A 56,592-nucleotide genomic window follows, 5' to 3' on the forward strand; every position below is an offset into this window, starting at 1 on the left:
GTTGCTGTAGTCCGAGAGCATCCCGTCGCACCCTCACGGGTGCGTGGATTGAAACCCGGACTTGGCCGGGACAATGGAAAAGGAATGGAGTCGCACCCTCACGGGTGCGTGGATTGAAACTGCGGCCGCCCTCCTGAACAAAGCTCCTGTGGAGAGTCGCACCCTCACGGGTGCGTGGATTGAAACTGTGCCATGACGTCAACCTATCAGCAGATCGCATGTCGCACCCTCACGGGTGCGTGGATTGAAACCACTCCTGCCCCGACATCTCCGTGCCGTCCTCCTGTCGCACCCTCACGGGTGCGTGGATTGAAACAATGTACTTATTGGGCACACGAAGCTTTTTGGAGAGTCGCACCCTCACGGGTGCGTGGATTGAAACTTCTGCCTTATGAAAATTCTTTGTTCCTACTTTGTCGCACCCTCACGGGTGCGTGGATTGAAACTCCAGTAGCTGGCATATCGCAACCTCATTTGCCTGTCGCACCCTCACGGGTGCGTGGATTGAAACAGGAAGTTATACAATCCCTTTATGAATTGTTGATGTCGCACCCTCACGGGTGCGTGGATTGAAACCCAACTCCCGGCCTAAACCAAAACCCAAACCAAAAGTCGCACCCTCACGGGTGCGTGGATTGAAACCCAACTCCCTGCTTAACCCCAAACCAAACCAAACCGTCGCACCCTCACGGGTGCGTGGATTGAAACGGTATGGACCTGACCAACGGGGATATTACGACCAGTCGCACCCTCACGGGTGCGTGGATTGAAACGAAGAATTCGTCAAATCCCTTAACAACTAACTCTGTCGCACCCTCACGGGTGCGTGGATTGAAACAACGCTTCAACGGCGCAAGATGAAAGCATTTGATGTCGCACCCTCACGGGTGCGTGGATTGAAACCTTGCTGATTGCGGCGGCATATTTTATCGACAATGGTCGCACCCTCACGGGTGCGTGGATTGAAACACCTCGACACAGTCCTTAAGCGCATCGGCAAAGGGTCGCATCCTTAGGGGTACGTGAAAGGCTGATTGGAACTCTGTGTCATTTGTTGGCTAAAGGTAGAAATGATCAGTGGCTAATAATTAAAGGCTCCTTCCATATTCATGAGAGGAGCCTTTATTAATTTTCAAGATATTTGAAATTAATTGATTAACAATCGATTTCTTCAACTGTTACACCATTCGGAATCAGGTCATGATTGATCGTAATATCGTAATCCTGGATAGATCTTGGGAATTCGACGTTTTGGTGTTTGGTGACGGATACGGAATCAATTAGTTTATGGGCCGGGGCATTCCCTAGTTCACTATCATGTTTGAACAAGATAATTTTACGAATAGTCATGGAGCCGGAAGGCCTCGCGGCGGAAGCATCAAAATCAAAAAGGTGAACCAGAGCATCCTGGAAGGTATTCCAGTCGTTTTCCGAGAAACCGGTTTGTTTAGCCAGGAAAGGATTCAGGCATCCCTGCGTTTTATACAGGGCATAAGGAAGGGTGAATTTTCTTCCCATGGTACGGTTATCTCCCTTTTGCTTGAGAGATTCCGCTTCCGTTGTCACGGCGCACCGTGTGACCGCAAATTCTGACGTTGAAACGGGATCAATGGAGCGTGCAAAAGACATTTGTATAGGGCCACGCACCTGCCCGCAATTGACGCCAGTAGTCATGACTGCTCCAAATGTGCGAATATCAAAGAAGGTTTGGCACATCCATGATTTTGCCTTGTCATAATCTGCCTGTTTGGCTTCTTTCTGATCTATTTGCAAGGCTTGGTAAGCGCGGTTTTGCTGGTTGTTCAGGATTGCTTTTTCCTTAACATAAATTTCGTAACCCGGTTCGCCGTCCTTGGTCAGTTGAATGAAGTTGCGAACTTTGCGTTTCAGGCACACGTCCGTGATCAGGCCGTGTCCGGATTCCGCATCCATGCGGGGAAGATTGCCTGCATCAGGGTCTCCATTGGGATTGGCATCAGTGACGTCAAACAGAATGAGAAAGTCAATTTTATTCATTGTTATCAGTGGTTTGTGTTTCAGTTGTTTGAGAAGTTTCTTTGTTTGTAAAAAAGTCGTTCATTTGATGATAGAATCCGAGGTCGAAATAGGCTTGCTGTTCCAGTCCCATATGTGGTGGAATATTGTCCGGAATGTGGGATTTGATTTCTCTGACCATTTTTTCCCTGTTAAATTTGGCTCCTTCCCCATGCTTCTGTTTAACGAGTTTTAGATGATGCTGATAGAGTTTATTGACTGTGGGATAAACGGAACGGGGATGTGCACTCATGCTGGAGAAATAGGCGTCACGGATGGTCCGGTTGATATCTTTTCCCAAAGCGTCTTCCTGGGTCTTTACATAGACGGCGAAGAGCCTGCCCAGCAAGTACCCGATGTTATGGTTGTCTGGATTGATTGTTTGCATGGTCGTAAGAGCATGGTTGCTGTTTTTTCTGTAAAGCCATCCCTTAAGAAGGGAACAACGGATATAGTTGACTTTTTTGTCAATTCGGATACGCCTAACGATGGCTTGGGCAATCATGTCCGGATAGGGTAGCCGAAATAGGATGGATTTCATCAGAATCCCTCCATACATGGGAGGCAGTTCTTTAAGATCCCTGACGGTTTCTTTTAAAATATCAAGAGGCTTGGGCAGTTCCGGATCCGGGTATTTGCTATTTTTCTCCGTCCATTGGCGGACAAGTGAGATATCCCGGTAGTGGGCCTGGATATTTTCCATCAATTCTCCGAAGGTTGATTGATACCAGAAACGAAGGGAAAGGCGCGAGGCATTCGGTGAGAGGCCCAGGATAAAAAAGGGTACTTTTGCATTCTCCAGTATCTCTTGGGAAAGTTCCCCCTGCCGCAATTGCTTCATGATAAGGGAGACTTTTTCAAACGTCATAGTGTCCATGGACGGAGATGCAGGAGAGCTGGAAGCTATGGTCCCGAACAGCAGCGCAGTCATATCCATGGTTTCTTTAGGGGCATCAGCCCAAAAAACGACCGTCGCATCCCCTATGCGCATATTGTATTGGGAATGGGCAAGGAGGTAGTTGAGAGCATTGCAGTAGGCAAAGGCGGTATTTTCACCTACCGGAGCGTTGAGGCTTTGATCTTTGCCGTAAGAGATAAAGGCAGGGCAGTTGAATGATACCAGTTTTGCTCCAGATACCTGTGCGCCCATGACGCCCTTGATGGCCGGTTCATGGAGCAACGCCAACGGTTCCTCCTTGCCCGAAACAAGACAGAATCCTTTTTCAGTCTGTTTTTTGCTGCCATACCATTGCTCGGAACCTTCCTGAAACCACCAACGTTGAATTTCAGGAATTTCATGAACGTATTTCATTTCTCCCAAAATCCGGAAAACTCCATTGGATATCCATAAATCGGGAGTTTCCAGTTTAGCAGGTGTGTTTTCAGGATTCCATTGTTCCAGAAAACGGCAGACAGCAGAAAAATGAGGATGATTGATAGAAGTTTCTACAGAAAGATGCCTGTCTCTGAAACAGGAAAACGCTTCCCGGATGCGATTTCTATCCTTTTCGGAAGTTTCCCCTTTATATCCCAACAAGTACCCGCAATTATCCCATAAAAAACAGGGATTTAATCCGGAACCGGAAGGCTTGTTTCCGCCAAGTACCAACATTGGGATAGAACGAAGTTTGGCATTTTTTTTCCCAGCAGGATTTTCCATCGTCCTGATATCGTCAATGCCTACCAGCTCTCCATCAGGTTTCAGTGCGATTCTGAAAGAGATTTTTTGACGGCTTTTGCCGATAGTAGGTAAATCCCCTTTGGCGATGACGTCCCTGTCCTCTGATAACCTATCGTAAAGTTTGCTTAATGCCGGAATAATCATGTTAGAAATTGGTATGGTTCAGGGAAGGAACATGAAGAATGCCGGATTTCAATTCCGCAGGGAAAAAATGCGGAAGAGCGGAAAGTTTTTGTCCGTCATGCGAACTGATGATTTTTCCTTTTTTGTCAGGAACGAATTCTATTTCATGCAGCATCATTCCCAAATCCCGGTTTTGCTGTTCGACAGGCAACGAAGAAAGAGGAGGCGTTTTTTCATCCCACCATTCAAAAGAGACCGGGAATTCTCTGGTTCCAAAATAAGGCTGATGGAAAGATTGGCCTTTCATGGCGCGGCGCTTGAACATTTCATGATGTTTAGCGTTCTCGTTGATATTTTCCTGTTCCTTAAGTACTGAAAAGTGTGCTTCAATAAGGTATTCAACATCCTGAAGAATCATGGAAGCCCGTTGTTGTCGGGTTTCTTCAATGAGAAGTCCTAATGAAGCTTCTCCTCCATTTTTGATCAAATCAGATTTGGGTGCTGTAGCTTTGGCTGCCACCTCGTTTCTGCGAATGGGAACCAGTTTGATCGGCTTAAGCACATGTATTTTATCAATATGCCATTTAATTTCCGGTTTCCAGTAAATGGCACTTAAAATACCAATGGCTGCAGATGGTGTCATGACTTCATAGGAATACCGTTCCGCTTTCAGCTCCGGTCTCGTAAAACAGGCCCACTCTCCCCAAACATGCAAAAAAATACCAGTATCAATCATGGTCAACTGATGTAACCTATATACAAGGGGTCATCTTTTTTCAAGGTTAAAAGACCTTTATTTTCATCGTAAAGTCCTTGTGCTTCCAGAAGCACGTGAATGGTGCCGTCAATATATGACTGTATACCATGGTTTTGCAGAATGTACCATTCGTTGTCATAAACTTGGACGCTGTAACGCTGGATTTTTCTTCGCAAGCTTCTGTCAGGGTAAAGTCCCAGAGAATTCAGTTTACAAAGACGTTCCCAGACGTCTAATGCTTCTGGGTCTGTGTTTATCACCATCATGACGGAACGGGAGGTATCGGGAATGATTTTGAAATTTCTATCTATATCTTTAAATTTAAATGATTTGAAAATGCTTTCCGGCTGTTGGGGGAAGGGTGTCATTTCCATGATTCCCTTTGAATCCCAATGGTTGGTCTGATCTTTGCGGTTGTTGTAGTAGAACCGAAAAAAAAGTTTGGCAATCTCTGGAGAAAGAAGGTCTGCATCCGGATACAGTTTCAGGACATCCCGGGTTGCAGTGGCTGCTGCTACCAGGTCATCAAGAGTGGAGGGAATAGGGAAGTCTGTTGATTCGTAAATCAGGACAAGGCCTTTGTTCTGTCGTTCTCCATGTCTATTACAGCGTCCCGCCGCCTGCGCAATGGAATCTACTCCAGCGAAGGCTCTGTAAACAACCGGAAAGGAAATGTCTATGCCCGCTTCAATAACTCTGGTGGAAATGAGGATAAGATTTTTTCCTTTCTCCAGTTCCTTTCTGACGGTTTTAATGACTTTTTCCCGATGTGCAGGATGCATTCTGGCAGATAGGTGGACAATGTACTCTGAGGTCCGGGAGGAAAATGCGTCAAATAGGCATTGCGCCTCTTTGGTTGTATTGACAATAAATAATGCCGAACGGTCAGGGAGTTTTTTCCAGTTGTCGATCAGTGCGTCCTGGTCCATGCTGCCCAAGTGCCGTATTTCCACGCGCTTCATGGAGTTTTCGAGGTGGCGTTCAAATTCAGCTCCCAGGAGGCTAGTGAGTTCTTGCGATTCCCAGCCGATTGGAAATTCTTCCTTGCGCTCCAGAGTCGGTTGGGTAGCCGTGCAAAGTACCAGAGTGCATCCGTAGTCTTTTTCCAGAGTTTTCATGGCTTCTAGGCATGGAGCCAACAGGCGGGAGGGCAGGCTTTGGGCTTCGTCAAAAATGATGACGGAATTGGCGATGTTGTGTAGTTTTCTGCAACTGGAAGGTTTGTTGGAGAATAGGGATTCAAAAAATTGAACGTTCGTAGTGACAATCAGCGGGGCATCCCAGTTTTCAGACATCAGTCTGACTCTTTCCGTGTCTTTTTCCTCAACTATGTTGGAATGGTGCTCCAGGATGCATTCTATTTCTGGTTCTGTATCCGGAGATGCCATGACTTTCCTGAATTCTCTTGCTGTTTGGTCAATGATGCTCGTAAATGGGATCACATAGATAATGCGGCGCAGGCCATGATGGCAGGCATGGGCAAGCGCAAAACTAAGTGAAGACAGTGTTTTTCCGCCTCCAGTGGGAACATTGAGCTGATACACCCCTTGGATGATTTTTGCCTGTGCAAGACAGCGGTGATGAATGTTGCGCCGGATGAGTTGAATAGGAGTGGCATTTGGGTTGCATTCCAACTTGGCCAGATAGCGTTCCAGCTTCTGTCTCATGCTTTGGAGTATATTCTCCGGCCATCTTGGCCTTAAATCCCGCCTTTCCGGGGACATAAAATCTTCCGTCGCCAGGAAATCGCCGTCGGTCAGGAAGGAAAATAGCATGCGTATCTGCATGGCGACGGCGAATCCCATGCAACGGTTTGGAGTGAGTGATTTTTCATGCCAGAGAAATGGAGGGGACGTTTCTGTGAAGTCACATAATTCTTTCGGAGCGTAAGCTTGCCATTCGGGAATTTCTTCATGAAACCGCTTATGGAAAAGGATGGGACCGTTGGGCAAGCCGCCATGATGACCCGCAATCACATACGCGAGCATTTCGCCCCATGGCATGATGGAGTTTTTCCAATTTTGGCAGGCCAATTTTGCTCCCGCGGTCGAATGGTCAACTTTTTGAGCGGAATGGTTTCCTTCGGATTCTGAAGAGGATGAAAGTTCTCGTATACGTTTTTGAAATTCTTTGGAAAATTTACCCAAATCATGCCAAAGTGCTGCAGCTGAAGCCCAGCGGTGCCATGCTTCACGGATACACGAAGGAAAATTCTCTACCAACACGCCTATGTAGTGTTGTGTTGTGTTAAGGTGTCCTGGAATAGTTGCAGAGATATCCGGAGATGTGTAGAGGGGTTCGTCCACGAATGTTTTATCGTCCAGCCGTTTACGATGCGCTATGGGAACATCGGATTCATTCATCCGGATCATTGTGCTATGAATCTATTGGTAAAATCAATATATATCTTAACTTTTTTATATTATTCATTGAGTCTGGAAACAATGTGTGGGATGTTCTATTCCCAGATAGGTTTTATGAATGATCCTTTGCCATATTCCGTACCTTTGGCGGCATTGCAGCATTATCTGTACTGTCCCAGGCAGTGTGCGCTGATTCATCTGGAATGTGTGTGGGCTGACAACCAGTTTACGGCGGAGGGGAATGTATTTCATGAACGAGCGGATTCCGGCATGACGGAAAACCGCGGACGAAAGAAAATTCTGCGTTCCCTGCATGTTTCCTCCCTCCAATGGGGAATTCACGGCATTGCGGATGTTGTGGAGGCTGTTTACGCTGAAAAAGGCGGCGTTCCCATATCCATGACTCCGGTGGAATACAAGGTAGGCAAGCCAAAACCGCACCGCGCGGACGAAATACAGGTATGCGCTCAGGCCTTGTGCCTGGAGGAAATGTTCGGAATGGCTATTCCTGCTGGTTTTTTATTTTACGGGAAAACCCAGAGGAGGCATGAGGTGGCGTTTGATGATGAATTGCGTTCCCTGACGTCTCGGATTATTCGGGAAACCAGGGATATTCTGACCGGAGTGGTAACGCCTTTGCCCCAATATTCCAAAACCTGCAAGTCCTGTTCCCTGGTCAACGACTGCCTTCCGGACGTATGCCGGGAACGTAGGCAGGGAATGAAGGACCGTGTGGACGAAGTATTTGAGGAAAGTCTGAATATGTGGGAGGCTGATGATTTATGAAGAAGCATTTAAATACATTGTTCGTGACGCTGGAAGGATGCTGGCTGTCCAAGGACGGAGATACTGTAAAAGTGAATTCGGAAGGTCAGTGCCTGTTGCGGGTCCCTCTTCATAATCTGGAAGGAATCGTCACGCTGGGGTGGGATATCGGCGTGTCTCCGTATTTGATGGGGGCCTGTGCGGAAAAAGGAATTACCCTGTCGTTCTGCAATCCTTACGGTAAATTCCTGGCTGGCGTGCAGGGATTCATGAAAGGAAACATCCTGTTGCGCCGGGAACAGTACCGCTGGGCCGATGAAGAAGCAAAATGGGTTGGAGTGGCGCGGGAAATGATTGCCGCAAAAATCGCCAATTGCCGCAACTTGCTGTTGAGGGCACAAAGGACCTACGGGAAAAATCTTGCGGAAGAAGTGAACCGGCTGGCTGCTTTTTGCCGCATGGCCCGCGGGTGCGTTTCCGGAGACATTCTGCGGGGAATTGAAGGCTCCGCCGCGGAAACGTATTTTTCCTGCCTGTCCCACTGCCAGCGCACGGAAGATCCGGAACTGGTATTTGAAGGGCGTAACAGACGACCGCCAAAGGACTGTTTCAACGCGTTGCTTTCCTTTTTGTACAGTTTGTTGTGCCATGATGCCAGGTCCGCCTTGGAAAGCTCCGGGATTGACGCGGCTGCAGGATTTCTGCACCGCGATCGTCCGGGACGCCCCGGCATGGCATTGGACCTTATGGAAGAATTCCGAGCTCCTTTGGCGGACCGTCTGGCCTTGACTCTGATTAACCGCAAGCAGATATCTTCAGACGACTTTGACAGGGAAGAATCCGGAGCCGTCTTTTTGAAGGAGGATTCCCGTAAAAAAGTTCTGACCGCATGGCAGGAACGCAAGAAAACCGTTCTGGTTCATCCCTTCCTCCAGGAGAAAACCACGCTGGGACTGCTGATCCATATTCAGGCGCTGTTGCTGGCACGCCATCTGCGCGGAGATATGGATTGTTATCCTCCGTTTATTGGCAAATAAATGCTTTCTCTCCATGTATATTCTCATCACCTACGATGTTGTTACGGAAGACAAGGCCGGCCAGCGCCGCCTGAGGCGGGTTGCCCGTGCTTGTGAAAACATCGGGCAGAGAGTACAGAATTCCGTGTTTGAATGCGAGGTCTCTCCGGCCCAATTGGTTGACATCAGGAGCAAGTTGCTTAAAATTATTGATCAGGACAGCGACAGCCTCCGGATTTACCACATGGGGTCCAATTGGCATCACAAAATCGAACAATTAGGCAAGGAAAAGAGCTATGACATTTCCGGGCCGTTGATCATTTGAGTGCTGTTTGACATGGCCTTTGCGCCAACCCCAAGCTTACATCAAATTGCCGGGAAGTCGGCGATTCTTGTAAGACATTGGAAAACGCAGATTGACAACCAAGTATGATGAAGAGAAGACGGTATGTGATGTACCGTCTTCGTGAAGTTGGCGCAAAGCCCCGCTTGCATGATTGATTAACAACATGTACCGTTGAGGCAGTCGCTCTCCGCAAGGAGGGCGTGGATTGAAACTGCATGTCAGGCGGAGCTTCGGGGGTGGACTTCGGTCGCTCTCCGCAAGGAGGGCGTGGATTGAAACCTGGATGTGCACAGGGAATATTCCCGTCGCAATAGTCGCTCTCCGCAAGGAGGGCGTGGATTGAAACGTGGCTCTTGCGGCGGCAATAGGAACGGCCCTTGCGTCGCTCTCCGCAAGGAGGGCGTGGATTGAAACTCCCTGCTCAAGGAGATGGGGGAAGAGTGGACTCGTCGCTCTCCGCAAGGAGGGCGTGGATTGAAACCTGTCCAGCTTGAATGGGAATATGATTGGCCCGGGTCGCTCTCCGCAAGGAGGGCGTGGATTGAAACCGTGATTATTCATGACGAAGGCGGTTTCCTTGTCGTCGCTCTCCGCAAGGAGGGCGTGGATTGAAACCCTTTTGATACCGTGAAACATGGACACACTGCACGTCGCTCTCCGCAAGGAGGGCGTGGATTGAAACCTTGATACAGGGCATCTTTTGATCTCCGGCATACGTCGCTCTCCGCAAGGAGGGCGTGGATTGAAACTTGACAGATACGCCGGAGGGAGTCATTCTCTCCAGGTCGCTCTCCGCAAGGAGGGCGTGGATTGAAACAGTGCCCGCAAATACAAACATGTGCAGGGTTCCGGTCGCTCTCCGCAAGGAGGGCGTGGATTGAAACTTTGCGTCCTCCATGTCATCAACTCCAAGATGAGTCGCTCTCCGCAAGGAGGGCGTGGATTGAAACTGGGATACGGAAACCTTTTACTCCAAGGAATACTGTCGCTCTCCGCAAGGAGGGCGTGGATTGAAACCACGCTCCTGAATGTGGCCCACCAAGTCGGCGGGGGTCGCTCTCCGCAAGGAGGGCGTGGATTGAAACCTTGTTCTGATCCTTGAGCTCTTTGAGTTCATCCAGTCGCTCTCCGCAAGGAGGGCGTGGATTGAAACGCCGAGGCCGATCATCCCTGGATGATCTTCAACTGTCGCTCTCCGCAAGGAGGGCGTGGATTGAAACTCTATGCTTTAGTTTTTGAGGATTCCCGGACTCCGTCGCTCTCCGCAAGGAGGGCGTGGATTGAAACCGGCCTGCTGGGAAGCGGGGATGACGTGGGGCGCGTCGCTCTCCGCAAGGAGGGCGTGGATTGAAACGTACACAGCCCCCACGGTAAGAGAGGTGACTTTGGTCGCTCTCCGCAAGGAGGGCGTGGATTGAAACCGTTAAGCTGCACGATGTCATCCAGGGCGGGCACGGTCGCTCTCCGCAAGGAGGGCGTGGATTGAAACAACAGGATAACGCAGTAGGTGTCATAGGGAATAGTCGCTCTCCGCAAGGAGGGCGTGGATTGAAACGATGGCTCCGGCGGCCTCCGCCTCCGCGCGGTCCGTCGCTCTCCGCAAGGAGGGCGTGGATTGAAACGTCGTGCTTTTGATTGGCACCGGAGTCCGGCTGGTCGCTCTCCGCAAGGAGGGCGTGGATTGAAACTGTGCCCAGTCCCATTTCTTCTGCCCTTGCTCAAGTCGCTCTCCGCAAGGAGGGCGTGGATTGAAACAACACTGGTTTATATGGGCAAGAAAAGAAGACCAAGTCGCTCTCCGCAAGGAGGGCGTGGATTGAAACAGGGCAGCCACAGCACGAAATAATATCGAGAATGGTCGCTCTCCGCAAGGAGGGCGTGGATTGAAACCGCCCCTGACCGGTTCAACGCTGCCGTGTTGCAGGTCGCTCTCCGCAAGGAGGGCGTGGATTGAAACCATGTACTGGATAGAAAGGAAGAAAGGAGCCGAGTCGCTCTCCGCAAGGAGGGCGTGGATTGAAACTTTCCCATAAGGCCAACCGGGACAATCCGTATGCGTCGCTCTCCGCAAGGAGGGCGTGGATTGAAACTGTTTTGGTCTTGGTTGTCCGTATGGTTGTCCGTGTCGCTCTCCGCAAGGAGGGCGTGGATTGAAACTGGCAAACCTGGTCTATCTCCAATCCCTGAAATGGTCGCTCTCCGCAAGGAGGCCGGCTGACTTGTACGATGATTAAAAAGCACCCCGGACCAGATAAGTCCGGGGTGCTTTTTTGTTTTCTGCCGCAGGAGTCAGGGAATGGGTCGATCTTTCGGGTTGAGTTCGGCGGGCGGCAGGGAACGGAGCAGGGCCAGCAGGGGGTCCTGCACTGCGGTTCCTGTTTCACTCTGGCGTTTGAATTCCTCTTCTTCCTGCTGGAGGGCGGCCAGTTTGGTGTCTTCCACCAGGGCTTTGAATTTGTCCGCCTGGGAGTATTCTCCGTCCGTATCCCGGAAGACACGGGCAAGCCAGCGGCGTTTTTCTTCCGTGCTGAGCAGGGGATCGTTCATGAGTCCGGCTGTGTTTGTTTGTCCAGCAGGTTTCCGGCCAGTTGCCTGCCTCTCTCCGTAGAGCGGTAGACATAGGGACGGCAGTCCCCGAAGCGCTCCACGTAACCCTGCGCGATGAGGTCCTGCAAAATGTTTGTAACGGTGTTGGGGTGCAGCCGCGTCGCTTCCGTGATGGTGCTGTGACGCCGGTACCCGGCAATGATGGCCAGAATGACTTGCGCGCTGCTGAGGCGGAAGTCCATCCTGCGTACGTTGGAAGCGAATATTTGGATGAAGTCCAAGGCTTTCATGAATTTTTATTCACAGGTTTTTTAGATATTATTCACTTGTTATTTTCAAGTTATTCACAATCTTCCGGATTGTGGGGGGCCCTCATTTTTCTCAAGAGGTCCAACAGAGGGTGAGAGTCATTGGAGAAGGATTGGACGGCGTTGACCGTGGCGGCCTGCGGAAGGATGATCTTGTGGAATTCCTGATGAAGGTTCTGGCGCAGGTTCTGGTTCCCCGTCATGGGCATGGCCAGTTTTTCCGCCAGTCGCGTCGCCAGGGCATCCATGAAGAGGGGATCGAATTGTTCTGCGTCTTCAATGTCCGCGATGTAGCTCATCCGCAGCGGTGCCCGGGAGGCGAGAATGCGGCGGCCCTGCATTTTCCATTCCGTGCATTCCACATCCAGGATGCGCAGGCAGTCTTTCGGCAGGGTGAATTGATAGGGCGTCAGGGAATTGGGCGCCTGTGCGGAAACGGAGTCCAGCGTGATTTGCACGGTGGCGAATGTCCACCGGGCCATGCAGAGGGTCTCCCTGCGGGCCGGATGGTAGTGTAGAACGCAAAGGCGGGACGCTGTAGATTCATTGGCAATCAGGGCGTCCAGAGGAGCCTCCCCGATTTTGGATAGTGCGGCATTGCATATATCCAGTGCGGACGGTGTGTCCGGTTGAAGAATGGATTCATTTGTCATAGCACCCCATGATTGGCGGAAATTTTTTTCTGGTGCATCATGTTTGGCTGGCGCCTCTTTTGTGCCATCGGTGGCAGGTATGCGTTCCGGGCTTCTCCGGATGCATTTTATATGAATTCCATTATTGGATAGGGACGTGCGCTGGCCGGGACCGTTCGGCAGGCGGCATAGCGTTCCTTCCGGATGCGGGGAACGGGGTGTTTTTAAGGGCAAGTCGTTTTACGGCCTGCCGGACGGAATGTCCCGCAGTCGGCCCAGACCGTCCTGTCATGACCGGAACGGTAAATAACAAAATACAGAAAAAGAAGATATTATGGGATTCATGAAACCATCCACGCCTTCCACTCCCGCTCCCGTTCAGACCATCCCGGTCAAGGCGGAGAGCGTAGGTGCGGAAGTGGGAGAAGATTATCAGGCTAGGGAACGCCAGAGGCAGGGAATGATTTCCACCATTCTGGCGCGGCGCGGAGCCGCCGGAGGGCAGGAAGATGTCAATCCGAAAACCCTGTTGAGAAAAACACTGGGATAGCCAACTATCATGGAAGAACGAATTGCGGAACTGACTTCCGTGTATAAGGCTCTGGCCGCCCAGCGCGCGCCCTGGGAGACCTGGTGGGACCGGCTCCGGGACTATGTACTGCCCAGGCGCCTGAACCGGGAGGGGGAGGTTTCCCTCCCCAGCCGGGACGCCATGGACCGCATGACGGACACGACCGCCGTGGAGGCCTGCCAGAAGCTCGCCAGCGGCCATATGTCCTACATCACCCCCAGCCATGACGTGTGGTTCAAGTGGTCCGCTCCGGATGACCAGGGAGGGGACGAGGCGGAGGCGTGGTACAACCAGTGCTCGGAAGTCGCCTTGAAGGAACTCTCCGTATCCAATTTCTACACGGAGATTCACGAATGCTTCCTGGACCGCGTGGCTCTGGGAACGGGCAGCCTCTTTACCGGAACGTCCGTGGACGGACGGCTGCTGTTTACGAACATCCCCTGCGGGCAATTCGCCTGCGCGGAGAATGCGGAGGGCAGGGTGGACACCTACGTCAGGGAATTCACGTTCACGGCCCATCAGGCACGCAGCATGTTCGGGCTCAAGGCTCTCGGCCCTCGGGCGCGGGAAGTGCTGGAACGCGGCGGCAATCCGTATTCCACTTCCCTGAGGTTTCTTCACGTGGTGCGTCCGCGCACCCGGCGCAGCCGTCGCAGGGTGCAGGCGTCCCACATGCCATTTGAAAGTGTTTACCTGTCTCTGGACGACCAGGTGATCGTGGAGGAAGGGGGATACATGGAATTTCCGTACCTGGTCACCCGGTTCCTGAAATGGGGAAACGGCCCGTACGGGCTGGCTCCCGGCAGGCTGGTTTTTCCCGCCATCCAGCAGGCGCAGTTCCTGAACCGCATTCTGGACACGCTGGGAGAGGTAGCCGCCTTCCCCCGCATTCTGGAACTGGCCAGTCAGATCGGGGAGGTGGACCTGAGGGCCGGCGGCAGAACGGTGATTACGCCGGAGGCCGCCTCCCTCCATCTGCCGCGGGAATGGGCCACGCAGGGCAGGTACGACATAGGGATGGACCGCCTGGCCCAGAAGCAGGAGGCCATCAAGCGGGCCTACTATCTGCCCATGCTGGAACTGTGGGGCGGCCATCACGGCAACATGACAGCCACGGAAGTGATGGCCCGGGAAAACGAGCGCGTGCTCATGTTTTCCCCGTCTTTCACCCTGTTCGTGAGCGACCTGTATTCCACCATGGCGCGCATCTTTTCCCTCCTGTTCCGCATGGGCAAATTCCCTAGGCCGCCCCGCGCTGTTCTAAGGGAGGGGCGGGACGGCACCGTCCGGGTGGGGGAACCCAGGGTGGTATACCAGTCCAAAATAGCCCTGGTGCTGCGGCGTTTGCAGAACGAAGGCATGGACCGCAGCCTGCAGCGCTTGAACATGATGATGCAGGCGGCTCCGGAGCTGGCGGACCATGTGGACTGGGATGCCTGCTTCCGCCTGTCCGCACGGGTGGAAGGTGCGCCGGAAAGCATGCTGAAACCCTGGGCGGACGTTCAGGCCGCGCGGCGCCAGCGCCAGGCGTTGCAGCAGTCCGGAGAGCAGGAACCTGCCGGGGGGGAAGACCCTTACGCCTCCCTTGATCCGTTGCTCAGCCAATTAACAGCCATTCAGGAATGAACCAGGATACCATCTTGCAGCAGGAGGCCTCCCTGAAGGAGGCCCGGCTTAAAAGGCGGCAGCTCCTCCGCGTGTTTGACACGCCGGACGGCCGCGACGCCCTCTCCTTTCTGGAAGCCCGCTTCCAGACTGATTTACCCGTTTTTCAAGGCAGTCCGGGGAATTACGACCCCCTGGACGCCATGAGGCGCGATGCGTACAGGGAGGTATTCCTGTACATCCGCCGCCAGCTCCAGCTAGCCCTTAAAGAATCCACAACAGAAAATAAAAATGATTGATTCCATAGACACCAATGCCGCCGCACCCGCCGGGGATGCGGATTTTTCCTCAGCCGCGCCCCTTGAGGCGGAATCCTCTGCCGACTCCATTTCTGCTACCCCCACTTCGTCCGGCCTGCTGGGAGAAGACGGTTCCTTTGTTCCGGAATGGTATTCCCGGTTTGAGGAATTGAAAGGCACGGAAAAATCCCTGGCCAAATTCAAGACTCCGGAAGCCCTGGCCCGGAGCTACACGGAATTGGAACGCCTGCGGCGTTATCCCGGGGTGGATAATGAAGAACAAATGGCGCGTTTCCGCCAAATGGCCGGCCTGCCTGACTCCGAAGAAGACTACCGTCTGGAACGTCCGGAAACCATGCCGGAAGAGGAATGGAACCCTGAACTGGCGGAACGCATGGCCCGCGCCGCCTATCGCTACGGTGTTCCTCCGGAAGCCATGAACGCCCTGCAGGACACGATGGCGCAGGCCTACCAGGAGGCCAGGGAAAAGGTGCAGGAACAGCAGATGGAACAGGAAACCCAGGCTGAACAGTCCCTGCAGAACGAATGGGGCGGCAGCTACGAGCGCAACATGGGCAGGGCCACGGCGGCCCTTCAGCGCCTGGCCTCGGAAACGGGTGTGGATGCGGATGCCCTTCTGGACAACCCGGCCCTGGGTTCCAATCCGGACGTCATCCGCCTGCTGTATCAGGTCTCCCGCCTGCTGGATGAGGCGCCCCTCCATCAGGAGGGATCAGCCGCTCCCTCCCCGGCTGAAGAAGCCATGCGGATGGAGTCGGACCCCTCCCATCCTCTCTATGAGGCATACATGAGCGTGAACCATCCCAATCACAAGTACGCCAATGAATTGTATGACCGCCTGACTTCCCGGTAACGGCCCCGGCCCGTGGAACGCCGGAGCCGGATAAAACAAGCCCGGCGGAAGGGGAACTTCCGCCGGGCTTAATGTCAGTTTTTCATCAGGGGAAGGTTTCAAGGGCTGGGGCCTTCTTTTTCCTTCCTACCATTAGCGTCCTGAGAGGGGGCTTATGTTCAAAAAAAGTTGAAAAAAGATTTTTGAGCATCAAAAATTACGGTGTGGAAAAGCGTTCTTCTTATCGTATCGGAACACGTCATTTAAGTTTTGTTGCCCATTCCCTGCGTGCGCTCTGTTCCCGGAAACGGCGCCATAAAAAATCCCGTCCGGGAAGGGACAGGATTTTAAGGGGAAGTGGTACGCGGTAGAATATTATTGCATTTTATATTAAATGAGTTATTATATATTTACACAATAATTTACATAAAATCCATTACAGTATTTCTAGTAAACGATGCATATTTTGAGTGCGGATTTTGTTGCGGTGCTTATAGCTGACTGTCCATTCGGGACCGTAGGATTCTGCTAATGGTCGGAGGTCTGAAAGGTAGCCTATAGCATGCTCTATCCAAAGTATTTTGTTGTCTGTTTCCCATGCAAAGAAGACTAGGTTTGGTGTCCAGATGCAGACGCCATTAGGAGTCATGGCTTTTTGTATATCGTCGTAGAGCAGTTTTTCTGGAGCAATGGAAAGACCTGCTATTTGGCAGTATTCAGTGTAGTAGAGGAGGGTTTCTGTTCTGGCGTCGTAGTCATTCATTTTATTTGTTTTTATTGACTTTAGAAAGAATTTTAGTTTTTTGAGGATATGAGCAATGATGAGTTGACGTTTGAGTATAGGGATGAGTTTGAGAGGAGGAGAATTGCAGAGCAGATTGTGAAGTTGCTAATGGATGATCAGTTTTCTCCAATGGTGCTTGATGGAGATTGGGGAGTTGGGAAAACGGAGTTTTGTCATAAATTGATTAATTTGATCAGGGCTGATCAGAACAAAGAAGGTGGGACGAATAAGAGTATTTCACGGTGTCAATGTCTGTACATTGATGCGTTTGCGGAAGATCATGGGGATGATCCGTTGCTGATGTTGCTTGGCAATATTGCTCGTTTTATAAAGAATAAAGAAGGGAATGGTGATACGTCGGAGCGTTATCAAAAGTGGAAAAGTGCCAGTATAGCTGTAGCAAAGAGTTGCCTCAAGATTGGAGCAAAAGCCGCCATTGGTGTGCTTTTGAAGCAGAACGCAGATAGCATTGGAGAAGAGGTATCGGATGCTATTAAGAAGTCTGCGGAAGAGGGGGTGGATGCTATAGTGAATGCTTCCTTACAGCAGTATGAAGAATCTAACAGCAATATTGAAGCGTTGAAGAGTATTCTTGCTGAACTTGCCAAGGATGAGAGGCTGATTATTGTTGTTGACGAGTTGGATCGTTGCCGTCCGGATTTTTCCATTACCTTATTGGAGAAGATTAAACATGTGTTTGAGGTTCCCAATGTGAGTTTTTTATTAGTCGCAAATATGAGACAATTAGGAGCAGCCATTTCTCATGTTTATGGGAATGGATCAGATATATCTAGATATATGGATAAATTTATAAAAATTGTTGTATCGTTACCTTATTATTATGATAAGATGTCTGTGTCCCGCCGCTATTTGTTTGAATTGAGGAAGCAAGGAAAGATGCCAAATATATTTGGGAATCTCGCTTTTGATTTTATTGAGTATATCTTAACAACTAATTCACATTCTTTAAGAGATGTAGAACATTTTGCTCGATATGCAAAGGTTTTAGAAAGTATCTCATTGTATGATTGGCAATATTCAGAATGTGAAGTTGATCAAATTTTATCCGTTATTGCTATATATTTGTGTTGTTTTAATAGAAATGTTATTAAAAAAATCATTGGTAATAATATTGATGTGGATTTGATTTTTAATTCATTAAATGTATTGAATGGTTTAAATGAGAAAGAAAAGTTATATAGAGTTTTTTATATTCTGGAATCCTTGGATGCTACAGTTAATCAAAAAGAAGGTGTTGGAAATAGAGGGTTTGTTATAAATAAAGAGTATATATTTGATAATACTTACGCTCGTAGTTTTAAAGAAATACAGAGAATTTTTGTTGATTATGTTATGAACTTAAGTCTTGTTAGAGTTTAAAGTTTTTTTTATTTCGCCCCTTCCTCTCTCCCGCCTCCTTCTTGCTCTCCTTTCCCGGCCTCCTTATTCAACAAATCACATATCTCGCCGATTATCTGCTTGTGATCTGGATACAGCCTTGCATTCAACCGAGTGAAAAATTCAACCTCAACAGGTGCATTATCTTCTCTTCTAACAACATACACATACCCGCTTAACTCCTCCCAGATATTATATTTATCTTTAATCATTGCTTAAAAAACCCTCCCTTCCATCCGTTTCACGCCACTTCACTTCCATGTCGTTCTTGTTCAGGCTGTATGACTGCCAGCTATCCAGCGTGTCTGCCAGCCGTCGCTGAAAACCGTTTTTTGGCACGTACCTCATCTGGATAACCAGATGCTGATCATCAGGGTATCCGTAAGCATTTACAAACGGCCGCTCCATCACCTTGTGATCGTTAACCATCCTATATACCGCGTCTGCCACGTGCAGTTCAAACGGCCTGTTCTCCTCGATGGGCTTGACCAGTTCGATTTCAGCGTAGGAAAGGTGGACAGGCTTTCCCGTATGAACACTGCATGTCTCCATGACCACAGCAGGATCTCCGTCTTTTTCATCTTCCGCCACGCGGAAAATCTGACCATCCTTAGCCCACAGGAACCCGCGCCCGTATAACCGGGCGCGCACGATGTCTCCTTTGCGGTAGCGGCGGCAGGGATCATGCTTCTTCTGATGTATCATATACTCGGTATTCATTCTGGTAATTCTCCATTGGTGACTCTATCCCTCACTTCCATCTTGGTAATTCCCATGGAAATCATTATCTTCTCCATATCAACTCTCTGAGGAGCCTCTTTCTTTTCGCCTCCGGGCTTGCCAATCAGCTTTTGGCCTTGCTCATTATCCCAATCCTCATCATCCGCATCCTCCCCATTCTCCTTCTTGGGATATAAATCATGGACCAGAATAAATGCGGAGACGAACTTCTTTCGGAACCGGGCCTGTTCGGCCTTGATTCGTTTGCGCCTCAAAATGCAAAATCTCGCGCCATGTTCGCCGATCACCTCAGCATCAGCCCAATACTTCAAATTTTCCTTATACTTGTCATTGCCCTTCTTGAACTCCTTTCGGAAATAGGGCAACAGCATATCATACATAATCATCGCCCTGACATAATCCTTCCGGGAAACCTTTAAATATACTGTTTTGAAATAAGGTTTGTATTCGTAGGAGCCGTAAGAACCTCGGCACACAGCCGCAATCTGGGCAACCAGACGCATTTCCATCTGGTTTTTGTACTTCATTTTAAATTCGCCGATAATTTCATCATTGAAATCATCCTCGCCGAAACCGTGTGCCCGGCAAATGCGTTCAAAAGCCACCCTTGCGGACTCCTTCTCTCCATCCACCCCCTCTTGAACAAGGGCGTAAATCTTTCTTGCTTTCTCAAAAGCCTTTTCCCGCTCAGTCATTGTTCTGGCTCTCCTTTCTCGGCTCCCAATTACAGACACTTGCAAAGCTATTGAAAATTATGCAACTCTTGCAAAGCTGGAAATCTGCTGATTCTTTGCAATAACAACAATTCCAGCATACTCTTTTCTCAAAGGGCACCCACGCCCTGCACGCGGCCTGCTTCTGGCGGTAATCCTTAATGTAGGATTTGAGGTCACTTGTAATCCAAAGATTTTTCTTTTCTGCTGAATAAAGGCACTGATAATTTCTTCCGAAAACATAGCGTGCATCACGTCGGCATTTGGCAATCCGTGCCTTGAGGAGTCCACGGGCTTCTCCGTACTCGCAAAAAGCTTTCTGTTCAGGCGTCTTCTTCATTTTCGTCTTCATGTTCTGGTTCAAATCCTTCGCAGGCTGGTGTATCTCCGTCCACCTCCTGCAAATTGCGGGGGCTTACTGGACACCAGCAAATCCCGTCAAATATGCTCCAATTGGTGCAATTATAGCATCTATCATTCATGCTTCCTCCCTTCCTTGCACGAACTTCATCGTATCCACCTGCTGTTTTCCATCTATCAAATCACTCAGGCAAACCATCTTGTACCCGGCGACTCGGATTGACTCGGAGCCATCTATAAATGCCTCCATCTTCTTCCGGGTTCCCGCCCCGAACAGAACCTCTTTCCCCCAGCAATCCACAATCAGGGCGTGAGTCGGAAACGCCGTTGCCTTCAGCTTGGTAAACGGAGCCAGCCTCTTTCTCCACCTCCGGGACTGCCGGGATATTTCCACGGCTTTTTCCAGAGACTTCGGCACGCTCCCTTCAATCTCATTCACGCGCGCCCATAACCGGGCCAGAACTCTCCGCTTGCGCAATATGTAACTTTTCCGGGGGACTTTCTCCATAACGGTCAGGTTCTTCTTTTTGACGGCTTTTTTCTTTTTAGATATTTGTTTAGTATTCATTGCTCCTGTTCTCCCTTTTGTTCGAGTTCCCACGGCCATCTGATAATCTGATGTGCCTCTACATCGTCTTCATCACCACTATCCAGAATTACCACTTTAAGATATACGTCATTGTTTTTATCTCTACACATATCATTAACTTTTGCTAAATAGTCATCATCGCATGAATTGTATAAAATTTTATCTCCTGCCTGCACCCGCATGATAGGGGGAAATTTGGCGATAAGATTGTTCCAGTCTTCTTGTGAGATTTTTTGACTGGCCGCTGTGGGGCCTGAGAATAAATCACATTCGGGACAGCCGGAGATCCAGAGTTTAGGATGGCTTTTTTCCTTGCTATAGAATCGAGTTTCCGGTTCCTTTCCGCAGAAGGGGCATTTAGATATTTTCATTTGACTTCTCCGTTAATCGTTAAAACCTTGAACTTAATCACCCACACCCACGGATTCTGCGCGGCGGCACCCGCTCCCTTTATTTTATTCCATAAAGAAATGAAAGATACCCGGGCAAAAGCAAACCCTGTGGATTCACCCGTGTAATTTTTCCACAAACAGGCGTCGGTTTCTTCATCGTGCCAGACGCATTCAATGCCTTCCATTTGCGCTTCATGCGGCGTAATCTCCAAGAGTCGTTCAATTTTAACTTCCGTAACTTCCAGCAAAATCCGGGAAGCTTTCCGGGGCATGCGAACACTGGAAATCCACGGAGACCTCTCACTCCCATCCTTTCGGTACAATCCATATCCATCATGACCAATGGCCCGTACATCAGGGGATGATGCCCGATACCAGTACTGGTCATCCATATTGGGCTTATAACAAAATGTCTCCCGTACCCACAGGCGGTCACCTACCTTCCCATAAGGACACTTCACCCACGGATCAAAAATATCCGGGAACTCCCCGCTCTCGTCGTTGGAAATAGCCAGCCACAAGCCGGGTTCTTCTTCGATGAAATCCTGAATCTTCCAGCCTTTTTCCGTCAGGACTTTCGGAAAATTGTTAAAACGTTCCAGATTGCGCGTGCGCCGGGTCTGGTTCTTACACATGCCGGGATTTTGATATTCCCGAATCAGCGCACAGATCATGTCTGCGCTGAATAGGATGGGACGTTCTTTGATGGATGTCATGGACATGGCGGTTGTTATGGTTTGTTTTTGTAGTTGAGGAGTTTGGTTGTGGCTTCTTCCCCTTTTGGGGTGAGGGCGTAGTTGGTCCGGTAGGGCCATTCGGCGGCTATGGTGAGGATGATGAGGTTTTCTTGGGTGAGCTGTTTTGCTATTTTGCGGATTTGATCGCGGGGGATGTTGGTGGCGGTTTCTATGTCGATAGGGGTGGTTTTTCCGATGGCAATGGCCGCTAGGATGGAGGTTTCCTTGTAGGAGTTTTGAAGGTTGGGGCGGTAGTAGTTTATGTTCCGCATGATGTTGACAAATGCCTGGATGATGTTCATTTCAAGCTGATTTTTAACGGGTTATACTGTAAAGGAGTTGTATTGCCGTGAAGACATAGGCTCCGCAACAGAGCAGATAGAACCATAGCGGCCAATATCCTCCTTGGTAGAGGGCGTGTTGCATGGCTGAGAGTTCCCGGTCAGCTTCACCGGGCGACATGAGGCCGGAGGTTCCCCATGTCCGGCGGAAGAGGCCGAATTTAACGGCAACACGGCAGCAACCTTGTTCGCCGTCGTTGTATATCCATGTGCGGGCGAGCCTGAGTTTTAACGGATTTATATAGTAGCGCATGATTGTTTGATGGTTAATGATTAGGGTTGAGTAATTCTTGGAAGTAGGTACGCATTTCTTCGACCGTGATCGGACGGTCTGGCGGCGGAGGAACGGAAATGTTTTTTTGAGGGGGTGGAGAGGCGGCGGACGGCTGGATTTTTGGTTTCCATTTGTTGTCTTTGGCCCATAGCTGGGCTTTTGAGATGACGTCGATGATGTCTTCGTAAAATTTCAAGCGTGAGGCTGGGCAGTAGTATTTGTTGTTGTGGTGGTCCTGAGTCTGGCCGTTTTTGTAATATCCCCGGTAGCATGCGCGCAGTAATTGCCAGTCAGCTTCCGTGCAGGTGAGTGTTTGCTCATAGGCTTGCATGGCGGCGGCGTGTTCTCTGGGGTTGAGAGGCTTGTTTTCCCACGCGTCCATAACGCAGGTGTTCCGAAGGAAGGCCCAGAAGGCGAGCGGCGGAGTTTGGTTTTCCGGTTTTTTTTCCGGCACCGGGGGGGAATAGCTGTTTGGGCGGGGGACGGTCTGGATTCCGGCGTTGCTGGCAAGGGTTTGACGTTTTTTATTGAGGATGGCTTGCTTGTCATGCGGGTAGCCGTAAATGTGGAGGTCCGGGCCTACCATGTGCCAGAGTGGAGATTTTTGTTTAAGGGTAACAGGGTCAACGTTGAGGGTTTTACGGATTTCCGAAGGTTTCCACGCGGCAAAGTCTTTGATGATTCCGCTGTTTTCCTGGCTGGTGCAGTATTGCATGAGTGTGATCCAGATGCCGCGCTGGGACTGGCGGGCGGATTTGAATTCCCGGCTCTGGGTGTAACGATGCTGTACGGGAGAGTAGTTCACGGATAAGGGACAATATTGATATTGAAGGATTTAAGATAGAAGTATGGTTATTCCGTGATTGTGGCGTCCAGATAACAGGCAAGGATGAAGAGAAGGTCTTTTCCGCGCTGGGTGAGGTGTACGCTTCCGTCCGTTTGTTCCGCGATTCCGACGTTGATAAGATGGGCGTACAGGAGGTTTCCGAATACCGGGTCTTCCTGATGCACTTCCGATTCGGCAAGGGAGGCGTAGTGCGTGAGCTGGTCCAAAGTGTTGATAAGCCTTTCCTGAAGCTGTTCCTGCGATAAGCTGAGGAGATGCCGGCTGTATTTGCACTCCAGGTCAATTTTCAGGTTGGGGTTCATGGGTCGGTGGATTCATGGATGATTTTTTTGATGTATGACCGGCTCCAGAAGCGTTTTCCGCGCTGGTCGTGAGGGTTGTTTTTGACAAGGCGCGAGCATTGGGGGTGGCGTTTGCGCTGGTTGTAGAGCCATTGCTTGGAGCAGCGGAATTCCGCCGTGATTTGTTCTGTGGAGATGTAGTCATCCAATTCCACGGACGGGGCCGGATGGGTTGTTTCCGGCTGGGATTGCATAGCCCGGAAGATACTGGCGGCACCAATGACGGCGAATTTGTCCCAGAGTTTTTCTGTGACAAGGTCTGCCAGGGCGTTGAGTTCTTCCGTAGTCATGGGTGTTAACACCTATTTGCAAAAAAAATATAGAGCCGGAGAAGAATTTCATGATTCTTCCTTTAAAGGTGTTAACACCTGTTTTAGAAAAAAAACGCATTGTCCTGAAATTGTTCTGTTTTGTTTTTTACTGGTGTTTAGTATTTTATGATGTAATTCCCGTGGCATGCGAATACTAACGGTTTTTGTATCGTTCTGAGGCTTGCCGGGTTTCTTTTGCAATTTGCTCATAATCTTCAGGGGTGAGTATGGTGTTGATTGTTTCTCTGTTGAGAATTTCTAAAATGAGGTCTTTTAGTGTAATTTTCCGTTGTTTAGCAAGTTTTTGAAGACGCTTGTAGAGTGTTCGGGGCATGCGTATTCCGACCAAATGTTTGTCTGGGTCTGGCATGTTTGGCATGCGATCATGCTATCATAGGTGTTAACACCGTCAACAGAAATATTGATCATCCGTTTTTTATTTTGTTACAGAGTAGCAGTAGAGAGGTAGTTTATAGGTATATTTTTGATTTGTTGGTATGAATTGGATTTAGCATTTGTTGCGCTGTATGGCAATATTTATTTGTTAGATTTTTGATTTTTCTATGTTGGCAAGAAGGAGTTATGAGTTGTGTGGAGGTTATTAGATTGTTTTTTTGGAGTTTTTATGTTTGAGCTTTGCTGTTTTGAGACGGTAGATTTTTGTCAGAGTAGTGATGGTTGTTATTACAATTAACAAAAGCAAAACTGTAAAGACCGGATTTATCCACATTAGAAAGAGGCCAAAGATTATAAAGGCTGTTGCAATGTATTTTGGGTATTTGGAGCCGTCCTGGAAGGCAGAAATGCATGATTCCAGTCCTTTCCAAAGCACATATGCGGAAAATAACAAGATGCAAAACAGTACGATGGAGGAAAGGGAAATGTTTAGAAGGTTGTTCATTGTCTAGTATTTAGGATGTGTGATTTGTTTCCAAAATTCTTCTATGCCTTGAATAATATGTCCGATGATGTTGAGGATGCCGGGCAGTAAATAATACGAGCCAATCATCCAAGGGATGAAGAAGATGGCTCCAGATATGATTAAGGAGATGATGAAGAGAGGTTTAGATATATGGTCAGGCTGAATGACGTTTGTTATACACAGCATCATGTACATTAGGGCTATTCCTGCTGTGCATATGAGCGGACAGAGAGCTTTTCTTGGGAAGGGTTGTTTGTGTTTATGAGTAATTACGATGAGTCCAATTAAAGTCGGAAAGACGAATACAATGATGAAGGACAAGGAATTTTTTAGAACTTCTTCCATATAGATTAGAGATTGCTTTTTCAAATTTCTCTTTTTTACTCGAAGTATTTCTATAAGGGATTTTTCATGCCGGGAATAGTAAGGAATGTGGTGAGTACAGGTGCTTGAGCAAGTTGTTGTCTAACCTTTTTCTCCATGCGTTGTTGGCATTTTTTATCCCACCATTTTTTCCCATAGTGCATGAGGGAGAACAGAAAGCCACTGTAAGGCAGATTAAACCGTTGCGTCCTCCAACGAGGTATGCAAGGGCGGAATGATGATTAAGACTGTGATTGTGATGATTGCTCGTTGCATGGTCCTTTAACGGGTTTCAACTGTTGTATGAAAATTTATATAATTCTCTATGAGTTTTATGATTTCTTTTGTTTTTATAACTTCTCCTAAATCAATCATCTGACGATGGATAACAGGGGGTGCTGGTATATTCGGTGATAAACAAATTTCTTTCTTTTGGCCCTGTATATATCCTTCTGCAATTATTCCGAGTAAAAGAAAGTGTGTTACTATTTTTTGCATACCTCTTGAGGTGATCGTTATATTATTGCTGCATATTCGAAAAACAGGACTTCCACTACTTCCCGGAAATATGGAAGCATCTATCAGGAATAATGATTTGTTTTCATAATCCAAAGATAAAGGAGTGGCCGTAATTCCTTTTCTTACAATAGGAGAGTGGTTGTATTGATCATATAATCCAGTAGGGTATCCAATAAATATAATGTCTTCAATAGCATCCAGTTCTTCAATATCTTTTTCTGAAGGTATGAATTCTTCTGAAATACATTTTACTGTATCAGGTACTTTGTTTAAAAAATAGATAGAAATATCATAGTCGTCACTTGGTACAAATTGTCCTGATATGAGGACAAAATCTGTTTGTCCAAAAAATTTTATGTATGTTTTTTCAGATCCTTCAATGACATGTTTATTTGTTACTAAAAAGATGAATCCGTCTTTTCTTACTAAGAATCCGGTTCCGTAAGAATTTACTTGTGACGATGTGGTAGTTTTTATGAGTACAGTTAGTTTCAATAACTGGCTTGCCAGAGTATCTTTCATCGTTCTGTTTGTAATATTTATGGTTAGTAGAGAAATCGAATATAATAAACGATGGTAGGGAATAAAATAATAGTATGACACACAGATTTTGTCAATTTCAGGTTGGCGGGAGTGAAGCCGCCGGAGGGGGCTTTGCGAGCGGCAAGCAGGGCCCGGAAGAGGTGAATGGCGGTTGTGGTTTTTGTGCGGTTTTCCAGTGGGTTTCTGACGGGTTTCCGACTGATTTCCGCAGTGTGTGTTTTTGCGGTTGTCTGGGCGTCATGAAGTTATGATTTCCCGCATGCTCCGATATCAGGATTTATCCATTTATGGGTTAGAATAGGAGAGTTTTTAGACGTTTGTAATGTGGTTGGAGGGGCGTTGGTTGTCCGGTTTTTGATGCTCTCTCTCTTTATTTTTTTCCTCATTTCCGGGAGAGGGGTGCTAATTGGCCTCTATTTTTTTCTTGGCGGTTTGTGTTACAGGGTGGGCATGGATAGTTTGTTGCAGGCATTACGCGGTTTTTTCAGGCGGACGCATTTGGCCGCCCTGAATCAAGGTCAGTTGGCGGTTATGGTCTCTCTTGCGGACCGGGAACAGACGTGTATGGTGATTGCCACGGAGACGGGGTATGACCGGAGTACAGTCAGGCAGATTCTTCAACGTTTGAAGCAGGTTCGGGATGTGGAGATGAGGCCGTTCCGGTCGTCCGGTCATGGTCAGGTGGAGTATGTGTACAAGCTGACGGATAAGGGACAGGGCGTGATGAAGCGATGCCTGGGAGAGTTTGATGGCCTTATGGCAAGGTTGGCTTTGATGGATAATCCGGCAGCTCTGAAGGATGTCCTGAAGAAGTTGGAAGAAAGAGAAGAAGGGAAGCCGGGAGAGGCCGGAGAGGAGAAGGCTTCCGGGGCCGGGAAGGGGAAGAAGGATGCGTTGCTTTGTTGATGCAAGTGTTTAAGAGGTAATGATTTGTTAAGAAATGTTAAGTGAGAGGGATTATAGATTCTGCGAGTTTTGCGCTTCCGGCTTAATGGCTTATGAAGCCTACATCGAAGCCGGGTTTAAGTGCAAGAGCAATGAGTCCGCTCAGGCGGCGGCCTCCAGAAAGCAGAAAGAACCGGGCATCAAGGAAGAGATTGCGAAGATCAGGCAGAGGCTTCATGATGAGAATTGCCTTACCATGCAGGAGAAGAGGCTTCTTCTTGCCGAGATTGCGCGGGGGAAGGCTTTTATTTCTCATCGTGATTTTTTGTTTGAGATGCCTCCAACTCATGCGGAACGTATGAAGGCTCTCGATCTGGATAATAAGATGATGGGGGATTATGCGCCGGAGAAGCGTGATGTGAATTTACAGGGAAGCTTTTTTGAAGATTTGTTTGAAGGAACGTTAGAGGAAAGAACAGGGGATTATGGATCAGGCGGAGAAGAGGTATCAGGAGACGCTGGCTTATTGGAAGCTGCGGCTGAATAACAGGAATTGGCGTCTGGAGCATCTTTACTGGATCAAGGATGTTGATGGCCGTGTTGTTCCGTTTCGTCCTAATGAGGTTCAACGGAAGTTTTTGGCGAATGAACATAGGCGCAATGCGATCCTGAAGGCGCGGCAGTTGGGGCTTTCCACGCTGATGTGCGTGTTGATTGCTGATTTCGTTTTCTGGCATGAGAACAAGACGGCGGCCATTATTGATTGGAGGCTTCCGGAGGGTCAAAAGAAGTTGATGGCGGTACGGTTCCAGTGGGATCATCTGGATTACGTACCAGAAGGGGCAGACAGGGAACGGCGTGTGATTGCTGGTTTGATGTACCAGAAAAAACGGCGGATCGGCGTGGAGAAGAAGGACGGTTCCCTTGTTCCGGCAACGGCGACATCCAATAAGCTGGCCTTCAGGAATGGGTCTGCTGTTTATACAGATAATACGTTTCGTGGAGGGACGTTGCAGTTTATGCACGTTTCCGAGTTGGCGAAGATGGCAAAGAGGTTTCCGGACCGGGCAAAGGAAGTAGTGAACGGCGGGTTTGAGGCGGTGCCGACAAGCGGGAGGATCGTCGTGGAGAGTACGCACGAAGGCGGCAGGAGCGGCGTGAATTACAATTTGATGCGGGATGCCATGAGGAAGGTGGGGAAGCCTCTTCTGCCTGTGGACTGGCGGTTTCATTTTTTCCCGTGGTATGAGGAGAGCCGTTATCAGTTGGAGGTGCCGGAAGGGCATGTTTTCAAGGATGAGACGGTCGAGTATTTTACGAGATTGAAGGAGATTCATGGCGTGGATGTGCCGGAGTCTGCGCGGCTGTGGTGGGAGTGGAAGAACGGACAGTCTGATTTCAATATTAATGAAGAGTATCCAAGCGTTCCGGATGAGGCTTTTGACGCGATTGGGGATGATGCCATTTATTGCGTCCAGTTCCGGGAGTTGAGAAGGCAAGGGCGCATCGGGAGCCGGTTTGTGGTGCATCCGTATGCGCCGGTTTATTGCACCTGGGATATTGGCGTGGCGGACCATATGGCAGTGGTGTTTTTCCAGAAGGTGGGCGGTGAAACGCGCGTTGTCGGCGGGATTCAGGCGAAGAAGTCCTGTGTGCTGGATATGCTGATCAAGGTGAGGTCGTTTGAGAAGGTGGTCGGGTTTAAGACTTATTGTGATCTTTTACCGCACGACGGAGGGCACGCAACAACGAATGACCGGAAGACGGCCAAGGATACTTTGGAGGAGAACGGAAGGCAGAATGTGAAGGTGGTGCCGAAGACTGGGAGCGTGTGGCTGTCCATCAGCGAGGTGAGGGCGTTTTTGCCCACTACCGTCTGGCATGAACGGTGCGGGGACCGGATAGAGGACGGGAGCGAGGATGGTTTGCCGGGACTGCTGGATTGTATGGAGTCTTACCGGACGGACGAGAACGGGAGGATTGATCATGACGATTGTTCCCATTTTGCGGATGCGTTCCGGATGTTTATCGAAGCTGCCTGTCATGGGTTGATTGAGGGGTTTGCGAGTTCGATTGTGGGCATGGAGCAGTTGAGGGGGGATGATTGGCGGAGCCGGGATTTGGGCGTTGCGGAGATGCCCTGACGGTTGCGAGAGGCGTGCTGTTTGGAATGGGTGTGACATTTGCACCCACTCTTTTTTTTCGGAGGCGTGGGATGGTGCGCGCATGGGAAAGTTTATTAGTCCGAAAGCGGCTCCAATGCCAAAACAACAGGAAGTAGTTAAGGCTCCGGAGGTGATTGATACGTCTGAGACAGGAGAGAATACCGTCAAGGCGCGTGCCAAGAAACGTTATGGGATGGATAAGACGTTTACGGCCAAGGGTAACGGCGGTTCCGTGTTTGGTCAGGCGGCAGGAGCGAGTTACCGGAAGACGCTGGGCTGATGGCGGATAGGTAGCAGGTAATAGTTAAGAGGGAATAGTTAGTAGGGAATGGGGTTTATGGATGCTGAAGGGGTTGTTGATCTTTATGAAGGGCTGAAGTCCGAGAAGCAGGATGCCAAGAGCTGGGCTGACCAGCTGAGGAAGTTTGTTTTGCCTTTTTCTCCTACGGAGTTGGAGAGCAAGTTTTCATGGATGGGGGTGGACCTGAAGAATTTACATGATTCCACGGCTGTCCGGGCGAATGAACGTCTGGCGGCGGCGCATCAGAGTTTTCTTTTCGACCCCGGAAAGATTTGGTTTTCCTATGAGCCGTCTTCCACGCTTGGTCTGGACAACAAGGCTTCTTCCCGCGTGAAGAAGTGGCTGGGGGATTGCGCGGAGCGGGTTTATCAGGCTTTGACCGAGAGTAATTTTTATACGGTTAATCAGCAGGCTCTTCTTGACAGGTGCGGGTTGGGAACCGGAGCTTTTTATTGCGGGATGACGAATAGTAACAAGTTGGTGTTCAGCTATGTTCCGTTCGATTCATTTGTTTTTGCCGAAGACGATTTAGGGATGCCGTGCATGTTTATTCGCAGTTTTGAGTGGACGGCGGCTCAGGCTGTCAAGTTTTTCGGCGGAGCGGATCGACTGAGCAAAGGGATGAAGGAAGCCTACGGGGATGAGGTAGAGCGGCACAAGAAGAAGTTTACAATTTTACATGCGGTCGGGAAGAAGGATCGTTATGATCCCTTGACGGAAATGGAGTGTTTTTCCATGTATGTGGAGAAAACGGATAAGCATGTTCTTGAGGAAGGCGGGTTTGAAGAGTTTCCGTATATGGTTTCCCGGTTTTTGAAGTGGGGAAATCAGTTTGGGATTGCTCCGGCGCGGTTGTGCTGGCCGGAGATTTTACATTTGCAGTATAATAAGCGGGTGATCCGTCTGTTGGGCGAGCTGAAGGCTTTTCCGCGCGTGAAGACTTCAGCGGACCTTGTGGGGCGCGTGAATTTGAGGCCGGGCGGCCAAACGCCAGTGAAGGGGACGGATCAGTTGCCTCAGGAGTGGGCGACGGTGGGGCAGTATAGTGAGTTGATGGCGGAGATGGAGCAGGACCGGCAGGTGGTGAGGTCCGCTTTTTATCTGGATGTGCTGGATTTGTTCGGCGCACATAAGGGAGAAATGACGGCAACAGAGGTGAATGCGCGGCTTGATGAGCAGTTGCGGGCTTTCAGTCCTACGTTTTTCCAGCATTTGAATGATTCCCGTCCGGTGATGCTGAGGGTGTTTGCGCTGATGTTCCGCGCCCGGTTGCTGGACAGGGAGAATGTGCCGAAGGAATTGTTATTGATAGATTCTGACGGCGGAGAGATTTTCAATCCTGAAGCCCTGCCGCAGGTGGTTTATAATTCCAAGTTTATTCAGTTGATGAAGCAGGTGCATAGCGGGGGGATTATGTCCGCAACGGAGGTTGTGGCAAGGATGGCGCAGTTTGATCCGACGGTCGTGCATCGGTTTGATTGGAATTTTGCAGCTCAGGAGGTAGTGAGGAACGGCGGCGTTCCTGAGAAGTTTATTCAGGATGACGAGAAGAAGGAAGAACGCATGAAGGAGGTGATGGCGTATGTCCAGCAGATGAAGCAGGGCGGCGCACCTGAAGAAATGGTCCAGTGATTTTTAATGGAAGGAAAGGATTATGGATTTACTGGATTTTAATGAAGAGGACGAAGAGAAGAGGGTCAAGCAGTTGCTGACGGATGCTTTCGGGAGGCTGGATGAAGCAAGCATGAAGGCCATGCAGGAGTGGTTTGAGCGGGAGTTCGAGGTTAATCAGGCGGCTTTTCGTTTTTTTAATGGCGAGTGGAATCCATTGGACGCCATGAGGCAGGATGCTTTCCGGCTGGTGTGGATGACGTTCAGGCTTGCCTGGGAGAGAAGCCGGGAGTGAGTTGCAGTTAAAAGTTAATGGTGAATAGTTAATAGTTTTTTGTTATGAGCGAAGTAGAACAAAACAACAATGGCGGGGCTGGGGCTACTCAGCCGGTAGTGTTTGGACAGAATGGTACGGGGACTCCGGCACCAGGTAATGGCGGGACAGGTCCTACGGGTCCGGTTCCTCCGGCACCGGGCAATGGCGGGACAGGTCCTACAGGTTCGGTTCCTCCGGTTTCGGGCAATGGCGGGACAGCTCCTACAGGTTCGGTTCCTCCGGTTCCGGGCAACGGTGATTCCAGTCCTGCGGCTTTGCCGGATTTGGCGGAGTATGCGACAAACCTGTTTGAAGGGGTGGAGCCTGAGAGTCTGGATTACCAGCTTTTTGAGCGCGCCCGCACGGCGGCGCACAAGGCGGGAATTCAGGCTGAGGCTTTGTCTGCCGTGATGGGAGATGTCCAGTCTTTTATTAATGAGACGGAAGCCCAGATAGAACAGGCACGGGTAGATTCCAGCAATGATCAGTTAAAGACGTTACAACAGACTTACGGGAATAAGTTCAAGGCCGTGATGGAAGCCTGTAATAATACGCTGTGCAATTTGGCGGCAGAGTTCGGCGTCGATGCCAGTGTGTTTAATATGCCGGAGTTGCGGAATAATCCGGAGGTGGTGAAGTTTTTTTATGGACTTTCCGAGCGGATGAAGGAGGCCGGGTTTGCGAATGTGAACCGGATGGCGTCCGTAGCCACTGCCGAACAGGAGCTTGATTCCATTTACAGCGGGAGCCACGAGTTGAGCAAGGCGTTTTTCGATAGCAGCGATCCTAATTGGCAACGGGCTCAAGACAGAGTGAATGAGCTTACCAAGATGACGCTGGGTTGAGAGAGTAGGTGAGAGTTAACAGGTAATAGTTAATAGGTAATAGTTAAGGTTAATAGGTAATTGTTGTTATGGCGACGAGTGCGACAGGGTTTCAAGGGTTTATGCGTGACCATGCAGGGGAGTTTTCTCTGTTTGGGAATGGTGTGAGTTTGGCCGGAGGGGCCCTGTCCGCTCTGAACCAGTATCAGGCAGGAAAGGCCCAGAAGGCGGCAGGGCTGGCAAGTGCGGGGAATTTGCGTAGGGAGGCGCAGGGGGCTTATGATTCCGCTCTGGCGGATGAGTATCTTCAGCGCATGAATCAGAATGCGGATGCGAGCAGTGCGCGGGCGGCTCAGGCGGTTTCCGGGTTTTTGTCCACAGGGACGGGGAGTGTGGGGGAGATGACGCTGATGAAGCAGTATGAGCTTGGGATAGCTCAGGCCGCTACTCAGCGGGAGAATCAGCGGAGGAGCGCGCTTTATCAGGCGGATTTGCAGGAGTGGCAGGCGAGGCAGGCGGCGCGGGCTTCCAAGATGGGGGCTTTGGGGACGGTTCTGGGGGCCGTGGCCGGGAGTGCCCTTTCTTTGACCGGGTTCGGGATGGCGGCTGTTCCGGCGGTGACGGCGGGAAGGGTGTTGAGCAGGTAATAGTTAAGATTTAACAGGCAATAGTTGGAAGGGTTTATGAAGGTCGGATTGATTGGGGATAACGGGTTCAGGGCCGGGGCAGTGAGTCCGGAAGCGGCGGGGGCGGCGGCTCAGGCGGCGGCCGGCGTGTTCGGGCAGGTGGCCCGTGCAGGGCAGGCTGTGGATGATTTGGGACAGGATTTGATACGCAGGGAGAATGCCCTGAAGGATGACGAGAGTTTCCGTCTGGGGCTGACGGATGCACGCAGGCGGTTGCAGGAAGCGGAGGGTGATGTAGATAACGGGATGGATTGGCGGGAGGCCCTGGACAAGCGGAGGGAGCTGGTGAAGGAGCCGGAGTTTATGACGCCGGAGGCGGCAAGCCGGTATTCCTCTTCCGTGGAAGATCTGTTTCAGCGGGGCGGGGAGGCGTTGGAGGACAGGCACCGGAGGCTGGTGGCAAAGAGGGCGAAGGCGGCTTTTGCGGCTGATTGGGCGTCCGCCGTGGAGAGCGGGGATTTGGATCGCGTTCAGGATGTGTTACGTTCCGGCGTGGGCGTGCATGTGGACGCGATGAGGGCGGCACGGATGTTTGATTCCGCCAAGAAGCAGATTGGTACGCTGAGGGCGGCACGGGATTTTGATGAGCGTCCCGACCAGTTAGCGGCGGATTTGATTGACGGGAAGTATAACGGGATGCTTTCCCGAACGGCGATTGCCACTTATGGCCGGCTGTTGCAGGATCAGGCCGGGGTGCCGACAACGGTGAGCCTGTACGATGTTACGGGGATGCCGCTGGGGGAAGGCGGGAAGAGGCTGTATGAGCAGGTGCTTTTAGAGGAGCCGTATGACGAGGACGGGGAAGAGGGCGGGCCTGTGGGTGATGGCGTGGATGGATTTAATGGACAAGGTGGACAGGGTGTTTCCCGGGTTGCGGGGAGGAAGAAGGTAGAGTTTAAGAGCGGTGTGGCCGATCCGGTGGTTGATTTGATCCGGGTGAGGGCGGCGGAGGGGCGGATGCCGACAACGGAGGAAATTGGCGTGACGAGCATGAATGAGGTGCTGGCGGCTGATGTGAGTGGGTTGCTGAAGGATGGGGGCGTGGGGTCTCCGTCCTACATGATGTTTCTGGGCGAGCTGAAGCGGCGGTGGAAGGAACATGGCGTGAGCAATGTTTTTCAGGATGTGATGGAGTCCACTCTTGAGAACCGGGTGCTTGCGATGCAGGGGAAGAAGACGGACAGGATCGGGTTTGATGTGGATGAAGTGCTGAAGACAATGGAGAGTACGGGCGAGTTTGTTTCTGCTGATGCTCTCCGGAATTTAGCGTGGCACAGTGAGGCGTTGAGGGAGTTTGAGGTTGAGAAGGCATCTGTTGTCAATGTGAATGGCGAGAAAAAGGGGGAGATGGCGCGGCGCGGGAGCGGGTTGGAGTTGAATGTGGAGCGGTGGAAGAAGGAGGCGGAGATTCAGAGCAAGCGGAATGTCATGGAGATGAAGAGGTGGGCTGTGGAGTGGCAGGCGGCGCATCCGGGCGAGAAGAGTTCCGTGAGGTTTGTTACTGCGATGAGGGAGAAGGCGTACAGGCTGACGGGGCGGCATGCTTCCACGCTGGATTTTCTGCTTCTGCAGAATGGTTCCGAAGCGGATGCCGCGAAGGATGATGACGCCGATTTTGTCCAGCGCATGAAGGCTCAGGGGGCTTTGAGCGAGTTGAAGAAGAAGGCTCTTGCACTTCCTCAGCCGGATGAGAGGCTGAGTGTGCGGACGAAGACGATGAGTGTGCCGGTGGCGGATGCGCGTGATCCGCATGTGAAGGCGGTGTGGGATGAGGAGTGTTTTGTTGTCGGAGAGGATCATTTGGCACGGTTTCCGCAGTTGAAGGGACAGTTTGTGCCGGATGTGAGTTTTGAGCTTTCCGATGGCCGGGTGTACAGGCCCCAGCGGGTGGCCGTGGTACCTGGGAATGCGTTCGGGTTTTCCCGCAAGGCAGCTATTGCTCTGCGGCTGGTGCCGGGGAGCAAGTTCAAGGCGGCGGTGAGGTTTGATTTTCCGGATAAGGAGAAGGCGGAGAAGGAAGGGCGGGGGAAGCTTTTTAATAAAGACTAATTATTAGTGATTAAAGATTAAATATTTTATGAATGACGTTTTGGAAATGAAGAAGCAGAGTGGCATGGCCGGATTGAATGGACAGGATGAAGCGGGGCATGTGGATTTGAGGCCGGGGATTGTGAATAGGCCGCAGGTGGGGCCGGATGGCGGTCTGAATGTGATGGGCGGGGATCAGGTTGAGGAGGTGGCCGCCGTTGTGGAGGATGAGGGAAGGCGATGGGTGCCGGGACAGGTGATTACGAGTGACAGGCAGTACCGGTCCGTGATGGCGGATTTTAGTTTGATGAGTGTGGATAGTCCGGAGTACGGGACCGTGAAACAGTCTTTGGAGGAGTATTGGGAGAAGAGGGGGCTGGGCCGGGGAAGCGTGGCGGCGGCGGCTGATGTGAAGCGGGGCCGGGCTTATCAGCTTATGGCGGAGATTGGCGAGGGTGTGGAGCTGGACGCGGATCAGGTGAAGGATGTGGAGGGTACGCTTGGGAAGGGTGTTGTGAGTTTTTACAAGGGGCTGAGTCAGGAGGAGAAGGATGAGGTGCTGGTTGACGGGTATGTTCAGGCGTTTGTGGGCGGTGCGCCCGCGTTGAGCCGGGTGTTTCTGGCGGAGAGGCTGGGACTGGACACGGATGAAGCCCATGTGATGGCGGCGGAGTTGCGCCGGCAGGCCGGGGCGGGACGTACCAGGCGGGAACAGGTGAAGAGGGATTTGGCCGATGTGTGGGGCGAGATGATGACCGCAACGGGGAGCGGGAAGGAGTTTTCCCTTGATCCGCGAGATCACGCGGGCAGGAGTCCGGAGTTTCTGGCGGCGGCGGGACGGCTGGCAGAGAGCCAGAGACGGGCGGCGGCGTTTGTGAAGGAGATGGCTTACGGCGATGACGGCCATAGCCCGAAGGCTCAGGGGATGCAGACAGGCATTGACGGGCTGAGAACGTATGGGTATTCCAAGTATGAGGAGGGCCGCTGGGTGGTGGAGCTGGCGAAGCTTCACCGGGATGATCCGCAGGCGTATGAGCTGGCTCTTGGGGCGATTGCCGGGCTGGTGGATTTACAGAAGGGGCAGGAGAACGCGGCAGGGAGAATGTTGAATAGTTTTGCCGGGATGGCGAATGAAGGGTTGGTGCATGGGGCTTCTCGTTGGGTAGAGTCTGGTTTGGCAGAGTTTTTGGAGAGCGTGGGTTTAACAAAGAAGGGGGAGGAGAAGTTTTCTGATCCGCACTGGACCGCCCGCGTGAATAAGGTGGCTCAGGATGTTCAACAGATACGTATGGGTCAGTACAAGGCCCGTTCTGAGAATGAGTTTGTGAGTTTGATGGAGGATGTTTCCGGTTGTTTTGGTGGGATGGTTCCTTTTGCAACTACTTATGGAGTGTCTTCATTGTTAGAAGTTCAGGATACGGCTGAGACATCTTATTTGGCTAAGGGCGCGGATAATTTGACGGCCAGAAATGCGGCCTATGGCGAAGGCGTGGGGATGTGGGCAACCAATATTTGGGGGCTTGGGAAAGGCGGGAAGCTGGTGGGGAAGGCTTATGACAGGCTGATGAATTGGGCAGGGCGGAAGACAGGGATGCGGGGGCTTTTGGGCCGTGCCTTGGAGACAGACCGTTTCTGGGGGCGCGGACCGCTGTTTGTGGGGCTGGAGAATGGGGTTCTGCATACTCAGACGGTGATTGAGCCTTATGTGCGTTCCGTGGCGTCCAATATGTTCACAGGGGGGAACGGGAAGAGCTGGGATGAAGCGGATGCGGAGGCCCGCGAGGCGATGACGTGGAGGAATTTTCTGGTGGCCCTGCCTATGTCCCTGTTGCTGGGTTACGGACGTTACGCGAAGAATAGTCCGTTCCGCGCGGCGGCTGTGGCGGACGAGAGGATCAGGGGGGTGAAGATGGAGTGCGCGGAGAGTCCGGAGGCCATGAAGGGGCTGAAGTTTACGGATGAGGAGATTAAGGCCGTCCTGAATGCGGAGAACGACGGGGACAAGCTGAGGTTGTTTGATATTGTGCTTGAGAAGAATTGCCGGGAGAGGACGGCGGAGAGGCTTGGCGAGCCTATCGGCGTGCTGATGACTCCAGATGTGCCGCTGGTTCAGTCTTTGATGGAGCAGAGGGCAATTCCGCGCGCGGAGGTCATGAACGGGAAGTTGCATGTGTATGATGCGGAGGCCGTGGAGTTTAGCGGCTGGGAGAGCGGAGAGAAGGGAGAGGGTGGAGAGAGCGTGAGCGATGCCAAGAAGGGGAAGGGGTTTGTGGAGATGGATTTGGAGACGGGGAACCGGTTCCTGACAGCGAAGGTGCAGGAGTGGGCCTTGAATCAGGATTTTACGCTGAGGAATGCGGTGATGGAGAGTGCGTCCGTGGGTTATTTTGCCGAACGGTGCAACGTGGATTTCAAGCGGACGGGAACGGTAATGAGTTACAAGGCCCTGCGGAGGATGGCGGATGATGCCCTGATGCGCGTGGCGGAACGGAACAGGAAGCAGGCGGAGGACAGGAAGCGGGAGTGGAGCAAGGAGGATTTGAGCGCGGAGGAAGAGGATGTGTTTATGGCCGTACTGCCGAATAATTTCCGGGACCGCGTGGAGGTGGCCCTGAAGCGCGGCGAGCTGGCGCGCGGGGAGGGGTTTTCCGGGGAGGTGACGGATGCGGAGGTGGAGAGGGTGATGGAGCGGGACGGGGTTCATGCTCCGGCGTTTAATTATGAGTTGGAGTGCGGGAAGAGGGTGATCCGGTTTTATGAGGGGGAGACGACGTTTTTGGATTTGGTGGAGGAGATGGCTGAGTTGTATGTGAAGGGCGAGCTGGCCGCCGGAAGGGAGTTGGCGTGGTTTGCCCGCAATCTTGCGGAGACTCAGAGTGCCCTGAAGGAACAGGGGGTGAAAGGCTGGAAGCTGGTGGACGAGAGTTTTCTGGCGAAGGGCACGGATGCCGGGAGGAGCGAGCTGGCCGTTGTGGAGGGGATGAGCAAGTTGATGCAGGCGGTGTTTGCCGGCGAGTACCGCAAGAAGGATTTGCCTGCGCCCGTGAGGCGGTTTTTGGAGGTGATGGAGGCGTTGGGCCGGAAGATAGCGGAGATGGCCGGTTTGGCCGGGGCGTTCCGGAAGGCGGTGGATTCAGGAGCCGTGAAAGGAGATTTCGCTTCTTTCGTGTATGATGCCGTGGGAGCGGATTTTGCCCAGAGCCGGGCGGATTTAACGAAGAGGAAGTTTGAGCGTCAGCTTGCGGAGTTGAAGGGCAGGCCGGAGAAGCTTTTGACGGATTATGATTTTCATTTGATGTATGCAAAACGGTATGGGGCGGACGCGTACCGGGAGGGGTTGATGAAGGATGTGCTGGATAAGGGGAAGGAGGATGTGGAGCGGGAGTTTGCACAGTCCGGGATTGATTTTTTCCAGATGATGAGAGGGGCAACGCTGGAGGAGGCCCAGTTTGTGCTGGATGTGGCAAGGGGGAAGGATCCTGCCAAGGATGGCGGGGGCCGGGTTAAACGCCGCGTGTCTTTTTCCGTGAAGGAGAAGCTGGACGAGATGGGGAAGGATGCCGGGAAACGGAGAGTGATGGATTTTGTGGATTTGGTGGTGAATAGCGGAGAGGCGGATAAGACGAAGCTGGGGGCCGTGGAGTTCCGGGAGGCGTCAGAGAGGGAGATTGCCGATATTAAGGCCGGACTGGGGATTGATGTACGCGGAATGGTGCATGAGTTTACCGCAGAGGGTATCGTTCATGCACTGAAGAAGCACGGGTACGATTCCAAACAAGGGAAGGGGCAGCTTGATTTGACGAAGGATGACGTGAAGCTGGTGCTGGACGTGCTGGACGGGTATGACCGGATGGAGTTCCGCAAGGGCGGGAGTAACAGGTCTTCCGTGGCGTACGTGAAGGTTTATCCTCACGGAGAGGTGTTTTCCGTAGAGCAGGTGATTGAGACGGCTGGCCGGAGAAGCAAAAAGCCCAGACTGACGTTCCGGACAGCCTGGGTGAAGGCGGCGTCCACCGGTGACGGGACCGGCACGCCGGAGGTTTATGGTCCTCAACGCCGCAAGGGTAGTGTGGCAGATGAGGGGGGAGTTGTCAAGGATGGACAGGATGGAGGGAGTGGACAGGGAGTGAGTTTTTCCGTGCGGGAGGATTTGCTTGGGGAGATGAGGCGGCAGATGGAGCGGAGCCGGAGCGAGGCGGTGCGCGGGTATTGGGGGCATGTGGTTGAGCGTGTGGAGAAGGAGGGGCGTGCGCTGGACGCCCTGTTCCGGAGCCGGGGAGCGAGTGCGGATGATGTGCGGGTGCGGATCGCGGAGGCGAGGAGCATTATGAAGGTGGCTATTGCCACGCTGCCGGAGAGGGTGCGCGGGAAGCTGGCCGGGCAGGAGAGGCTTTTGGATTTTCTGATGGGGGCGCTGGAGGACGGGCGTTTTTCTCCTACGGATGCTTTGACGAAGAGTCAGCTTGCGGCGGCGAACCGGAAGATGGATTTTCATCCGGAGTTTTTTGACGAGTTGATCGGGAAGACGGTGGATGATTTGCTGATGAAGGTTTACAAGCGGTGTGGAGAGGTGATTGATTTGCATGTCCGGGATGAGCTTTTTGGCGAGGTGAAGAGGTTGATTTCAGAGCATGAGGCCGTGATTGACGAGAAGACGCGCAAGTTTAAGGTGAGCCGGTTGGGGGCGAGGCCCACGGAGTTTTTACGGAGGGTGGTGAAGCCTGCGGTGTATGCGACGGGGAGAGAGGTGGAAGTGCATGTTGAGGAGTTGAGTGCGAGGGTTGCGGCGGTGGAAGAGAAGTTGAGGACGGATAAGTTTTGGTCCGGGGAGTTGGGAACGGAGAGTCCGGTGGCAGACGGCGGGCTGTTGGCTGAGAAGCAACGGCTTTGTACGGAGTTGAATTGGTGGATGAAGTTTTCCGCCGCCGGTTCCGCGGATGTGAACCGGATGCTGGATATTCATGAGGCGGTGAGCGTGTTTATCGACCGAAGCGCGGAGGCATGGCAGGCACATCTTCAGGAGAAGGTGGACGGCTGGAAGGAGGCCGGGACGGCGTTGAGGAATGAGCTGCCGAAGAGGGTAAGCCAGAGGAGCGTGCATCAGGCCCAGATGGAGGTGAGCGATTTGGGCGTGGATAGTGAGACGGGCCGGGCGAAGCGGGGCGTGATGATGGGCTGGCTGGATAATCCGGTGAGGTTTTTGCAACGGCTTTGTGACGGGCCGGGGCAGTCGTTTTTCAAGGGGTTCAAGAAGGATTTTTTGAATGCTACGGATAAGGCCCAGTCCTTGAGGGCGGAAGAGGTGGACAAGATGAACGGCGTACTGAAGAGGCTGTTGAATACGAAGTCCGACAGGAAGGTGAATGAGTTTCTTCAGATGTGGGGGACTGCGGAGGATTTGGGGCTGAGTCTGGCTGAGAAGGGGGTGAGGAAGACGAGGCTGACGATTGACCAGGCGGCGAAGCTTTTGGAGAAGCGCGAGAAGAATCCGTGGTGGGGGGTGGATTTGTATTCCCAGAAGACGATTGATTTGCTGAAGGAGGAGTATGAGTCCTGGGGCCGGGGAGAGAACCGGGCGCGGAAGTGGTTTGAGGTGGAGGAGTGGTATGATATGGAGGCAGAACCGATGCCGAAGCTGAGCCGGGATCAGGCGTTGTTTGTGCTGATGTGCATGGACCAGCCGAATGTGTTTAATTCAGGGGTTGCGGATTTTGTGACTCCCATGCGGCGGCGCGGCTGGAATGATTCCCACAGGGAGAAGCTGGAAGAGTTTGTAGGGGATATGGGGATGGCACTGAAGAAGGTGTTGTTTGAGGAGTATGCACTGACCGGAGACAGGATCAGGCCGCTTTATGAGGAGAGGTATGGAGTGCCTTTCAGCAAGCGGCGGGATTATTCTCCGCTCCGCTGGATGGTGGCCGAGACGCGGGAGGATGGCGAGCTGGCGGCGATTCTGGGGGATGACGGGACGGTTGCCGTGGGTAGGACGGACGGGTTCCTTTCCGTGCGTGATTTTGCGCACAAACGGTATCTTGATACGACGCAGGGCGCGTTGGCCTTGTTTTGGAAGCATCATGCGAATGCGATTAATTGGGTGTGTTCTCAGGAGGTTGTGGAGCGGTACAAGGGGATTTTAAGCGATCCGGCGACGGCTCAGAAGCTGATGGCGAATTTGGGCGGTCTGGATTACCGGGGTTTTCAGGTGCTGATTAACCGGCTAGAACATGGAGGCGCGGATGCCGTGGCTGAGTTGGACGCGGCGGAGAAGGTGAAGAATGAGGTGATGAATGCCCGCGCCCTGTCCGTGATTTTAGGGCAGGTGACGAGTTATTTGAAACAGACGACGGCGGTGTTTAATGCCCTGCACGGGTGTGATTTGAGCATTGGCGAGTGGGTTCATGGTCTGGCGCGGGTGGCCGGCGGCAAGTCCGTGATGAGTGTGAAGGAGCTTTTTGAGTCCGATTTGTTTCAGGCGCGGAAGGACGGGTTTATGTATTCCGTGTTGCTGGGTTACAAGAAGCAGCTTGGTGGCCGGGTTGGGATGATGGAAGAGGTGGTGAATCAGTCCGGGAAGGTTTTCGGGTTGCTGGATTCCGGCAGTAACGCGGTGAGTTTTGCGGCGGCGTTTGACCATTATTTCCGGCAGGGGATTGAGCAGGGGATGACGAAGCCGGAGGCGATGGAGTTTGCGCGGGATGTGATTGAGGAGGGGCTTTCCACGGCTCAGCCGATTAATTGGACTCAGATGCCGAAGATGCTGGAGAAGACGAAGGGGATTTTTTCTGCAGAATGGTTTTTGATGTCCGAGACGTTGCAACGGAGTGCGACGGTGATGCATTATTTGACGCGCGGGAAGGTGAGGCTGGCGGTGCGGAGCTGGCTGATTCAGGGCGTGGCGATGCAGGCGCTGGGGTATCTTATTAATAACTTGATGAGGCCGGGCGGGGATGACGACGAGAGGCGCAATCCGCTGAATTATTTGCCGGGGATTGTTCTGGGGCCGTTGAACGGTGTGCCGTTTCTCGGCAATTTGACGGATTCCGCCGTGAATCGGGTTTGTGATTGGCTGGGTCTGAAGATGCAGACTCAGACGGCGGTGATGGGGTCCCAAGTGGATTTGACACTGAAGGATTTGGAACGGCTGGCGAATATTTTTGATGCCGATAGCTGGAAGGATGTGAGGCAACAGAGCCGGAGCGTGGCGACGCTGGCAAGCCTGACGGCCATGCTGGGCGCGTGGCGGAGTCCGAAGGGCGGGGCGATTACGTCCGTGAGTCTGGGGGTGGCGGCGTTGGCAAATTACCTGAAGCATTTGTCCGGGATGGCGGAGAAGTGGTTGGGAGAGTAGGGGGAGTTTAACAAGGCGTGCTGTTTGGAGTGGGTGTGACATTTGCACCCACTCTTTTTTTATGGCGGCGTGGGATGGTGCTGGCATGGCTGAGTTAAGCATAGAAAAAACAAAGACGATTCAGTATAGTCGTAAGTTGCAGTCGGCTCTGCAACAGACGGCTTCCAGACTGAGGGGATTGGTGACGGTACACACGGGGATCAGGGACAAGCTGTTTGAGATTCCGAAGATAGGGAAACGGTCCCTGTCCAAGTCCACGGGAGGGAAAACAGATACGCCGGATAATGCGAATACGTTTTCCAAACGCTGGATGGCTCCTGAGTGGTGGGAAGATGGTTATTTACACGATCGTCAGATTAATCTGGAAACCCAGTTTGGAGACCAGATTGTCACGAAGACACAGGAAGCACAGTTAGCGGCTTGTGAACGCACGATTGACGAACGCATTATTGAGGCTTGTCTTGGTGATGCTCTGGATGGAGAAAACGGAACGGGGAAGGTTGTCCTGCCCGCTTCACAGAAGATTGCCATGAATGCCGTTTACGGGAAGGCTCCGGATGTTCCGGCAGATACCGGGTTGACATTTGACAAGATCAGGCTGGCCCGAGCCAAGCTAGTGAAGAGCGAGGCCATGAAGCGCGGTGACAAGGCGATTTTTCTTGTTTCCGTTGCTCAACTTATGGAATTGCTGGGTGACGAGAAAGCAACGAATGCTCAGTATGCTGCCGTGAAGGCTCTGATGGACGGTGATTTGAAGACGTCTTTCATGGGCTTTGAATGGGTGCAAACGGAACATTTGCCGTATGATCCTGATAAAAAGATGCGTACGTGCGTTGCTTACGTGAGGGAGGCGGTTGATTTTGCGTTCTGGGAAGATTCCCGGACAGAGATTACGATTCGTACGGATAAGAAGAATTGTACGCAGATTTATACCGTGATCGGTTTGGGCGGCGTGCGGTCCGAGGATAAGGGCGTAGTGGCCGTGGAGTGCTACGAGGAGCCGGATGTGGCGTAACGGGGTTGTCCTGGGGGTTCATGCCTCCGGGACGGTCTTTTTTAGTTAATAGTTAAGAGTTAGTAGTTAGTTTAGTGAATAGGAGAATCAAGAGAAAGAAGTTGATAGCCATGAGCAAGTTGACGGATGAAGAGAAGAAGGCGGCTGTGGAGGCCGGGAAGCAGGGCGTGAAGGATGCCTACGAGAAGACGAAAGGGAAGGCTCTGAAGTGGTGGGAACGGCTGTTGTGGCTGGTGCTGGCCGGTCTGGCCGCCGCTGTTTCCGCCGTGTGTTCCGGGTGCGGGGCGTCTGCCGGGATGAGCCTGTCTTCCGATCAGGGGATGCTGGCGGTTTCCCGTGACGGTAAGACGGGGGCCGTGGTTGTTTCCGTAGTGAAGCCGCAGGAAGAGGTTCCTGCGGTGGAACAGCGGATGACGAAGTGATGGACGTAGTGGACTGAGTTGATAGATTGGACAAGATCATGTGTCAGCCGATAGATTGGGTTTTGCGTATTGTCAATACTTTACGCGCGGCCTTGGATGGGAAGAACGGTGTGTTGACGTTGCTAATTATCGTATTGAGTGGCGGGTTTATCGGCATGGCGTGTATTTACGGTGATTTCAAGAGTTTCTTGAAGGAACAAACTGAAAATTACGCTATTCAAACAGAAGTTTTGAGGACGATAGATGTGCGGTTGTCCAATTTGGAGCATAGAACACAGTAGAGTTTCCGGAACGGGTCGTTGTCGTTATTGGAGGTGATCTTGGGAGTTATGGGTAACTAAAAGACTGGATAGCGATGACGGTCCGTTCCGGATTTTAAATAAGAGTACATAGAAGATAATAAGAAAGAAGATAGACAGGAATTAGTTATGGCTAAGAGAAAAGGCAAAAAAGGGAAAGGATGCGGCAAATGAAGATTGTAGCGTTGAGCATAGGGCACAGTCCACAGGACGGGGGATCAGTGAGTGCAGATAGGAAGTGGAGCGAGTTCAGTTTTTGGAAAGCTAATATTGGCAGGGTGAAGGATGAGTTGGAACGTCTGGGATATAAGGCTGTGGTGTGTAATAGGTCCGAAGTGGGCGGGATTACGCCTACTTATGCCGCGAGAGCGTGCAATGCGACGGGGGCGGATTTAGCCGTGGAGTTTCATTTTAATGAGGCAGATACTGGCATTGGTGGCACGGAAACGTGGTGCTGGTATAATTCCGAAGGGGGAAAGAGGGCAGCCAAGTTAATTCAAGCGGCGATGTGCGATGTGTTGAAGCTTCCCGATCGCGGTTTGAAGTTTGTTCGTTATAAAACTGATAAGGCGTATATGTATTTCAAGAAAACGAATATGCCTGCTTTACTGTTGGAGCCTTCTTTTGCTTCCAGTCATGTGACGGATTGTGACAGATTGGAAGAACGGATTGAGCCGTTGTGCGTGGCGATTGCCCGTGCCATTGATGAGTTTTTCAAGGGTTAACGAGGATAGTTTATGCTTGAGTTGAGTGCATGGGCGGGGCTGGAACCTGCCATACTGGATGTTAAGACGGTGAGCGGCTTGGCTCAGGTGTTTGAGCTGACGCTTACGGATTCCGCCGGCAGTGAGGCGGATTTGAGCGGCGTGAGCTTCAGGGGGGCCGTGAATACGGCTCCCCTTCAAGAGTTTGTTTGTGCCGTAGAGGGCGGTAAGCTTTTGTTCGGCTGGTCCTGCCTGCCTGCTGGACGGCATAGTTTTGATTTGTTTGTAGTGATTGGCGCGACTGAACGGGCTTTGGTACGCGGGACGATGGTGGTTGCCGGGCGTGTGGTTCCGCCTCTGGGAGAGGGTGGTGTAGTTGTGAATGATGCCGCTACTTTGGTTTTGCCCGATACGGTGGACGGGGTTATCAGGGTAGAGTTGTCTGAAGCCGGTTTGGTGGATTTGTTGAGCCGGAGGGCCGGAGCTTTTGCTGATGGCGCGGAGGCGGCCCTGAAGTCTATTGAGGAGTTGAAGAGGTGGATTGGTGAGAAGGTGGAGGGGTTTGGCAGTGTGGCGGATGCGGCAGTGAAGGCCGTGACGGATGCGGGGACGGAGGCTGTGAGTGCAGTGGAAGGGGCCGGAACGGTTGCTACGGAGGCCGTGAAGGCGGCGAAGGATCAGGCCGTGCAGAGTGTGAGGGAAGAGAAGGGAACGGCGGTGAAGGCCGTGACGGATGCGGGGACGGAGGCTGTGAGTGCAGTGGAAGGGACCGGAACGGTTGCCACGGAGGCCGTGAAGGCGGCGAAGGATCAGGCCGTGCAGAGTGTGAGGGAAGAGAAGGGAACGGCGGTGAAGGCCGTGACGGATGCGGGGACGGAGGCTGTGAGTGCAGTGGAAGGGACCGGAACGGTTGCCACGGAGGCTGTGAAGGCGGCGAAGGATCAGGCCGTGCAGAGTGTGAGGGAAGAGAAGGGAACGGCGGTGAAGGCCGTGACGGATGCGGGGACGGAGGCGGAGTCGTCCATTGCCGGAATGGTCCAAAAAGCTACTGATGCCAGCACTACCGCACAGACGGCACAGACAGCAGCAGAAGCGGCAGCGGAAAGAGCCGGGACATCCGCCACCAGCGCGGCCAGTGCCGCCACGGCGGCCCAGCAGGCCCTGGACGCCATCCCGCAGGTGGATGCCGGAGGCAATATGACGCTGGACGGAGGGCTGACCACGGCGGCCACTATCAACGCCAACGGGGGGATTAATATTCCCGTAGCTCCATCCATGGATACGCAGGCGGCCAGATTCCGCGAGGTGCAGCTTCTTCAGGAGATGGAGTTTTCTCCGTTGAGGACTTATTTCAAGTCTCCCGACCCTGTTCCCTTTGGCGTGCTTCTGGACCGTTTTTGGTGGGCTGCCAACAGAGATAATATGCCGGCATGGACAGTAGCCACGGCCGAGTTTTCCTGGATCAGTCCTGACTATCATAATACCTCTTACGACGGCTTGACGAGTTGCTATTTTCCGATGTCCTGCGGTTTGGGGTTTGGACGGTGTTTCGATTCCATCGCCATCGGCAATGTTGCTTTCAATGCGGATTACGCGAGCCTGGATGGAGATCCGTTTGTCACGCCCGCGGATTATATGAGGTATTGGGTTGATGTTCAGATTGGCCGTCCGGCCAATGCTCAGTGCAGCGTGTTTGTCCGCATGTTCCGGTGGGATCGTGATTCCGCCAGTGTCGTCAATACCGAGCATGGTTCTACAGTTCCTGACAGTCTTGCGTTGCGGGGTGTGGCCTTGTCCATGACGAGTGAGTTTTCCGGGGTGTGGCTGGTTGGTTTTGATAAGAAGGTTGGCCGTCTTGTTTCCTACAAGGTTTTGCCGGAGATGTTTGAAGGGGATTCCTATCTTGGGGCGTTATCCAATAATAGATTGTCTCTGGCAAAGACAGGATGGCATGCGGCTATGGGAGTCCATGCTCCCCGATATTATGGAGGGACTGTTGTGGGAGAGTGGTGCAGTTTGATTCAGGCCAGTTAGAGTTATGAGTGAAAGACAATTACAAATTCAGTTTCCCCGGCCCGGAGTGTGGGAGGAGTTTACGATGACCGCCGTGTACCGGGATGCGGAGGGTTACATCCGCACGGACCGCTATACGCAGGACGAGATCCCCGCCGATCAAGCCCCGGCCATGGCCGCCGTTGTGGCCGCGCTGGTAGGGCTGGCCGAGCCGTGGCAGGCGTCTCAGGTGTGGGCGCATCTGATGACGGCGACGATCTACAGTGAGGATGATCCTTACACCCCCACCGGGCAACGGGACGAGGTTGCGCTTGATGTTGAGGCCATCAATCCCCAAGGCGGACGCAGGATGTTCACGGCTTACGACTACCCGGCTTTCATTATCACAGACCCCGCCGCCGTAGTTTTTTTTAATTATTTTACGAAAGAAAATTGATGAAGGTTAGTTTATTGAGTATCAGGGAAGAGGCGTATGAGTGTCTTGGCGTGACTGAGTTGCCGATAGTGAGTCATCCTCATTATGATCAGAGTTTGAAGATTATTAAGAGTGTGCTGGAACGGTGTCTGGAAGGGCATTCATGGTTTTTTGCCCGGAAACGGGTGGTGTTGCGCGGGGAGAATGGCGTTTTTGCGCTTCCGGACGATTTGCTGGTGCTGTTGTGGTGCGGGGTGGATAGTTATGAGCTGATCGGGCATGAGTTGAGATGCCGTGCCGGGGAGAGGGTGGAGGTTCTGTACGTTTCACGAATTTGCCTGAACGAGTTAGAAGGGAATGAAGTGACGGATTTGCCGGGGTATTTTGTGGATTGCGTGGTACACAAGACGGCTGAGAGATTGGCTCCGATGGTATCAGGGAGTCAGGAGTTGCGCGTTTCCTTGCATCAGTTGTATATGCTGGCTTTGGATGATGCGAAGCTGGCCGATGTGAGGCAGTATGCCAGCAATGGGCGCGTGGTGGAACCGCTGGATATGTGCGAGGGGACGGATGGTTTTTTTAATCCTTGTTATTGATTTTTTATGAAGTTTACCAGATTTGGGTTTGGGTCCGGGTTGATGTCGCGGGATTTGGCTGGCCGGGTGGAGGTGGATGCTGTGCATCGGGCATGTAGTGAGCTGGTGAATTTCGAACTGTTGCAGTCCGGAGCGGTGCGGAGGCGCAATGGGAGCCGATGGCTGAGAGATTTGCCGGGGAAGCCCGTGGCGATGCAGGCGTTTCATTGGTCTGACGGGACGCTGGCCGTGGTGGCGGTGTTCGATATGGATTTGATTGTGCTTTCTGCAGAAGGGGTGCAGTTGTTCCGGTGTGCCTATGAGGCGAAGGGCGGTCTGGTCCGGTTCTGGCAGATTAATGACCTTGTGATTATTACCAATTCAAAGGCTTTGCCCGTGAGGCTGACGAATAAGGGCGGTGTGTATAATGTGGAGGAGATTGTTTGGAGCCATTACCCGCTTGAGGGGAGTTTTAACCAGTCTTTTCCGCTGACTTTTTCTGGAGTGAATTTCCGGGTGGCGGATGCCTGGGATTTTTGCGAGAGAATGGAAGATGCCGAAGAGAATCCGGAAGATCCGGGAGAAGTGGAGGTGGAGGTTGACAGGAAGGAGTATAGTTTCAGTTTTACTCAGTATGTGAAGCAACATGGTTATAGGTTGAATAATGAGTATATTGTTATAGTGCAGTATAATTCCGGGAAGGGGGTGTATTATTGGGAGAAGGGGAGTATGGTGACGGCCAAGAGTGAGGCTTTTTACAATTTTTTCCCTTCCGTGACGGTGGCCGGAGGGATGAGTTATCGAATGAGGTTTCCGGGAACGTGGAGAGGAACGATTATTGTGGAGGTTTCTACGAATAACGGATCAAGCTGGAGAGAGAAGGCGCGGCTGGATGGGACGAAGAAGGAGCTGGAAGAAACGGTGGAACAAGATACTTTGGTGCGTTTCAAGTTTTATGAGTATGTGAATAATCTGAATTGGGTGGAACAGCCGGTGATGGAGGTGTTCCGGCGAATGACGGTGACGCCTTCAGGAGCCGGGGACGTGGTGCGTGCGGAGTATGATGGCAAGATGTTTTGTGTGGGGGATGTACTGGCCGTAAGGCATAAGATTAGTGAAAGGAAGGTAAATTTTAGTTCTTCTGCTCATTTGATCGGTTTGGCGGCGGCGAATCTGAAGACGACGAGTTATGCCGTGGGGAAGAGGTTGTATGTGGATGTGTCCGGCGTGCGGAAGTATTGGACATGTGTGAAGGCGTGGAAGGCTGATTCTACAGTGCCAAGCGGTACGGATTTGGATGCGTGGCCGTCGTTTTTTGAGCCGGGGTGCGAGTTTTTCAGGTCCGTGGTAAGCGGGGCTTTTGAGTTCGGTTCCAAGAACGGCACTGTTTATAATAAATGGGAGGTTCAGACGTCTTCAGACGGGGTGCGCTGGGAGACGATGATTACCAATAACGATGAAACGCTTCCGAATACGGAGGTTATTTTAACCGGGGATAATGACGGGGTTCCGTTGTTGATGAGGTGTGCTCTGATGGAGCATGGACAGGGGGTGCAGGTGAGCAGTATGAATAAGTGGTTTAAGCGCAAGAGGTTTGATTTTATTAATTACGTCCGCGTGGAGTCCCTGAAGGATGACGGAACGGGACAGGTGACGGTGCTGAATGATCCGGATATGTTTAAGGTCCGTCATTGCTGGGAGTGGGATTTTTTTGCCTTCCGGGAACAGAACGGTTTTCCGTCAACGTGTGTTTTGCATGCCGGGAGGCTGGTGTTCGGCGGAACGGCGGGACAACCGTTGACGCTGTGGTTCAGCGTGGTTGACGATTATTTTAATTTTCGGACAGGGGATAATACTGCGGATTCCATGCTGTTGACGCTTTGCAGCAGTCAACAGAGTGCGCTTGTGTGGCTGGCGAGTTTCGGTAATGCCTTGTTGTGCGGTACGACATCAGGAGAAGTGGCCGTGAGGTCCATTAAGGCAGACGTGTTGAGCAGTGCTTCCGCTGTGGCGGAGCAACATAGTAATTGCGGGAGTTGTACGACGAGCGACGTGCTGATGACCACGGACGCGATTATGTTTATGGACCGTTCCGGCAAGAGGCTGAGGCGTATTAGTTATTCGATGGATAATGAGTTTTATTTCGCGCGGGATATGACGGTGTTTTCTTATGGGGTTCTGAGCGGCGGTTTGAGGTCTATGGTGTGGCAACGTGCGCCGGAGCCGGTTGCATGGGTGGTGCCTGATTCCGGAGAGTATGCAGGGAAGTTGATGGGGATGCTTTATAATCCGGATCAGGAGCTTGCATCATGGTTTTGCTGGGATTTCGGCGGAGATGTGGCTGGTCTGGCCTGTACGGCGACGGGGAAGGCCGTGGATGATCTTTTCCTTGCCGTGGAGAGGGATGGTGCAGTGACTCTTGAGATGATGGATTGGAATGCCCGTGATTACGATTGCGAGGGGAAGATTAATGTTCCGTTTAAGGCGCGGCTGACGACAACGCAGATGGATTTGCCGGAGTTTTTCGGCCGGAAGGCCGTTACTCCTAAAATAAGCGTTTTGATGGATGACGTGGATTTGACCGGGGCCATGTGCGGCAATGGCGGCGGCAGTATGCAGGCGTTTTCCGTGAGTTCCGGAAATGGCTGGGTGAGTGTGTCAGCCCCTACGGATGGACAGTTCCGGAGGGCATTGGCTTTGAGCATTGCACGGGGGCATGGCCTGATTCTGGCCGGGATGGTGGGGAATGATTGAGGTCAGAGTTGCGGGAGCCGGTTGAATGCGTTTTCCGATTCCCGCAAAGAGAATGCGGCATAGCCTTCATGGATTTTTGCGGAGTCGTGGCCTACGATTTTTTGAACAAGCATCGGAGGGACTCCGGCTTCATGCAGAAGGGTGGTGGCTGTGTAGCGGAGGGAGTGGAAGGAGAGGGCGTTTTTGTGCCGGGTTTTGTCCTGGGAGGTGCCGTATTGTTTTTTGTAGCGTTTTCCGGCAAGGGTGGGATCGCGTTCGACGAGGCCGCATGTGTAGAGGATTTTTCCGAATTCTATGGAGAGGGGGGAAGCTTTGCCCGCATGGAGGTATTTTTGGGCCGCTGAGGGGTGGATATGCTCGCTGGTGCGGTGTTGGTATCTTTCTTCCAGCAAGGCCCGTAAACGGTTCCAGAGAGGCACTACAAGCGGTTTTCCGCGTTTCTGGGTGCGGATGTAGAGGGTGCCTTTTTCAAAGTCCACGGCGTCCCATGTGAGGCAGGCAATGTCTCCCAGACGTTGGCCGCCGGTATAGAGTGAGGTGAGGATCATGCTTCGCCATTCCTCGGTGCTGTTTGCAAGGATAAGCTGAAGCTCCGGAAGGGAGAAGGGGCGTCTGGGGATGGAGGTGGAAACAGAACGGGAGAGGGCGGTGATGTGGGCGACGGCATCGCACGGGTTTGTAGTCAGAATGTTCAGGCTTTTTGCAATGTCAAAGATGTGTTTGATGGCCCGGAAGTGTTTTTTACGGGTGGTGGGCGCGTACCGGGAGTTAAGCCAGTTCTGGAAGTCATCCATCATGAGGGGGGTGATGGTGTCGAGAGGGTTTTCTTTTTTTTCTCCAAGCCATTCACAGAAGAGTTTGGCCGCGTCGCTGTAGTTGCGGTAAGTGTTTTCTTTTTTGTTTCTGATCATGATGGCAAGCCGTTCGTCCATCCATTCCTTGACGGATGGAAGGCGAATGAGTTTTCCAGTCAATCCGGCCATTTCCGAGATGACGCGGCGGATGTGGACGTCCTTGAGTTTTCCGTTGGCCGTTTGTTCGTAGGAGTCAGCTATTTTTTGAGCGTCTTGTCTGAGTTCTCTGGCCGTCTGGGTTGAGTTGGGGGGCGGTTCAATGGGGATTTTTGTGGAGCGGGTTATGGTTTTCCATTTGCCTGAAGGATGTTTCCAGGCGAATTGAGCAATCCAGAATCGCGATGTGGGAAGATGTCTGATAATAGCCACAAATTGGTTACATAATTTTTTACACAATACGTCAATGTATTTTAGCGTCTTTCTAGTAACCGGTACTTTTCAGGATAAAATGGAAAGCTTTATTTATTAATGAGTAGTAATAAAAAATCCCGTCCGGGAAGGGACAGGATTTTAAGGGGAAGTGGTACGCGGTATAGGATTTGAACCTACGACCTCCACCATGTCAAGGTGTTGCTCTACCACTGAGCTAACCGCGCGTTTGGAAGTGCGGGCGGATTATTACCCGATTAAGACGGAAAGAGCAATACTTTTTTTGAATCCTGCCCATTTTATGGAAGATCCGGAAAGATTCCGGACTTGGGAAAGACGCTGATTTTTCTTTCTATCCGGCCTGTTTCTGATAGGTTGAAAAAAACATTTCAAAAGTGCGATGAACAGACATTTGATTTTTGCATTATGCGCCGCAGTAGGATTCAGCGTTTCCGGGGGTTCTCTGGCTCAGGACGCCCCGGCGGACAAGGAAGCCGCCGCCAAAGCGGCCAAGGCTGCCAAGGTGAAATTCCGCTGGGGAAAGAGCCTGAAGAGCGCCCAGAAACAGTCGGAGGAAACGGGGCTTCCCATCATTCTTCTTTTCACGGGAACGTCCTGGTGCGGTTACTGCGTCAAACTGGAAAAGGAAGTCCTTTCCAAGAAGGAATTCAAACAGGGCATGGACGGCGTGGCCATAGGCGTCAAATTCGAATTCAGCAGTTCGGATTTCAGCAAGTCGAAGGAGGCCAAGACATATAAAGTCACGGGTGTTCCCGCCATGGTCGTGGTGGATGCGGAAGGCAAGGAACTGGGGCGCACGGGTTATATTCCCGGACGCACTCCCGTCCAGTACGTTGAATTTTTCAAGAAGTACGCGCCCAAAACCTCAGAGGTCAAATAGAACTGGTGTTCTGACCGAGGTATTTCAGGCAGGAGCGGCTGCAGACCGCCGCTCCTGCTGTTTGTTATTAAAGGGTGCGGAAGAATTTTTTACCGGAATCTTTTCTGTGACAAAAACACATTGAATGAAGCTGCCTTCCATCCGGTCTTACCTGCATGCCTGAATTTACAAATGCATTTAGCGGATTGAAGGAAGACCGTATGCTCACTCACAATGAACTGGTGAGGGCCATCCGGTTCATGATCGCGGCGGAATATGAATCCATTCAGATTTATACCCAGCTTGCGGAATCCACGGACAACAAACTGGCTCAGGAAGTTCTTCTGGACATCACCAATGAAGAAAAGGAACACGCCGGCGAATTTCTCCGTCTCCTTCAGGTACTGGCCCCGGATGAACAGGGCTTCTACGACGAAGGGATGGGTGAAACCAATGAAAAAATTGAAAAATTGAAAGGGTCCTGCAAAGACGGCCAGTGTGCCGCCGGCAAGGACGCCCATTGACGGAGACTCCCCGCCGTTCATGGTTGAAATGCCCGGTTTTTCCCCAGGGAGGCCGGGCGTTTAAATATAGCGCTTTCTGCCTGGACTGCCTGCCGTATATGGAAGACGGCGCAGCCGCCGGAGCGCCCAATGAAATTCGGCGGCTTGATTCCTCCTGGCCGGAGAAAAGTCCGGAGATGCGGAATTACCCGTGTCCTGCCGTGTTCTTGTGAATGCGAAGGCCGGGAAACCTGGGCGCACGGATGATATCCATTCCAATGCCTGTCTGCTCTTCCGTAGTCTGGGAATATGTTTCACAAAAAAATGTCGAAGGGGAAGGAATTTTCATTAGACCAGTTTTCGTAGCGAAAGTTCAAAGAATGTCACGAAAAAATTATGACAAAACCATATTGAATGAAAGAGTAGCGTATTAAGTCATACCCAATATGCCTGAATTTACAAATGCATTTAGCGGATTGAAGGAAGACCGTATGCTCACTCACAACGAACTGGTGAGGGCCATCCGGTTCATGATCGCGGCGGAATATGAAGCCATCCAGCTTTATACCCAGCTTGCGGAATCCACGGACAACAAACTGGCCCAGGAAGTCCTTCTGGACATCACCAATGAAGAAAAGGAACACGCCGGCGAATTTCTCCGTCTCCTTCAGGTACTGGCCCCGGATGAACAGGGCTTCTACGACGAAGGGATGGGTGAAACCAATGAAAAAATTGAAAAACTGAAAGGTTCCTGCAAAAGCGGCCAGTGCTCCTCCGGCAAGGACGCCCATTGACGAGGATTTCCCTTCGTTCATGGTTGAAACGCCCGGTTTTCCTCAGGGAGGCCCGGGCGTTTTAATGTGCCGGAGTGCCGGCTTCCAGATCCGCCGCCAAGCGTGCGCAGAAGGCGATGCAGCGTTCACACGGGCGGGATGCATAATAGGCCGCCGTCCTGTCGCCGGGGCGCGCCGTTTCCCCCGCCAGTTGTTCCGGAGTCAGGCCCAGCAGTTCCCGGCAGTACAGCGTGCCGAATTCTTTCTTGAAATCCGAGGCCAGGGACTGCACCAGGGAAAAGATTTTTTCCTTTTCCCCGGTATCCGGGGAGGTATTGCCGTGCAGACTGCCGGCTACCATGCTCAACCCGCAGAACGCGCCGCAGACTTCCCGCATGCGGCCGATGCCCGCCCCCAGCGGGGAAGAGAGCCTGAGAGCCGTCTCTTCCGACAGTCCGCAGACATCCGCAAAGGCCGTGAACACGGACTGGGAACAATTGTAGCCCTGATGAAAGTAGTCCAGCGCGCGGGCTGCGCGGTATTCCCCGGAAATGGTCATGGGCGGCTGTCTATTCGTCTGTTTCCGGAGAAGCGCTTTCCGTTCCTTCCTCCGCCTTTTTCTTGTCTGTCAGCCGCAGCATGATGATGTAGCAGACGGCCAGGACGAGTACGGCCAGAATGAGGGGCAGGCTTTCGCTCTTCACGGTGCGGATCAGTTCTTCAGGTGACTTGAGCAACTCCGGATGCCGTTCGCCGATCCGGTGCCCGTACCAGGCGAGCACGGCGCACCAGGCGAAGGCGCCGAGCGTGGTGACCAGGGAAAATACGCCGAATCCCATGCGGACGATGCCGGCCGGGATGGAGATCAGGTGGCGGATGACGGGAAGAAGACGCGCGAAAAAGACGCCGGACACTTCATAGCGCTGAAGGAAAAGTTCCGCCTTCTCCACCTTGTGGGGCGGCATGAAAAAGAATTTGCCCCAGCGCATGATGACCGGGCGTCCGACGACTCTGGCCACCACATAAGTGATGGCGGATCCCACCCAGGAACCGAAGGTCCCGGCAAGAACGACGCCCCAGAAGCTCATGGGGGCGTTCGGTTGGGCGGAAAGAATGGCCGCGGGAGGAATGACCACCTCGCTGGGCACGGGAAAAATGGAGCTTTCCATGGCCATGAGAATGATGACGCCCGCATATCCCCAGTCCTGGACCCAGGACATCCAAAGTGTGATCAGCTCATGCATACCGCGCGTATATTGCATTAAAATCCTTGAAAGAAAAGTCTTTTATTGCCTCGCTGGAGGGGAGCGGGTAAAATCCGCAGGCGTACGGCGCGCGTCGTTCCAGAGTATTATGAATCTTTACATTATAGCGGGTGAGAAGAGCGGGGATATTCACGGAGCCTTGTTGCTGAAAAACCTGCTGCGTCTCATGCCCGGCCTGAAGGTCCGGGGGCTGGGCGGCGGCGGCATGCATGCGCTGTGCCCGGAGGTGGAAGACTGGGCGGATGAAGCGGCGGTGATCGGCTTTGTGGAGGTGGCTAAAAAATACGGCTGGTTCAGGAAGCGCTTCCTGGCCCTGCTGGAGCAGATCCGCCGTGACCAGCCGGACTGCCTGGTCCTGATTGACTATCCGGGATTCAACCTGCGCATGGCGGAGAAAGTCCGCAAATACTGCCCCCATACCAAAATCGTTTACTTCATTTCTCCGCAGGTCTGGGCCTGGCACCGCGGACGCATTCCCAAAATGGTTCGCACGCTGGACCTGATGATGTGCATTTTCCCCTTTGAAGCCCCCCTGTTCCGGGAGGCCGGATTGAAATCGGAATTTGTGGGGCATCCCCTGGTGGACGAAATCGCCGCCATCCGGAAGGAAGGCGTGCGGGAACCTTCCCTGGTCGGCCTCTTTCCCGGCAGCCGGAACCGGGAGATAGACAGGCATTTCCCTGTATTCGCGGAAGTTATCCGCCGCCTCTCCCGGACGAGGCCAGACCTGAAATTTGAGACCGCCGCCTCCAATGAGGCCCTGGCGGAAAGAATGCGCGGCATGGCGCGGAAGGCCGGAATGTCTCCGGATATCTTCAATATCACCGTAGGGCGTTACCATGAACTCATGGACCGCGCCGCGGTGGGCGTGGTGGCCTCCGGCACCGCCACGATGGAAGCCGCCCTCCACCGCCTCCCGTACATGCTCGTGTACAAGGTCCCCCTGCTGACGTACTGGATGGCCCGCATGCTCATTAAAATCCGCTTCATCGGCATGGTGAACATTCTGGCGGAAAAGCCCGTGGTGAAGGAACTGGTTCAGTTTGATTTCACCCCGGACAAGGTCATAGAAGAAATTGAGCGGCTGCTCGTTCCGGAAAACAGGGATGCGCTGCTGGCGGAAATGAAGCGGGCCTCGGACAGGCTGGGGCAGGGCGGAGCCGCGGAACATGCGGCGCAGGCCGTCTGCCGCCTGCTGAGCGAATAACGAATAGGAGCCTTCATTCATCCGGTCCTGCCTGTGCCGTGACGGAGACTGCCGCAGAGTGGCATTTCCCCGCGGACCCTTGCCAAAACCGTGTGTTTTCTCTAAAATCACGGCACGTTTTTTAGCTCTTATGGCCGGGAAAAAGGAAAGGGATGTCAAAACCAATGCCATGCGGCTGCTGGACGCGCTCCATGTCCCGTACAGGCATTATGCGTATGAATGTACGGAATTTGTGGATGCGCGGCACACGGCGGCGGCCCTGGGACTGCCGCCGGAAAGGATGTACAAGACTCTGGTGACGGAGG

Annotated in this window: 53 protein-coding genes, 1 tRNA gene and 2 CRISPR repeat arrays (2 of these 56 cut by a window edge); of the genes, 30 read left to right on the forward strand and 24 right to left on the reverse strand. The window is 52.1% G+C overall.

Annotation, left to right across the window (positions count from 1 at the left end; genetic code table 11):
* A CRISPR array of direct repeats spans positions 1 to 969; the repeat unit is 31 nt; unit sequence GTCGCACCCTCACGGGTGCGTGGATTGAAAC; it begins 2,376 nt to the left of the window's first position.
* Positions 970 to 1,155: 186 nt separating this feature from the next.
* Genes cas7c through cas3 form a run of 4 tightly spaced genes read right to left on the reverse strand, consistent with a single transcriptional unit; the run spans position 1,156 to position 6,958 of the window.
* Positions 1,156 to 2,016, reverse strand: a complete 861-nt coding sequence (gene cas7c / locus V3C19_RS05350; protein WP_177706898.1) for a type I-C CRISPR-associated protein Cas7/Csd2 — start codon at positions 2,014 to 2,016, stop codon at positions 1,156 to 1,158.
* On the reverse strand, positions 2,009 to 3,859 hold the full coding sequence (gene cas8c / locus V3C19_RS05355) for a type I-C CRISPR-associated protein Cas8c/Csd1 (RefSeq protein WP_177706896.1): 1,851 nt from the start codon (positions 3,857 to 3,859) through the stop codon (positions 2,009 to 2,011). Before cas8c ends, cas7c begins: the two co-directional genes overlap by 8 nt.
* A 1-nt stretch (position 3,860) precedes the next feature.
* Positions 3,861 to 4,574 carry a type I-C CRISPR-associated protein Cas5c gene (cas5c, locus tag V3C19_RS05360; RefSeq protein WP_177706902.1) on the reverse strand — a complete coding sequence of 238 codons (714 nt, stop codon included), beginning with the start codon at positions 4,572 to 4,574 and terminating at the stop codon, positions 3,861 to 3,863.
* A 2-nt stretch (positions 4,575 to 4,576) separates the two neighbouring features.
* Positions 4,577 to 6,958 carry a CRISPR-associated helicase Cas3' gene (gene cas3 / locus V3C19_RS05365; protein WP_177706894.1) on the reverse strand — a complete coding sequence of 794 codons (2,382 nt, stop codon included), beginning with the start codon at positions 6,956 to 6,958 and terminating at the stop codon, positions 4,577 to 4,579.
* Positions 6,959 to 7,072: 114 nt separating this feature from the next.
* Between cas3 and cas4 the strand changes: the two genes are divergently transcribed.
* Genes cas4 through cas2 form a run of 3 tightly spaced genes read left to right on the forward strand, consistent with a single transcriptional unit; the run spans position 7,073 to position 9,064 of the window.
* Positions 7,073 to 7,744: a CRISPR-associated protein Cas4 gene (gene cas4 / locus V3C19_RS05370; RefSeq protein ID WP_177706900.1), complete on the forward strand. Its 672-nt coding sequence runs from the start codon at positions 7,073 to 7,075 to the stop codon at positions 7,742 to 7,744.
* A complete protein-coding gene (gene cas1c / locus V3C19_RS05375; protein ID WP_177706892.1) occupies positions 7,741 to 8,760 on the forward strand; it encodes a type I-C CRISPR-associated endonuclease Cas1c in 1,020 nt (339 codons plus the stop codon). The genes cas4 and cas1c overlap by 4 nt, the downstream gene beginning before the upstream one ends.
* Before the next feature lie 13 nt (positions 8,761 to 8,773).
* Positions 8,774 to 9,064: a CRISPR-associated endonuclease Cas2 gene (gene cas2 / locus V3C19_RS05380; RefSeq protein WP_067573023.1), complete on the forward strand. Its 291-nt coding sequence runs from the start codon at positions 8,774 to 8,776 to the stop codon at positions 9,062 to 9,064.
* A gap of 200 nt (positions 9,065 to 9,264) precedes the next feature.
* Positions 9,265 to 11,309: a CRISPR direct-repeat array (repeat unit 33 nt; unit sequence GTCGCTCTCCGCAAGGAGGGCGTGGATTGAAAC).
* A gap of 65 nt (positions 11,310 to 11,374) precedes the next feature.
* Here the strand turns inward: cas2 and V3C19_RS05385 are convergent.
* From V3C19_RS05385 to V3C19_RS05395, 3 genes are read right to left on the reverse strand one after another with little or no spacing between them, the layout of a single operon-like run.
* The gene (locus V3C19_RS05385) at positions 11,375 to 11,632 is read right to left on the reverse strand and encodes a hypothetical protein (protein ID WP_067573025.1); all 258 of its coding nucleotides are present in this window, start codon (positions 11,630 to 11,632) and stop codon (positions 11,375 to 11,377) included.
* The gene (locus tag V3C19_RS05390) at positions 11,629 to 11,922 is read right to left on the reverse strand and encodes a MarR family winged helix-turn-helix transcriptional regulator (RefSeq protein ID WP_067573027.1); all 294 of its coding nucleotides are present in this window, start codon (positions 11,920 to 11,922) and stop codon (positions 11,629 to 11,631) included. The genes V3C19_RS05385 and V3C19_RS05390 overlap by 4 nt, the downstream gene beginning before the upstream one ends.
* A gap of 50 nt (positions 11,923 to 11,972) precedes the next feature.
* Positions 11,973 to 12,593 carry a hypothetical protein gene (locus V3C19_RS05395; protein ID WP_130082601.1) on the reverse strand — a complete coding sequence of 207 codons (621 nt, stop codon included), beginning with the start codon at positions 12,591 to 12,593 and terminating at the stop codon, positions 11,973 to 11,975.
* 322 nt (positions 12,594 to 12,915) lie between these two features.
* Here V3C19_RS05395 and V3C19_RS05400 point away from each other — a divergent pair, with 322 nt between their 5' ends.
* The 4 genes from V3C19_RS05400 to V3C19_RS05415 are packed head-to-tail and all read left to right on the forward strand — an operon-like array spanning position 12,916 to position 15,921.
* Positions 12,916 to 13,122 carry a hypothetical protein gene (locus V3C19_RS05400; protein ID WP_130082602.1) on the forward strand — a complete coding sequence of 69 codons (207 nt, stop codon included), beginning with the start codon at positions 12,916 to 12,918 and terminating at the stop codon, positions 13,120 to 13,122.
* A gap of 9 nt (positions 13,123 to 13,131) precedes the next feature.
* Positions 13,132 to 14,769 carry a portal protein gene (locus V3C19_RS05405; protein WP_302389156.1) on the forward strand — a complete coding sequence of 546 codons (1,638 nt, stop codon included), beginning with the start codon at positions 13,132 to 13,134 and terminating at the stop codon, positions 14,767 to 14,769.
* Positions 14,766 to 15,047, forward strand: a complete 282-nt coding sequence (locus V3C19_RS05410) for a hypothetical protein (protein WP_130082604.1) — start codon at positions 14,766 to 14,768, stop codon at positions 15,045 to 15,047. The genes V3C19_RS05405 and V3C19_RS05410 overlap by 4 nt, the downstream gene beginning before the upstream one ends.
* On the forward strand, positions 15,040 to 15,921 hold the full coding sequence (locus V3C19_RS05415; RefSeq protein ID WP_302389153.1) for a hypothetical protein: 882 nt from the start codon (positions 15,040 to 15,042) through the stop codon (positions 15,919 to 15,921). The genes V3C19_RS05410 and V3C19_RS05415 overlap by 8 nt, the downstream gene beginning before the upstream one ends.
* A gap of 415 nt (positions 15,922 to 16,336) precedes the next feature.
* Here V3C19_RS05415 and V3C19_RS05420 read toward each other — a convergent pair whose 3' ends face one another.
* A complete protein-coding gene (locus V3C19_RS05420) occupies positions 16,337 to 16,663 on the reverse strand; it encodes a hypothetical protein (RefSeq protein WP_302389151.1) in 327 nt (108 codons plus the stop codon).
* A 48-nt stretch (positions 16,664 to 16,711) separates the two neighbouring features.
* On the opposite strand from V3C19_RS05420, the gene V3C19_RS05425 reads away from it, so the two are divergent.
* Entirely contained in the window at positions 16,712 to 18,064 is a 1,353-nt protein-coding gene (locus V3C19_RS05425; protein WP_302389148.1) for a P-loop NTPase fold protein, read from the forward strand.
* Between the two features lie 8 nt (positions 18,065 to 18,072).
* Here V3C19_RS05425 and V3C19_RS05430 read toward each other — a convergent pair whose 3' ends face one another.
* The 12 genes from V3C19_RS05430 to V3C19_RS05485 form a co-directional block, all read right to left on the reverse strand.
* Entirely contained in the window at positions 18,073 to 18,294 is a 222-nt protein-coding gene (locus V3C19_RS05430) for a hypothetical protein (RefSeq protein ID WP_302389146.1), read from the reverse strand.
* Positions 18,287 to 18,802, reverse strand: a complete 516-nt coding sequence (locus tag V3C19_RS05435; protein WP_302389144.1) for a hypothetical protein — start codon at positions 18,800 to 18,802, stop codon at positions 18,287 to 18,289. Before V3C19_RS05435 ends, V3C19_RS05430 begins: the two co-directional genes overlap by 8 nt.
* On the reverse strand, positions 18,799 to 19,518 hold the full coding sequence (locus tag V3C19_RS05440) for a hypothetical protein (protein WP_302389142.1): 720 nt from the start codon (positions 19,516 to 19,518) through the stop codon (positions 18,799 to 18,801). Before V3C19_RS05440 ends, V3C19_RS05435 begins: the two co-directional genes overlap by 4 nt.
* A gap of 496 nt (positions 19,519 to 20,014) precedes the next feature.
* Positions 20,015 to 20,464, reverse strand: a complete 450-nt coding sequence (locus V3C19_RS05445; protein WP_302389138.1) for a hypothetical protein — start codon at positions 20,462 to 20,464, stop codon at positions 20,015 to 20,017.
* Positions 20,461 to 20,856, reverse strand: a complete 396-nt coding sequence (locus tag V3C19_RS05450) for a hypothetical protein (RefSeq protein ID WP_302389135.1) — start codon at positions 20,854 to 20,856, stop codon at positions 20,461 to 20,463. The genes V3C19_RS05445 and V3C19_RS05450 overlap by 4 nt, the downstream gene beginning before the upstream one ends.
* Entirely contained in the window at positions 20,853 to 21,692 is an 840-nt protein-coding gene (locus V3C19_RS05455; RefSeq protein WP_302389133.1) for a hypothetical protein, read from the reverse strand. Before V3C19_RS05455 ends, V3C19_RS05450 begins: the two co-directional genes overlap by 4 nt.
* Positions 21,608 to 21,916 (reverse strand): hypothetical protein, encoded by a 309-nt coding sequence (locus V3C19_RS05460; protein ID WP_330937172.1) that lies wholly within the window; start codon positions 21,914 to 21,916, stop codon positions 21,608 to 21,610. The genes V3C19_RS05455 and V3C19_RS05460 overlap by 85 nt, the downstream gene beginning before the upstream one ends.
* A 305-nt stretch (positions 21,917 to 22,221) precedes the next feature.
* Positions 22,222 to 23,034, reverse strand: a complete 813-nt coding sequence (locus V3C19_RS05465) for a hypothetical protein (protein WP_302389129.1) — start codon at positions 23,032 to 23,034, stop codon at positions 22,222 to 22,224.
* Positions 23,035 to 23,081: 47 nt separating this feature from the next.
* A complete protein-coding gene (locus V3C19_RS05470) occupies positions 23,082 to 23,378 on the reverse strand; it encodes a hypothetical protein (RefSeq protein WP_302389126.1) in 297 nt (98 codons plus the stop codon).
* Positions 23,375 to 23,707, reverse strand: a complete 333-nt coding sequence (locus tag V3C19_RS05475) for a hypothetical protein (protein ID WP_302389124.1) — start codon at positions 23,705 to 23,707, stop codon at positions 23,375 to 23,377. The genes V3C19_RS05470 and V3C19_RS05475 overlap by 4 nt, the downstream gene beginning before the upstream one ends.
* Positions 23,708 to 23,882: 175 nt before the next feature.
* Complete coding sequence (locus V3C19_RS05480) at positions 23,883 to 24,098, reverse strand: hypothetical protein (protein ID WP_302389122.1); 216 nt, start codon at positions 24,096 to 24,098, stop codon at positions 23,883 to 23,885.
* Positions 24,099 to 25,295: 1,197 nt separating this feature from the next.
* Positions 25,296 to 26,054, reverse strand: a complete 759-nt coding sequence (locus tag V3C19_RS05485) for a serine protease (RefSeq protein ID WP_302389120.1) — start codon at positions 26,052 to 26,054, stop codon at positions 25,296 to 25,298.
* 552 nt (positions 26,055 to 26,606) lie between these two features.
* Between V3C19_RS05485 and V3C19_RS05490 the strand changes: the two genes are divergently transcribed.
* The 17 genes from V3C19_RS05490 to V3C19_RS05570 all read left to right on the forward strand — a co-directional run bounded on the left by V3C19_RS05490 (position 26,607) and on the right by V3C19_RS05570 (position 50,436).
* Positions 26,607 to 26,981, forward strand: coding sequence for a hypothetical protein (locus V3C19_RS05490; RefSeq protein WP_302389117.1), 375 nt, complete (start codon positions 26,607 to 26,609; stop codon positions 26,979 to 26,981).
* Between the two features lie 85 nt (positions 26,982 to 27,066).
* Entirely contained in the window at positions 27,067 to 27,507 is a 441-nt protein-coding gene (locus V3C19_RS05495; RefSeq protein ID WP_302389113.1) for a hypothetical protein, read from the forward strand.
* 91 nt (positions 27,508 to 27,598) lie between these two features.
* Positions 27,599 to 29,104 carry a hypothetical protein gene (locus tag V3C19_RS05500; RefSeq protein WP_330937173.1) on the forward strand — a complete coding sequence of 502 codons (1,506 nt, stop codon included), beginning with the start codon at positions 27,599 to 27,601 and terminating at the stop codon, positions 29,102 to 29,104.
* Positions 29,105 to 29,219: 115 nt separating this feature from the next.
* Positions 29,220 to 29,405, forward strand: coding sequence for a hypothetical protein (locus V3C19_RS05505; RefSeq protein ID WP_302389110.1), 186 nt, complete (start codon positions 29,220 to 29,222; stop codon positions 29,403 to 29,405).
* 48 nt (positions 29,406 to 29,453) lie between these two features.
* Positions 29,454 to 31,058 carry a portal protein gene (locus tag V3C19_RS05510; protein ID WP_330937174.1) on the forward strand — a complete coding sequence of 535 codons (1,605 nt, stop codon included), beginning with the start codon at positions 29,454 to 29,456 and terminating at the stop codon, positions 31,056 to 31,058.
* Between the two features lie 22 nt (positions 31,059 to 31,080).
* Complete coding sequence (locus V3C19_RS05515; RefSeq protein ID WP_302389106.1) at positions 31,081 to 31,332, forward strand: hypothetical protein; 252 nt, start codon at positions 31,081 to 31,083, stop codon at positions 31,330 to 31,332.
* Positions 31,333 to 31,376: 44 nt separating this feature from the next.
* Positions 31,377 to 32,198 (forward strand): hypothetical protein, encoded by an 822-nt coding sequence (locus V3C19_RS05520; protein WP_302389103.1) that lies wholly within the window; start codon positions 31,377 to 31,379, stop codon positions 32,196 to 32,198.
* A gap of 101 nt (positions 32,199 to 32,299) precedes the next feature.
* A complete protein-coding gene (locus V3C19_RS05525; RefSeq protein WP_330937175.1) occupies positions 32,300 to 32,824 on the forward strand; it encodes a hypothetical protein in 525 nt (174 codons plus the stop codon).
* A 36-nt stretch (positions 32,825 to 32,860) separates the two neighbouring features.
* The gene (locus V3C19_RS05530) at positions 32,861 to 34,912 is read left to right on the forward strand and encodes a hypothetical protein (RefSeq protein ID WP_302389098.1); all 2,052 of its coding nucleotides are present in this window, start codon (positions 32,861 to 32,863) and stop codon (positions 34,910 to 34,912) included.
* 28 nt (positions 34,913 to 34,940) lie between these two features.
* Positions 34,941 to 42,239: a hypothetical protein gene (locus V3C19_RS05535; RefSeq protein ID WP_302389095.1), complete on the forward strand. Its 7,299-nt coding sequence runs from the start codon at positions 34,941 to 34,943 to the stop codon at positions 42,237 to 42,239.
* A gap of 61 nt (positions 42,240 to 42,300) precedes the next feature.
* Positions 42,301 to 43,254 carry a phage capsid protein gene (locus V3C19_RS05540; protein ID WP_302389093.1) on the forward strand — a complete coding sequence of 318 codons (954 nt, stop codon included), beginning with the start codon at positions 42,301 to 42,303 and terminating at the stop codon, positions 43,252 to 43,254.
* A 110-nt stretch (positions 43,255 to 43,364) separates the two neighbouring features.
* Positions 43,365 to 43,676, forward strand: a complete 312-nt coding sequence (locus V3C19_RS05545) for a hypothetical protein (RefSeq protein ID WP_302389090.1) — start codon at positions 43,365 to 43,367, stop codon at positions 43,674 to 43,676.
* 469 nt (positions 43,677 to 44,145) lie between these two features.
* Complete coding sequence (locus V3C19_RS05550; protein WP_302389085.1) at positions 44,146 to 44,700, forward strand: N-acetylmuramoyl-L-alanine amidase; 555 nt, start codon at positions 44,146 to 44,148, stop codon at positions 44,698 to 44,700.
* Positions 44,701 to 44,712: 12 nt separating this feature from the next.
* On the forward strand, positions 44,713 to 46,713 hold the full coding sequence (locus V3C19_RS05555) for a hypothetical protein (RefSeq protein WP_330937176.1): 2,001 nt from the start codon (positions 44,713 to 44,715) through the stop codon (positions 46,711 to 46,713).
* Between the two features lie 4 nt (positions 46,714 to 46,717).
* The gene (locus V3C19_RS05560; protein WP_330937177.1) at positions 46,718 to 47,128 is read left to right on the forward strand and encodes a hypothetical protein; all 411 of its coding nucleotides are present in this window, start codon (positions 46,718 to 46,720) and stop codon (positions 47,126 to 47,128) included.
* 95 nt (positions 47,129 to 47,223) lie between these two features.
* The gene (locus tag V3C19_RS05565) at positions 47,224 to 47,703 is read left to right on the forward strand and encodes a hypothetical protein (RefSeq protein WP_302389347.1); all 480 of its coding nucleotides are present in this window, start codon (positions 47,224 to 47,226) and stop codon (positions 47,701 to 47,703) included.
* Between the two features lie 6 nt (positions 47,704 to 47,709).
* Positions 47,710 to 50,436 (forward strand): hypothetical protein, encoded by a 2,727-nt coding sequence (locus V3C19_RS05570; RefSeq protein ID WP_302389348.1) that lies wholly within the window; start codon positions 47,710 to 47,712, stop codon positions 50,434 to 50,436.
* 2 nt (positions 50,437 to 50,438) lie between these two features.
* Here the strand turns inward: V3C19_RS05570 and V3C19_RS05575 are convergent, their stop codons facing one another.
* Positions 50,439 to 51,659 carry a tyrosine-type recombinase/integrase gene (locus V3C19_RS05575; RefSeq protein WP_302389349.1) on the reverse strand — a complete coding sequence of 407 codons (1,221 nt, stop codon included), beginning with the start codon at positions 51,657 to 51,659 and terminating at the stop codon, positions 50,439 to 50,441.
* A 152-nt stretch (positions 51,660 to 51,811) separates the two neighbouring features.
* Positions 51,812 to 51,886 (reverse strand) — tRNA-Val (locus V3C19_RS05580).
* Positions 51,887 to 52,059: 173 nt separating this feature from the next.
* On the opposite strand from V3C19_RS05580, the gene V3C19_RS05585 reads away from it, so the two are divergent.
* From V3C19_RS05585 to V3C19_RS05595, 3 genes are all read left to right on the forward strand, one after another.
* A complete protein-coding gene (locus V3C19_RS05585) occupies positions 52,060 to 52,560 on the forward strand; it encodes a thioredoxin family protein (protein ID WP_302389351.1) in 501 nt (166 codons plus the stop codon).
* A 155-nt stretch (positions 52,561 to 52,715) separates the two neighbouring features.
* Entirely contained in the window at positions 52,716 to 53,063 is a 348-nt protein-coding gene (locus V3C19_RS05590) for a ferritin family protein (RefSeq protein WP_130082607.1), read from the forward strand.
* Between the two features lie 425 nt (positions 53,064 to 53,488).
* A complete protein-coding gene (locus V3C19_RS05595; RefSeq protein ID WP_130082608.1) occupies positions 53,489 to 53,836 on the forward strand; it encodes a ferritin family protein in 348 nt (115 codons plus the stop codon).
* A 61-nt stretch (positions 53,837 to 53,897) separates the two neighbouring features.
* Here the strand turns inward: V3C19_RS05595 and V3C19_RS05600 are convergent, their stop codons facing one another.
* Complete coding sequence (locus V3C19_RS05600; protein WP_295933159.1) at positions 53,898 to 54,374, reverse strand: C-GCAxxG-C-C family protein; 477 nt, start codon at positions 54,372 to 54,374, stop codon at positions 53,898 to 53,900.
* Between the two features lie 10 nt (positions 54,375 to 54,384).
* Complete coding sequence (locus V3C19_RS05605; RefSeq protein ID WP_130082610.1) at positions 54,385 to 55,035, reverse strand: DedA family protein; 651 nt, start codon at positions 55,033 to 55,035, stop codon at positions 54,385 to 54,387.
* 133 nt (positions 55,036 to 55,168) lie between these two features.
* On the opposite strand from V3C19_RS05605, the gene lpxB reads away from it, so the two are divergent.
* Both lpxB and ybaK read left to right on the forward strand, forming a co-directional pair.
* On the forward strand, positions 55,169 to 56,287 hold the full coding sequence (lpxB, locus tag V3C19_RS05610; RefSeq protein ID WP_295933163.1) for a lipid-A-disaccharide synthase: 1,119 nt from the start codon (positions 55,169 to 55,171) through the stop codon (positions 56,285 to 56,287).
* 130 nt (positions 56,288 to 56,417) lie between these two features.
* A protein-coding gene (gene ybaK, locus V3C19_RS05615; RefSeq protein ID WP_295933167.1) for a Cys-tRNA(Pro) deacylase crosses the window boundary here: on the forward strand, positions 56,418 to 56,592 show its start. Its footprint extends 329 nt past the window's final position; 175 of the gene's 504 nt are visible here — the first part of the coding sequence; its start codon is at positions 56,418 to 56,420; its stop codon lies off the right edge, out of view.

This window comes from Akkermansia sp. AE01SA01 (genome assembly GCF_036417395.1).
GTDB lineage: Bacteria > Verrucomicrobiota > Verrucomicrobiia > Verrucomicrobiales > Akkermansiaceae > Akkermansia.

Bases quoted from the DNA above. Each gene is read 5' to 3' on its own strand.
- V3C19_RS05415 (WP_302389153.1), top strand. From the start codon at position 15,040: ATGATTGATTCCATAGACACCAATGCCGCCGCACCCGCCGGGGATGCG.
- V3C19_RS05450 (WP_302389135.1), bottom strand. From the start codon at position 20,856: ATGAAAATATCTAAATGCCCCTTCTGCGGAAAGGAACCGGAAACTCGA.
- V3C19_RS05470 (WP_302389126.1), bottom strand. From the start codon at position 23,378: ATGAACCCCAACCTGAAAATTGACCTGGAGTGCAAATACAGCCGGCAT.
- V3C19_RS05545 (WP_302389090.1), top strand. From the start codon at position 43,365: ATGAGCAAGTTGACGGATGAAGAGAAGAAGGCGGCTGTGGAGGCCGGG.
- V3C19_RS05555 (WP_330937176.1), top strand. From the start codon at position 44,713: ATGCTTGAGTTGAGTGCATGGGCGGGGCTGGAACCTGCCATACTGGAT.
- V3C19_RS05585 (WP_302389351.1), top strand. From the start codon at position 52,060: ATGAACAGACATTTGATTTTTGCATTATGCGCCGCAGTAGGATTCAGC.
- V3C19_RS05410 (WP_130082604.1), top strand. From the start codon at position 14,766: ATGAACCAGGATACCATCTTGCAGCAGGAGGCCTCCCTGAAGGAGGCC.
- V3C19_RS05485 (WP_302389120.1), bottom strand. From the start codon at position 26,054: ATGAAAGATACTCTGGCAAGCCAGTTATTGAAACTAACTGTACTCATA.
- V3C19_RS05490 (WP_302389117.1), top strand. From the start codon at position 26,607: ATGGTCTCTCTTGCGGACCGGGAACAGACGTGTATGGTGATTGCCACG.
- V3C19_RS05535 (WP_302389095.1), top strand. From the start codon at position 34,941: ATGAATGACGTTTTGGAAATGAAGAAGCAGAGTGGCATGGCCGGATTG.
- V3C19_RS05560 (WP_330937177.1), top strand. From the start codon at position 46,718: ATGAGTGAAAGACAATTACAAATTCAGTTTCCCCGGCCCGGAGTGTGG.
- V3C19_RS05510 (WP_330937174.1), top strand. From the start codon at position 29,454: ATGGGGTTTATGGATGCTGAAGGGGTTGTTGATCTTTATGAAGGGCTG.
- V3C19_RS05515 (WP_302389106.1), top strand. From the start codon at position 31,081: ATGGATTTACTGGATTTTAATGAAGAGGACGAAGAGAAGAGGGTCAAG.
- V3C19_RS05600 (WP_295933159.1), bottom strand. From the start codon at position 54,374: ATGACCATTTCCGGGGAATACCGCGCAGCCCGCGCGCTGGACTACTTT.
- cas5c (WP_177706902.1), bottom strand. From the start codon at position 4,574: ATGATTGATACTGGTATTTTTTTGCATGTTTGGGGAGAGTGGGCCTGT.
- lpxB (WP_295933163.1), top strand. From the start codon at position 55,169: ATGAATCTTTACATTATAGCGGGTGAGAAGAGCGGGGATATTCACGGA.
- V3C19_RS05430 (WP_302389146.1), bottom strand. From the start codon at position 18,294: ATGATTAAAGATAAATATAATATCTGGGAGGAGTTAAGCGGGTATGTG.
- V3C19_RS05605 (WP_130082610.1), bottom strand. From the start codon at position 55,035: ATGTCCTGGGTCCAGGACTGGGGATATGCGGGCGTCATCATTCTCATG.
- V3C19_RS05445 (WP_302389138.1), bottom strand. From the start codon at position 20,464: ATGAATACTAAACAAATATCTAAAAAGAAAAAAGCCGTCAAAAAGAAG.
- V3C19_RS05440 (WP_302389142.1), bottom strand. From the start codon at position 19,518: ATGACTGAGCGGGAAAAGGCTTTTGAGAAAGCAAGAAAGATTTACGCC.
- V3C19_RS05520 (WP_302389103.1), top strand. From the start codon at position 31,377: ATGAGCGAAGTAGAACAAAACAACAATGGCGGGGCTGGGGCTACTCAG.
- V3C19_RS05475 (WP_302389124.1), bottom strand. From the start codon at position 23,707: ATGACTACGGAAGAACTCAACGCCCTGGCAGACCTTGTCACAGAAAAA.
- V3C19_RS05570 (WP_302389348.1), top strand. From the start codon at position 47,710: ATGAAGTTTACCAGATTTGGGTTTGGGTCCGGGTTGATGTCGCGGGAT.
- V3C19_RS05420 (WP_302389151.1), bottom strand. From the start codon at position 16,663: ATGAATGACTACGACGCCAGAACAGAAACCCTCCTCTACTACACTGAA.
- V3C19_RS05455 (WP_302389133.1), bottom strand. From the start codon at position 21,692: ATGGCCCTACCGGACCAACTACGCCCTCACCCCAAAAGGGGAAGAAGC.
- cas8c (WP_177706896.1), bottom strand. From the start codon at position 3,859: ATGATTATTCCGGCATTAAGCAAACTTTACGATAGGTTATCAGAGGAC.
- cas2 (WP_067573023.1), top strand. From the start codon at position 8,774: ATGTATATTCTCATCACCTACGATGTTGTTACGGAAGACAAGGCCGGC.
- V3C19_RS05395 (WP_130082601.1), bottom strand. From the start codon at position 12,593: ATGACAAATGAATCCATTCTTCAACCGGACACACCGTCCGCACTGGAT.
- V3C19_RS05505 (WP_302389110.1), top strand. From the start codon at position 29,220: ATGCCAAAACAACAGGAAGTAGTTAAGGCTCCGGAGGTGATTGATACG.
- V3C19_RS05405 (WP_302389156.1), top strand. From the start codon at position 13,132: ATGGAAGAACGAATTGCGGAACTGACTTCCGTGTATAAGGCTCTGGCC.
- V3C19_RS05460 (WP_330937172.1), bottom strand. From the start codon at position 21,916: ATGAACATCATCCAGGCATTTGTCAACATCATGCGGAACATAAACTAC.
- V3C19_RS05400 (WP_130082602.1), top strand. From the start codon at position 12,916: ATGAAACCATCCACGCCTTCCACTCCCGCTCCCGTTCAGACCATCCCG.
- cas1c (WP_177706892.1), top strand. From the start codon at position 7,741: ATGAAGAAGCATTTAAATACATTGTTCGTGACGCTGGAAGGATGCTGG.
- V3C19_RS05525 (WP_330937175.1), top strand. From the start codon at position 32,300: ATGCGTGACCATGCAGGGGAGTTTTCTCTGTTTGGGAATGGTGTGAGT.
- cas3 (WP_177706894.1), bottom strand. From the start codon at position 6,958: ATGAATGAATCCGATGTTCCCATAGCGCATCGTAAACGGCTGGACGAT.
- V3C19_RS05550 (WP_302389085.1), top strand. From the start codon at position 44,146: ATGAAGATTGTAGCGTTGAGCATAGGGCACAGTCCACAGGACGGGGGA.
- V3C19_RS05480 (WP_302389122.1), bottom strand. From the start codon at position 24,098: ATGCCAGACCCAGACAAACATTTGGTCGGAATACGCATGCCCCGAACA.
- V3C19_RS05540 (WP_302389093.1), top strand. From the start codon at position 42,301: ATGGCGGCGTGGGATGGTGCTGGCATGGCTGAGTTAAGCATAGAAAAA.
- V3C19_RS05590 (WP_130082607.1), top strand. From the start codon at position 52,716: ATGCCTGAATTTACAAATGCATTTAGCGGATTGAAGGAAGACCGTATG.
- V3C19_RS05595 (WP_130082608.1), top strand. From the start codon at position 53,489: ATGCCTGAATTTACAAATGCATTTAGCGGATTGAAGGAAGACCGTATG.
- cas7c (WP_177706898.1), bottom strand. From the start codon at position 2,016: ATGAATAAAATTGACTTTCTCATTCTGTTTGACGTCACTGATGCCAAT.
- V3C19_RS05530 (WP_302389098.1), top strand. From the start codon at position 32,861: ATGAAGGTCGGATTGATTGGGGATAACGGGTTCAGGGCCGGGGCAGTG.
- V3C19_RS05425 (WP_302389148.1), top strand. From the start codon at position 16,712: ATGAGCAATGATGAGTTGACGTTTGAGTATAGGGATGAGTTTGAGAGG.
- V3C19_RS05385 (WP_067573025.1), bottom strand. From the start codon at position 11,632: ATGAACGATCCCCTGCTCAGCACGGAAGAAAAACGCCGCTGGCTTGCC.
- cas4 (WP_177706900.1), top strand. From the start codon at position 7,073: ATGAATGATCCTTTGCCATATTCCGTACCTTTGGCGGCATTGCAGCAT.
- V3C19_RS05435 (WP_302389144.1), bottom strand. From the start codon at position 18,802: ATGAATACCGAGTATATGATACATCAGAAGAAGCATGATCCCTGCCGC.
- V3C19_RS05390 (WP_067573027.1), bottom strand. From the start codon at position 11,922: ATGAAAGCCTTGGACTTCATCCAAATATTCGCTTCCAACGTACGCAGG.
- V3C19_RS05495 (WP_302389113.1), top strand. From the start codon at position 27,067: ATGGCTTATGAAGCCTACATCGAAGCCGGGTTTAAGTGCAAGAGCAAT.